59 protein-coding genes, 1 tRNA gene and 1 pseudogene (1 of these 61 running past the window's edge) are annotated in these 54,131 nt (G+C 68.2%); 32 read left to right on the forward strand and 29 right to left on the reverse strand.

Going from position 1 to position 54,131, the window contains the following annotated elements; genetic code table 11:
- Positions 1–543 precede the first annotated feature (543 nt).
- Together ACMGDM_RS08230 and ACMGDM_RS08235 are read left to right on the forward strand one after the other, a co-directional pair.
- Complete coding sequence (locus ACMGDM_RS08230) at positions 544–885, forward strand: SWIB/MDM2 domain-containing protein (RefSeq protein ID WP_436803656.1); 342 nt, start codon at positions 544–546, stop codon at positions 883–885.
- Positions 886–1,005: 120 nt separating this feature from the next.
- Entirely contained in the window at positions 1,006–2,412 is a 1,407-nt protein-coding gene (locus ACMGDM_RS08235) for a M20/M25/M40 family metallo-hydrolase (protein ID WP_436803657.1), read from the forward strand.
- Between the two features lie 180 nt (positions 2,413–2,592).
- Here the strand turns inward: ACMGDM_RS08235 and ACMGDM_RS08240 are convergent, their stop codons facing one another.
- Positions 2,593–3,168 carry a TetR family transcriptional regulator C-terminal domain-containing protein gene (locus ACMGDM_RS08240; protein ID WP_436803658.1) on the reverse strand — a complete coding sequence of 192 codons (576 nt, stop codon included), beginning with the start codon at positions 3,166–3,168 and terminating at the stop codon, positions 2,593–2,595.
- Positions 3,169–3,218: 50 nt separating this feature from the next.
- On the opposite strand from ACMGDM_RS08240, the gene ACMGDM_RS08245 reads away from it, so the two are divergent.
- Positions 3,219–4,394 (forward strand): aromatic ring-hydroxylating oxygenase subunit alpha, encoded by a 1,176-nt coding sequence (locus ACMGDM_RS08245; protein WP_436803659.1) that lies wholly within the window; start codon positions 3,219–3,221, stop codon positions 4,392–4,394.
- Between the two features lie 200 nt (positions 4,395–4,594).
- A complete protein-coding gene (locus tag ACMGDM_RS08250) occupies positions 4,595–6,208 on the forward strand; it encodes a phytoene desaturase family protein (RefSeq protein ID WP_436803660.1) in 1,614 nt (537 codons plus the stop codon).
- Here the strand turns inward: ACMGDM_RS08250 and ACMGDM_RS08255 are convergent.
- Positions 6,180–7,487 carry an amino acid permease gene (locus ACMGDM_RS08255; RefSeq protein WP_436803661.1) on the reverse strand — a complete coding sequence of 436 codons (1,308 nt, stop codon included), beginning with the start codon at positions 7,485–7,487 and terminating at the stop codon, positions 6,180–6,182. The genes ACMGDM_RS08250 and ACMGDM_RS08255 overlap by 29 nt on opposite strands.
- Here ACMGDM_RS08255 and ACMGDM_RS08260 point away from each other — a divergent pair.
- Positions 7,486–9,075, forward strand: a complete 1,590-nt coding sequence (locus ACMGDM_RS08260) for a sulfotransferase family protein (RefSeq protein ID WP_436803662.1) — start codon at positions 7,486–7,488, stop codon at positions 9,073–9,075. The two genes, ACMGDM_RS08255 and ACMGDM_RS08260, sit on opposite strands and share 2 nt — an antisense overlap.
- An 87-nt stretch (positions 9,076–9,162) precedes the next feature.
- Here the strand turns inward: ACMGDM_RS08260 and ACMGDM_RS08265 are convergent, their stop codons facing one another.
- Together ACMGDM_RS08265 and ACMGDM_RS08270 are read right to left on the reverse strand one after the other, a co-directional pair.
- The gene (locus tag ACMGDM_RS08265; RefSeq protein ID WP_436803663.1) at positions 9,163–9,834 is read right to left on the reverse strand and encodes a cell wall hydrolase; all 672 of its coding nucleotides are present in this window, start codon (positions 9,832–9,834) and stop codon (positions 9,163–9,165) included.
- Between the two features lie 190 nt (positions 9,835–10,024).
- Entirely contained in the window at positions 10,025–10,531 is a 507-nt protein-coding gene (locus tag ACMGDM_RS08270) for a hypothetical protein (protein ID WP_436803664.1), read from the reverse strand.
- Positions 10,532–10,574: 43 nt separating this feature from the next.
- Here ACMGDM_RS08270 and ACMGDM_RS08275 point away from each other — a divergent pair, with 43 nt between their 5' ends.
- From ACMGDM_RS08275 to ACMGDM_RS08290, 4 genes and pseudogenes are all read left to right on the forward strand, one after another.
- The gene (locus ACMGDM_RS08275; RefSeq protein WP_436803665.1) at positions 10,575–11,162 is read left to right on the forward strand and encodes a hypothetical protein; all 588 of its coding nucleotides are present in this window, start codon (positions 10,575–10,577) and stop codon (positions 11,160–11,162) included.
- Position 11,163: 1 nt separating this feature from the next.
- Complete coding sequence (locus tag ACMGDM_RS08280; protein ID WP_436803666.1) at positions 11,164–11,880, forward strand: SDR family oxidoreductase; 717 nt, start codon at positions 11,164–11,166, stop codon at positions 11,878–11,880.
- Positions 11,877–12,902 (forward strand): annotated as a pseudogene (locus ACMGDM_RS08285) (lactonase family protein). Before ACMGDM_RS08280 ends, ACMGDM_RS08285 begins: the two are co-directional and overlap by 4 nt.
- A 93-nt stretch (positions 12,903–12,995) precedes the next feature.
- The gene (locus ACMGDM_RS08290) at positions 12,996–14,048 is read left to right on the forward strand and encodes a zinc-dependent alcohol dehydrogenase (RefSeq protein ID WP_436803667.1); all 1,053 of its coding nucleotides are present in this window, start codon (positions 12,996–12,998) and stop codon (positions 14,046–14,048) included.
- A 19-nt stretch (positions 14,049–14,067) separates the two neighbouring features.
- Here ACMGDM_RS08290 and ACMGDM_RS08295 read toward each other — a convergent pair whose 3' ends face one another.
- Both ACMGDM_RS08295 and ACMGDM_RS08300 read right to left on the reverse strand, forming a co-directional pair.
- Positions 14,068–14,517, reverse strand: coding sequence for a hypothetical protein (locus ACMGDM_RS08295; RefSeq protein WP_436803668.1), 450 nt, complete (start codon positions 14,515–14,517; stop codon positions 14,068–14,070).
- Between the two features lie 226 nt (positions 14,518–14,743).
- Complete coding sequence (locus ACMGDM_RS08300; protein ID WP_436803669.1) at positions 14,744–15,004, reverse strand: SWIB/MDM2 domain-containing protein; 261 nt, start codon at positions 15,002–15,004, stop codon at positions 14,744–14,746.
- Positions 15,005–15,181: 177 nt separating this feature from the next.
- Between ACMGDM_RS08300 and folE the strand changes: the two genes are divergently transcribed.
- The 3 genes from folE to ACMGDM_RS08315 are packed head-to-tail and all read left to right on the forward strand — an operon-like array spanning position 15,182 to position 16,876.
- A complete protein-coding gene (gene folE / locus ACMGDM_RS08305; protein ID WP_436803670.1) occupies positions 15,182–15,808 on the forward strand; it encodes a GTP cyclohydrolase I FolE in 627 nt (208 codons plus the stop codon).
- Positions 15,805–16,536 (forward strand): SDR family oxidoreductase, encoded by a 732-nt coding sequence (locus ACMGDM_RS08310; protein ID WP_436803671.1) that lies wholly within the window; start codon positions 15,805–15,807, stop codon positions 16,534–16,536. The genes folE and ACMGDM_RS08310 overlap by 4 nt, the downstream gene beginning before the upstream one ends.
- The gene (locus ACMGDM_RS08315; RefSeq protein ID WP_436803672.1) at positions 16,529–16,876 is read left to right on the forward strand and encodes a dihydroneopterin aldolase; all 348 of its coding nucleotides are present in this window, start codon (positions 16,529–16,531) and stop codon (positions 16,874–16,876) included. Before ACMGDM_RS08310 ends, ACMGDM_RS08315 begins: the two co-directional genes overlap by 8 nt.
- A 132-nt stretch (positions 16,877–17,008) precedes the next feature.
- Here the strand turns inward: ACMGDM_RS08315 and ACMGDM_RS08320 are convergent, their stop codons facing one another.
- Together ACMGDM_RS08320 and ACMGDM_RS08325 are read right to left on the reverse strand one after the other, a co-directional pair.
- Positions 17,009–17,863: an MBL fold metallo-hydrolase gene (locus ACMGDM_RS08320; RefSeq protein WP_436803673.1), complete on the reverse strand. Its 855-nt coding sequence runs from the start codon at positions 17,861–17,863 to the stop codon at positions 17,009–17,011.
- Entirely contained in the window at positions 17,860–18,048 is a 189-nt protein-coding gene (locus tag ACMGDM_RS08325; protein WP_436803674.1) for a hypothetical protein, read from the reverse strand. The genes ACMGDM_RS08320 and ACMGDM_RS08325 overlap by 4 nt, the downstream gene beginning before the upstream one ends.
- Positions 18,049–18,575: 527 nt before the next feature.
- Here ACMGDM_RS08325 and ACMGDM_RS08330 point away from each other — a divergent pair.
- Both ACMGDM_RS08330 and ACMGDM_RS08335 read left to right on the forward strand, forming a co-directional pair.
- Entirely contained in the window at positions 18,576–19,112 is a 537-nt protein-coding gene (locus ACMGDM_RS08330; RefSeq protein ID WP_436803675.1) for a glycoside hydrolase family 108 protein, read from the forward strand.
- 13 nt (positions 19,113–19,125) lie between these two features.
- Positions 19,126–19,533, forward strand: coding sequence for a holin family protein (locus ACMGDM_RS08335; RefSeq protein WP_436803676.1), 408 nt, complete (start codon positions 19,126–19,128; stop codon positions 19,531–19,533).
- 160 nt (positions 19,534–19,693) lie between these two features.
- Here ACMGDM_RS08335 and ACMGDM_RS08340 read toward each other — a convergent pair whose 3' ends face one another.
- The gene (locus ACMGDM_RS08340; RefSeq protein ID WP_436803677.1) at positions 19,694–19,882 is read right to left on the reverse strand and encodes a hypothetical protein; all 189 of its coding nucleotides are present in this window, start codon (positions 19,880–19,882) and stop codon (positions 19,694–19,696) included.
- A 126-nt stretch (positions 19,883–20,008) separates the two neighbouring features.
- Between ACMGDM_RS08340 and hslV the strand changes: the two genes are divergently transcribed.
- Both hslV and hslU read left to right on the forward strand, forming a co-directional pair.
- Positions 20,009–20,575 (forward strand): ATP-dependent protease subunit HslV, encoded by a 567-nt coding sequence (hslV, locus tag ACMGDM_RS08345; RefSeq protein WP_436803678.1) that lies wholly within the window; start codon positions 20,009–20,011, stop codon positions 20,573–20,575.
- Positions 20,576–20,701: 126 nt separating this feature from the next.
- Positions 20,702–22,003 carry an ATP-dependent protease ATPase subunit HslU gene (hslU, locus tag ACMGDM_RS08350; protein ID WP_436803679.1) on the forward strand — a complete coding sequence of 434 codons (1,302 nt, stop codon included), beginning with the start codon at positions 20,702–20,704 and terminating at the stop codon, positions 22,001–22,003.
- Between the two features lie 107 nt (positions 22,004–22,110).
- Here the strand turns inward: hslU and pgeF are convergent, their stop codons facing one another.
- Genes pgeF through lgt form a run of 4 tightly spaced genes read right to left on the reverse strand, consistent with a single transcriptional unit; the run spans position 22,111 to position 25,296 of the window.
- The gene (gene pgeF, locus ACMGDM_RS08355; RefSeq protein WP_436803680.1) at positions 22,111–22,869 is read right to left on the reverse strand and encodes a peptidoglycan editing factor PgeF; all 759 of its coding nucleotides are present in this window, start codon (positions 22,867–22,869) and stop codon (positions 22,111–22,113) included.
- Entirely contained in the window at positions 22,866–23,381 is a 516-nt protein-coding gene (locus ACMGDM_RS08360; protein WP_436803681.1) for a GNAT family N-acetyltransferase, read from the reverse strand. Before ACMGDM_RS08360 ends, pgeF begins: the two co-directional genes overlap by 4 nt.
- Positions 23,378–24,397, reverse strand: coding sequence for a class I SAM-dependent methyltransferase (locus ACMGDM_RS08365; protein WP_436803682.1), 1,020 nt, complete (start codon positions 24,395–24,397; stop codon positions 23,378–23,380). The genes ACMGDM_RS08360 and ACMGDM_RS08365 overlap by 4 nt, the downstream gene beginning before the upstream one ends.
- A complete protein-coding gene (gene lgt / locus ACMGDM_RS08370; RefSeq protein WP_436803683.1) occupies positions 24,394–25,296 on the reverse strand; it encodes a prolipoprotein diacylglyceryl transferase in 903 nt (300 codons plus the stop codon). Before lgt ends, ACMGDM_RS08365 begins: the two co-directional genes overlap by 4 nt.
- Positions 25,297–25,361: 65 nt before the next feature.
- Here lgt and ACMGDM_RS08375 point away from each other — a divergent pair, with 65 nt between their 5' ends.
- Entirely contained in the window at positions 25,362–27,059 is a 1,698-nt protein-coding gene (locus tag ACMGDM_RS08375) for a class I adenylate-forming enzyme family protein (RefSeq protein ID WP_436803684.1), read from the forward strand.
- Between the two features lie 8 nt (positions 27,060–27,067).
- Here the strand turns inward: ACMGDM_RS08375 and ACMGDM_RS08380 are convergent, their stop codons facing one another.
- A complete protein-coding gene (locus tag ACMGDM_RS08380; protein ID WP_436803685.1) occupies positions 27,068–27,775 on the reverse strand; it encodes a FadR/GntR family transcriptional regulator in 708 nt (235 codons plus the stop codon).
- A 235-nt stretch (positions 27,776–28,010) separates the two neighbouring features.
- Positions 28,011–29,108 (reverse strand): tRNA 2-thiouridine(34) synthase MnmA, encoded by a 1,098-nt coding sequence (mnmA, locus tag ACMGDM_RS08385; RefSeq protein WP_436803686.1) that lies wholly within the window; start codon positions 29,106–29,108, stop codon positions 28,011–28,013.
- Positions 29,109–29,215: 107 nt separating this feature from the next.
- Between mnmA and ACMGDM_RS08390 the strand changes: the two genes are divergently transcribed.
- The 3 genes from ACMGDM_RS08390 (at position 29,216) to ACMGDM_RS08400 (ending at position 30,175) form a co-directional block, all read left to right on the forward strand.
- Positions 29,216–29,398 carry a hypothetical protein gene (locus ACMGDM_RS08390; RefSeq protein ID WP_436803687.1) on the forward strand — a complete coding sequence of 61 codons (183 nt, stop codon included), beginning with the start codon at positions 29,216–29,218 and terminating at the stop codon, positions 29,396–29,398.
- Positions 29,399–29,508: 110 nt separating this feature from the next.
- Positions 29,509–29,808, forward strand: a complete 300-nt coding sequence (gene sciP / locus ACMGDM_RS08395) for a CtrA inhibitor SciP (protein WP_219754524.1) — start codon at positions 29,509–29,511, stop codon at positions 29,806–29,808.
- A 109-nt stretch (positions 29,809–29,917) separates the two neighbouring features.
- A complete protein-coding gene (locus ACMGDM_RS08400; RefSeq protein ID WP_132907161.1) occupies positions 29,918–30,175 on the forward strand; it encodes a GlsB/YeaQ/YmgE family stress response membrane protein in 258 nt (85 codons plus the stop codon).
- A gap of 160 nt (positions 30,176–30,335) precedes the next feature.
- On the opposite strand, the gene ACMGDM_RS08405 is transcribed toward ACMGDM_RS08400, so the two are convergent.
- On the reverse strand, positions 30,336–31,064 hold the full coding sequence (locus tag ACMGDM_RS08405; RefSeq protein ID WP_436803688.1) for an SIMPL domain-containing protein: 729 nt from the start codon (positions 31,062–31,064) through the stop codon (positions 30,336–30,338).
- A gap of 167 nt (positions 31,065–31,231) precedes the next feature.
- Here ACMGDM_RS08405 and ACMGDM_RS08410 point away from each other — a divergent pair, with 167 nt between their 5' ends.
- From ACMGDM_RS08410 to ACMGDM_RS08450, 9 genes are all read left to right on the forward strand, one after another.
- Positions 31,232–32,401, forward strand: coding sequence for an efflux RND transporter periplasmic adaptor subunit (locus tag ACMGDM_RS08410; protein ID WP_436803689.1), 1,170 nt, complete (start codon positions 31,232–31,234; stop codon positions 32,399–32,401).
- Positions 32,402–32,416: 15 nt separating this feature from the next.
- Positions 32,417–35,626 carry an efflux RND transporter permease subunit gene (locus tag ACMGDM_RS08415; protein WP_436803690.1) on the forward strand — a complete coding sequence of 1,070 codons (3,210 nt, stop codon included), beginning with the start codon at positions 32,417–32,419 and terminating at the stop codon, positions 35,624–35,626.
- Between the two features lie 257 nt (positions 35,627–35,883).
- Positions 35,884–37,137, forward strand: coding sequence for a DUF445 domain-containing protein (locus ACMGDM_RS08420; protein ID WP_436803691.1), 1,254 nt, complete (start codon positions 35,884–35,886; stop codon positions 37,135–37,137).
- A gap of 204 nt (positions 37,138–37,341) precedes the next feature.
- The gene (locus tag ACMGDM_RS08425) at positions 37,342–38,451 is read left to right on the forward strand and encodes an ABC transporter permease (protein ID WP_436803692.1); all 1,110 of its coding nucleotides are present in this window, start codon (positions 37,342–37,344) and stop codon (positions 38,449–38,451) included.
- Positions 38,451–39,380 carry an ABC transporter ATP-binding protein gene (locus tag ACMGDM_RS08430; RefSeq protein WP_436803693.1) on the forward strand — a complete coding sequence of 310 codons (930 nt, stop codon included), beginning with the start codon at positions 38,451–38,453 and terminating at the stop codon, positions 39,378–39,380. The genes ACMGDM_RS08425 and ACMGDM_RS08430 overlap by 1 nt, the downstream gene beginning before the upstream one ends.
- On the forward strand, positions 39,380–40,342 hold the full coding sequence (locus ACMGDM_RS08435; protein ID WP_436803694.1) for an MlaD family protein: 963 nt from the start codon (positions 39,380–39,382) through the stop codon (positions 40,340–40,342). Before ACMGDM_RS08430 ends, ACMGDM_RS08435 begins: the two co-directional genes overlap by 1 nt.
- Before the next feature lie 11 nt (positions 40,343–40,353).
- A complete protein-coding gene (locus ACMGDM_RS08440) occupies positions 40,354–40,944 on the forward strand; it encodes an ABC-type transport auxiliary lipoprotein family protein (protein WP_436803695.1) in 591 nt (196 codons plus the stop codon).
- 70 nt (positions 40,945–41,014) lie between these two features.
- A tRNA-Ser gene (locus ACMGDM_RS08445) sits at positions 41,015–41,105 on the forward strand.
- Positions 41,106–41,442: 337 nt separating this feature from the next.
- On the forward strand, positions 41,443–42,729 hold the full coding sequence (locus ACMGDM_RS08450) for an acyltransferase family protein (RefSeq protein ID WP_436803696.1): 1,287 nt from the start codon (positions 41,443–41,445) through the stop codon (positions 42,727–42,729).
- Between the two features lie 104 nt (positions 42,730–42,833).
- On the opposite strand, the gene ACMGDM_RS08455 is transcribed toward ACMGDM_RS08450, so the two are convergent.
- From ACMGDM_RS08455 to ACMGDM_RS08465, 3 genes are all read right to left on the reverse strand, one after another.
- The gene (locus ACMGDM_RS08455; RefSeq protein WP_436803697.1) at positions 42,834–43,205 is read right to left on the reverse strand and encodes an Mth938-like domain-containing protein; all 372 of its coding nucleotides are present in this window, start codon (positions 43,203–43,205) and stop codon (positions 42,834–42,836) included.
- Positions 43,206–43,490: 285 nt separating this feature from the next.
- Positions 43,491–44,243: a ZIP family metal transporter gene (locus ACMGDM_RS08460; RefSeq protein ID WP_436803698.1), complete on the reverse strand. Its 753-nt coding sequence runs from the start codon at positions 44,241–44,243 to the stop codon at positions 43,491–43,493.
- A gap of 357 nt (positions 44,244–44,600) precedes the next feature.
- Positions 44,601–45,341, reverse strand: coding sequence for an SDR family NAD(P)-dependent oxidoreductase (locus tag ACMGDM_RS08465; protein WP_436803699.1), 741 nt, complete (start codon positions 45,339–45,341; stop codon positions 44,601–44,603).
- An 80-nt stretch (positions 45,342–45,421) separates the two neighbouring features.
- Between ACMGDM_RS08465 and ACMGDM_RS08470 the strand changes: the two genes are divergently transcribed.
- Complete coding sequence (locus ACMGDM_RS08470) at positions 45,422–46,066, forward strand: TetR/AcrR family transcriptional regulator (RefSeq protein ID WP_436803700.1); 645 nt, start codon at positions 45,422–45,424, stop codon at positions 46,064–46,066.
- Positions 46,067–46,238: 172 nt separating this feature from the next.
- Here ACMGDM_RS08470 and ACMGDM_RS08475 read toward each other — a convergent pair whose 3' ends face one another.
- From ACMGDM_RS08475 to ACMGDM_RS08515, 9 genes are all read right to left on the reverse strand, one after another.
- Positions 46,239–46,526 (reverse strand): hypothetical protein, encoded by a 288-nt coding sequence (locus tag ACMGDM_RS08475; protein ID WP_436803701.1) that lies wholly within the window; start codon positions 46,524–46,526, stop codon positions 46,239–46,241.
- Positions 46,527–46,821: 295 nt separating this feature from the next.
- Positions 46,822–47,034, reverse strand: a complete 213-nt coding sequence (locus tag ACMGDM_RS08480) for a hypothetical protein (protein WP_436803702.1) — start codon at positions 47,032–47,034, stop codon at positions 46,822–46,824.
- Positions 47,035–47,074: 40 nt separating this feature from the next.
- A complete protein-coding gene (locus ACMGDM_RS08485; RefSeq protein ID WP_436803703.1) occupies positions 47,075–48,067 on the reverse strand; it encodes a DUF3618 domain-containing protein in 993 nt (330 codons plus the stop codon).
- Positions 48,067–48,462: a phage holin family protein gene (locus ACMGDM_RS08490; protein WP_436803704.1), complete on the reverse strand. Its 396-nt coding sequence runs from the start codon at positions 48,460–48,462 to the stop codon at positions 48,067–48,069. Before ACMGDM_RS08490 ends, ACMGDM_RS08485 begins: the two co-directional genes overlap by 1 nt.
- Positions 48,449–48,976, reverse strand: a complete 528-nt coding sequence (locus tag ACMGDM_RS08495; RefSeq protein WP_436803705.1) for a hypothetical protein — start codon at positions 48,974–48,976, stop codon at positions 48,449–48,451. Before ACMGDM_RS08495 ends, ACMGDM_RS08490 begins: the two co-directional genes overlap by 14 nt.
- Positions 48,977–49,032: 56 nt before the next feature.
- On the reverse strand, positions 49,033–49,266 hold the full coding sequence (locus ACMGDM_RS08500) for a hypothetical protein (RefSeq protein WP_436803706.1): 234 nt from the start codon (positions 49,264–49,266) through the stop codon (positions 49,033–49,035).
- A gap of 190 nt (positions 49,267–49,456) precedes the next feature.
- Entirely contained in the window at positions 49,457–50,311 is an 855-nt protein-coding gene (locus ACMGDM_RS08505) for a YsnF/AvaK domain-containing protein (protein WP_436803707.1), read from the reverse strand.
- A gap of 31 nt (positions 50,312–50,342) precedes the next feature.
- The gene (locus ACMGDM_RS08510; RefSeq protein ID WP_436803708.1) at positions 50,343–50,987 is read right to left on the reverse strand and encodes an OmpA family protein; all 645 of its coding nucleotides are present in this window, start codon (positions 50,985–50,987) and stop codon (positions 50,343–50,345) included.
- Positions 50,968–51,372, reverse strand: coding sequence for a YsnF/AvaK domain-containing protein (locus ACMGDM_RS08515; protein WP_436803709.1), 405 nt, complete (start codon positions 51,370–51,372; stop codon positions 50,968–50,970). Before ACMGDM_RS08515 ends, ACMGDM_RS08510 begins: the two co-directional genes overlap by 20 nt.
- 101 nt (positions 51,373–51,473) lie before the next feature.
- Here ACMGDM_RS08515 and ACMGDM_RS08520 point away from each other — a divergent pair, with 101 nt between their 5' ends.
- Positions 51,474–53,015: a PAS domain S-box protein gene (locus ACMGDM_RS08520; RefSeq protein WP_436803710.1), complete on the forward strand. Its 1,542-nt coding sequence runs from the start codon at positions 51,474–51,476 to the stop codon at positions 53,013–53,015.
- A gap of 82 nt (positions 53,016–53,097) precedes the next feature.
- On the opposite strand, the gene ACMGDM_RS08525 is transcribed toward ACMGDM_RS08520, so the two are convergent.
- Positions 53,098–53,328 carry a hypothetical protein gene (locus ACMGDM_RS08525; RefSeq protein WP_436803711.1) on the reverse strand — a complete coding sequence of 77 codons (231 nt, stop codon included), beginning with the start codon at positions 53,326–53,328 and terminating at the stop codon, positions 53,098–53,100.
- Between the two features lie 174 nt (positions 53,329–53,502).
- Between ACMGDM_RS08525 and ACMGDM_RS08530 the strand changes: the two genes are divergently transcribed.
- Positions 53,503–54,131, forward strand: partial view of an NmrA family NAD(P)-binding protein gene (locus ACMGDM_RS08530; RefSeq protein WP_436803712.1) — the 5' portion only. Its footprint extends 292 nt past the window's final position; 629 of the gene's 921 nt are visible here — the first part of the coding sequence; it begins with the start codon at positions 53,503–53,505; its stop codon lies off the right edge, out of view.

The following is a 54,131-nucleotide window of genomic DNA, read 5'->3' on the forward strand; positions in this document are numbered from 1 at the left end:
TAAGCAGTGGAAGAGTAGGTCGCCGCCAGGCATTGAAGCCCGCGTGTCCCGTCATGCAAATACAGAACCCATTCACAGTTGTCCCTCTCACCACCAGCGATATGCGGTCTGTGAGACGCTGAGCGTCGCACTGAGATGTGGCAGTCTCGAAGCTCCTACCTTCGCTATGATGCCCGAATGGCTCTGCGCGACACCGCAGGTTCAGTTGCATTGACGCGGACGCTCTAGAGACCTCCTCCCGGAGGAGAGCCTTTGGGCCGTGCTGCTCGTGCTCGAACTCGGCCCAGATCGTCGTATCACGCCGGGTGCCGGCCTCCGGCGCGCTCGGCCAATCTCCGCCCACAATCGTCAACTTACCTTGCGGGGCCGCCGATCCAGCCCGCCTTCACCGACAAAGACGCGATTATCGCGTCAAACGCGCGCAGCGGGGAGGCGCGACGCATCGTTTCACTTGCAGCGGCGTTCGCTCCGAGGGCAGAGTAGGCGTGCAGAGCATCGGCCGTGCGCCGTCTGAACCAATTCTGCGGGAAAGAGGAGAGTGTGATGGCACGATCAGCGGAGAAGCGCGGCAAGGACGAAACCGCCGCGGCCGAGAAGAAGGTCAAGGCCACCGGCAAGGCCACCGGCGGCGCACGTGGCGGCATCACCGCGCCGGTCACCCCCTCACCCGAGCTGGCCGAGATCGTCGGCAAGAACGACCTGCCGCGCAGCGAGGTCGTCAGCAAAGTGTGGGAATATATCAAGAAGAACGATTTGCAGGATGCCAAGGACCGGCGTCAGATCAACGCCGACGACAAGCTGCAGAAGATTTTCGGCAAGAAGTCGGCGAGCATGTTCGAGATGAACAAGCATCTGAGCGCGCACTTGAGCGCCAAGAAGGCCTGAACTGCCGCACGCGGGCGCGCGCCGTCGCATCGGCGATCGCGTGCGCCCCGCGTCGCGAACATGCTTGCGCCCGCCGCGACGTGCGATACGCTTCGTCGTTCAACGACAAGGGCATCGGGCATGGCATTCGGGCGCAAACTTCTTCTCGGTGGTACGCTCGCGCTGACGATGCTGTCCGCCGCAGTGCAGCCGGTCGCCGCCCAGCGCGCCGCGATCGGCTCGGACGCCCAGGCACTCGAGATCGCCCAACGCGCGATCGCGTTCCGCAGCGTCGCCGGGGCAGGCAATCAGACCCCGCAACTCGCGGCCTATCTCAAGTCGGTGCTCGTCGCGGGCGGCTTTGCCGCGGATGACGTGTCGATCACGCCCGTCGATGACACCGCCTATCTGGTCGCGCGGTGGCGTGGCAGCGATCCGGCCGCCAAGCCGCTGGTGGTCTCCGGGCATATCGACGTGGTCGAGGCCAAGCCGGCCGACTGGCAACGCGACCCGTTCACCCCGGTGGTGGAGAACGGCTATCTATACGGCCGCGGTGCCACCGACATGAAGCTGGACGCGGCGGTGGCGATCACTGCGCTGCTCAAGATGAAGCGCGACGGCTTCCGCCCGCGCCGCGACATCGTGCTGGAATTTTCCGGCGACGAGGAGACGCGGATGAAGACCAGCGCGCTCATCGCCGAGCAGTTCAAGAACGCCGAGCTGGTGATCAATATCGACGGCGGGGGCGGGCGCTTCGGGGAGGATGGCAAACCGCAGTTCTTCACCTGGAACGGCGCGGAGAAGACCTACGCGGATTTCGAACTCACCGTCACCAACCCCGGTGGGCACAGTTCCGCGCCACGCCCGCAGAATGCGATCAATCAGCTGTCCGCCGCTCTGGTGCGGATCGGCCAGTATCGCTTCACCCCGCAGACCTCCGAGGTGACGCGTACCTTCTTCCGCGAGGCGGCGAAGCAGAAGAGCGGTGAACTGGCTGCGGCGATGCGCGCCTTCGCCGAAAACCCGCGGGACGAGAAGGCCATTGCGGTGCTCGCCGCCGACCCCGCCTATGTCGGGCAGATCGGCACCACCTGCGTGTCGACGATGGTGTCCGGCGGGCATGCGCTCAACGCGCTGCCACAGCGTGCCACCGCCAACATCAACTGCCGCATCTTCCCGGGCGTGAAGCCCGCCGACGTCATGGCGACGCTGCGTCAGGTGGCGGCCGAGCCCGCGCTGACGATCCGCGACGTGAGCGAGGGCTCGGTGCCCAACGACGCGTCGCCGATGCGCGCCGACTTCGTCGCGGCGGTGACTAAAGCGGCTGGCAAGGCATGGCCCGGCGTGCCCGTGTTCCCGAGCATGTCGGCGGGCGCGAGCGACAGCATGTGGTTCCGCTACCACCATGTGCCGAGCTATGGCGCGAGCCCGACCTTTATAAAGGAATCCGACGACTTCAGCCACGGGCTCAACGAGCGCACCGAGGTCCGCAACATCGCGCCGGGGATCCGCTATTACGTGTCGCTGTTCGGCGACCTGGCGAAATAGCCTGCCATGGAGCGAGGCGGCTGACGCGCACGAACGCCGCCTCATTGAACCCGGTCTCCGCCGCGTAGGGAGGCAATCGCGGGTCCCGTGACGCCGGCGGGGAGGACGGTCCCACGAGCGCGCGAGGGCAGCGTCGCGAACGCGCCGGCATCGTTACTCGGACCGAGTGCGGCAGGCAGTTCACACCCCGGCCAGATACCCTGCCACCACCTCGCGCGCCTCGGCCGGGGTGAAGCTACCCGGCGACAGGCACAGCTCGAGCCACAGCCCGTCGACCAGCGCGGTCAGTCCTATCGCTGCCAGCCGTCGTCTCGATGCCGCCACGCCCGCCTCCGCCAGCAACGCCTCTAGGCGCGCGCGATAGCCGGCATAATGGCGCTCGTGGCTGGCCTGCATCGCCGCGCCGCTCTGCGCGAGGCTCCAGAGGCCGATCCAGGTGGCGAGCAGCGCCGGATCGGCGATCGGGGGCGCGAAGCTGGCGTCGAGATAGGCCGCGAGCCGCGCGCGCGGCGCGTCGCCCGCTTGCGCGACCGCCGCATCGAGCGCCTCGCTCACCCGGGCCGCGACATGATCATATGTCGCCTCGACCAGCCGCTCGACGCCGCCGAAATGATGCGTCACCAGCCCGGGCGACACGCCCGCGGCGGCCGCAATCACGCGCACCGACGCGCCCGCGACGCCGTGGCTCGCCAGCACGCGAGCGGTAGCCTCGACCAGTTCGGCACGGCGGGTCTCGGGCGCCGCACGCTTGCTCACCATCGGCTCCTGTTATACGTTCGTGCAACAATCACGCGGGAGGACCTCCGATGCATCGCTCGTCCGATCTGCCTTATGCCGATCCCGATGCGGATTGGAGCCTGCCGGCTTGGCTCTACACCGATGCGGAGTATTTCGATGTCGAATGCGCGCGCGTGATCCGGCCGTCGTGGCAGATCGTCTGCCACGAGAGCGATCTGGGCGAAGCCGGCGCCTGGCGCACGCTCGCCTATCTCGGCGAGCAGGTCTTCGTGGTGCGCGGCGCGGACACGATCGTGCGGGCCTTCCACAACGTCTGCCGTCATCGCGCGATGCGGCTGGTGGAAGGGGCGAGCGGGTGCGCGCGCAAGCTGGTCTGCCCGTACCACGCCTGGGTGTACGAACTCGACGGGCGGCTGTCGGGCGTGCCGATGAAAGGCGACTATCCTGCGCTCCGGATCGAGGAGAACGGGCTCGCCGCGGTCGAGGTCGAGATCTGGCGCGGCTTCGTCTTTGTCCGGCTGGAGGACGACGGCGGGCCGAGCGTCGCGGCGATGATGGCGCCCTATGACGCCGAGGTGGCGCCGTACCGCTTCGAGGACATGCGGCGGCTGTCGGACGTGCGCGAGCGCGAGCGGCGGGTGAACTGGAAGAACGTCGGCGACAATTATTCCGACAACCTCCACATCCCGGTCGCGCACGACGGGCTGACGCGGCTGTTCGGCAAGAGCTACGCGATCGAGGCGGCGGGCTGGGTCGATCGCATGTCGGGCGAGCTGGTCGATCGGCCATCGAGCGACTTGTGGGAGCGCTTCTACCAGACGCATCTGCCGCGCGTCGATCATTTGCCCGAGGCGAGCCAGCGGCGCTGGCTCTATTACAAGCTGTGGCCCAACATGGCATTCGACCTTTACGCCGACCAGATCGACTTCATGCAGTGGCTGCCGCTGACGCCGACCACCAGCCTGCTCCGCGAGATGTGCTTCGCGCTGCCTGACGAGCGCCGCGAGATGAAGCTGGTGCGCTATGCCAATTGGCGCATCAACCGTACCGTCAACGCCGAGGACACCTGGCTGATCGAACGCGTGCAGCAGGGGATGGCGTCGTCGAGCTACACCGCCGGGCCGATCGGCGCGAGCGAGGTGTGCCTGCGCAGCTTCGCCGCCAAGATCCGCGAGCGCATCCCCGAGGCGCGCCAGCACCGCGCCCCGCCGCCGGGCTGGTCGCGGCGCGTGCGCGGGGTGTGAGGGGCTGGGGAGGTTGAGGCGGGCGCCGTTCACCCCACCCGCTGCCGTCATCCTGAACCCGTTTCAGGATCCACTGTGCCGCGAGAGCCGACGCACCTGAATGTGCGGGACGGTGGACCCCGAAACGAGTTCGGGGTGACGCCAGTGAGGTGCGGAAGGGGTGGGGCGAACACGTCCGGGGACACGAACAAGGGGGCACCATGACACAGCGCTACGACGCGATCATCATCGGCGGAGGGCATAACGGCCTGGTCTGCGCTTTCTATCTCGCGCGCGCGGGCCTCAAGGTGCGCGTTCTCGAACGCCGCCACGTCGTCGGCGGCGCCGCGGTGACCGAGGAGTTTCACCCCGGCTTCCGCAACTCCACCGCCAGCTACACCGTCAGCCTGCTGCGCCCCAAGGTGATCGCGGACATGAAGCTGCACGATCGCGGCTATCGCATCATCGAGCGCACGATCAGCAACTTCTTTCCCTTCCCGGACACCTATCTCACGCTCGGCGGGGGGACGCAGCGCACCCAGGCGCAGTTCGCGCGCTTCAGCCAGCGCGACGCCGACGCGTACCCCGCCTATGACGCCGCGCTCGAGCGCGTCGCGCAGGTGCTGCGCGACCTCGCGCTCGAGATCCCGCCCAACGCCGGCGGCGGGCTGCTCGAGCTGGTCAGTGCGGCGCGCCAGGCGTGGCCGCTCGCCAAGCTCGACATCGCTGCCCAGCGCGACCTGCTCGACGTCTTCACCAAATCGGCGCGCGACTTCCTCGACGGCTGGTACGAGGACGATCACGTCAAGACCGCCTTCGCCTTCGACGCGGTGGTGGGCAATTACGCCGGGGTGTCGACGCCGGGCTCGGCCTATGTGCTGCTCCACCACGTCTTCGGCGAGGTGAACGGCAAGTACGGCGCCTGGGGCCATTCGGTCGGCGGCATGGGCGCGATCACCCAGGCGATGGCGGCGGCGTGCCTCGCCGAGGGCGTCGAGATCAGCGTGGACGCGCCGGTCGCGCGCGTGCTGGTCGACGGCGGACGCGCCGCGGGCGTGGTGCTGGAGAGCAGCCAGGAGTTCGCAGCGCCGATCGTCGCCGCCAATGTCGGCCCGGCTATGCTGTACCGCCAGATGGTCGCCGGCCACGAGCTGCCGGAGGATTTCCGCCGCCGCATCGCCGGATTCAAGACCGGCTCGGGCACCTTCCGGATGAACGTGGCGCTAAGCGAGCTGCCCGACTTCACCGTGCTGCCCGGGCGCGAGCGCGCCGAGCACCACACCGCCGGGATCATCATCGCGCCGGGCATGGACTATATGGACCGCGCCCATGACGACGCGCGCGTCCACGGCTGGTCGCGCCAGCCGATCATCGAGATGAAGATCCCGAGCACGGTCGACGACAGCCTCGCCCCGCCTGGGCAGCACGTCGCCAGCCTGTTCTGCCAGCAGTTCGCGCCCGAACTGCCGGACGGACGGAGCTGGGACGAGGTGCGCGAGGAGGTCGCCGACCACATCATCGACACCGTCACCGCGCACGCCCCCAACTTTAGGGCGAGCGTGATCGCGCGCCAGATCCACTCGCCGCTCGATCTCGAGCGCAAGTTCGGGCTGATCGGCGGCGACATCTTCCACGGGCGGATGAGCCTGGACCAATTGTGGTCGGCGCGCCCGGTGCTCGGCCACGGCGACTATCGCGCGCCGATCCGCGGCCTCTACATGTGCGGCTCGGGCGCGCACCCGGGCGGCGGGGTGACCGGCGCGCCCGGCCACAATGCCGCGCACGCCATCCTCGCCGACCGCAAGCTCAGCGCGCGGTGGCGCCGCCGCGCCTGACCGCGAGATAGACCGGCACGCCGGCGAGCAGCAGCACCAGCGCCCAGCCGTTCGCCTCCGCGCCGAGCCCGTAGGACAGCCAGCCGACGAACACCGCCGCGATCACGCCCACGACGCGCGCGACGGGGTCGTCGCGCAGCAGCTTTACGGCAGCGAGCGCGCTGGCGAGATAGGCGAGCATGCCCGCGGCGAGCGACACCGAGGCGACGAAGGCGAACAGGTCGCCCATGCCGCGCGTGAAGTTGGCGAGGGTCACCGCGGTGACGAGCAGCCCAGCGACGACATGCGCGCGCGCCGGCGTGCCCTGCGCGGTCTCGCGCGTGAACCAGCGCGGGAAGACGCCGCCCTGCGCCATGGCGCGCGGCACCTCGCCCTGGAGCAGCACGAAGCCGTTGAGCGTGCCGAGCGCGCTGACCGCTGCGAACAGCGCGACGACCTGCGCGACGCCGCTGCCGAAGCCGATGCCGAGGAACGCCGCGATCGGCGCGGGCGAGGCGGCGACGGTGGCGCGCGGCATCAGCGCGGTGATCGCGCTCGACACGATGAGATAGATGACGCCTACCGCGGCGGTGCCGACCAGCGTCGCGCGAGGGACGATCCGCCGTGCGTCAGCGACGCGATCGGCCGGCACCGTCGCCGACTCGACCCCGAGAAAACCCCAGAAGGTCAGCGCTGCCGCACCCGCGGTGCCCGTCACCGTCAGCGGCACCGCAACCTCATGCGACACCGCCGTGCCGCGCGTCAGCAGCAGCCAGGCGGCGAGCAGCACGACTGCGGCGAGCGGCACCAGCTTGATCACCATCGTCGCCATCTGCAGCCGCACCGCGAGGTCGACGCCGCGAATGTTGACCAGCACCGCCAGCCATACCAGCACCACGGCGGCGATCGCGGCGTGCGGCGCCAGCGTGGGGACGGCCAGGCTAAGCGCGCTCACCACCGCCACCGCCACCGCGCCGTTCCCCGCCCAGACGAGCGTCCAATAGCTCCACGCCGTGGCGAAGCCGATCACCGGGCCGAAGGCGGCATCGGCATAAGCGTAAGGCCCGCCGGCGCGCGGGATCGCCGCGGCGAGCCGCGCGAACACGAAGGACAGCGTCATCGCCCCCGCGATCGTCACCACCCAGCCGAGCGTGGCATTGGCACCCAGTGGCGCCAGCGTCGCGGGCAGCAGGTAGATGCCCGAGCCGATCAGATTGCCCATCACCAGCGCCAGCAGGCCCCAGAAGGTGAGCGCGCGGCTTGATCGCGCGGCCTCGGCGTGATTGTCTCGGTCTTCCATGTCCCTCGTGTCTGTCCGCGAACCCCGGCGTCTGCCGCCCCTGCTAGTCGACGCCGCGCTGGCGCTCCACGACAATCGCCTGGACGTCGCCGAGCCGCTGCTCCGCCACTATCTTAAGCGGGATCCGTTCGACGCGCGCGCGATCCGCATGCTCGCCGAGCTGGCGGGGCGGCTCGGGCGCAACCGCGACGCCGAGACGCTGCTGCGCCGCGCGCTGGAGCTGGCGCCGGGCTTCACCGCGGCGCGCGCCAATCTCGCGATCGTGCTCTATCGCCAGAACCGCCCGACCGAGGCGCTGGCCGAGCTCGACGCGTTGCTCGCGGTCGAGCCCGAGCATCTCGGCCACGCCAATCTCAAGGCCGCGGCGCTGGGGCGGCTCGGCGGCTTCGACGAGGCGATCGCGCTCTACGAGCGCGTGCTCGCCGCCGCCCCCGCGCAGCCCAAGGTGTGGATGAGCTTCGGCCATATGTTGAAGACGGTGGGGCGCCAGGCCGAGGGTGTCGCCGCCTATCGCCGCGCGATCGCGCTGCGCCCCGTGCTCGGCGAGGCATGGTGGAGCCTCGCCAACCTCAAGACGGTGCGCTTCGACGATGCCGACGTCGCTGCGATGGAGCGCGCGCTGGCCGAGGCAGGCGAGGACGAGGACCGCTTCCACCTCGACTTCGCGCTCGGCAAGGCGTGGGAGGAGCGCGGCGACGCCGATCGCGCCTTCGCGCATTATGCCGCGGGCAACGCGCTGCGGCGGCGCGGCCTCGTCTACGACGCCGATGCCACCGCGGCCTTCGTCGACGCCAGTGTCGCGCTCGCCACGCCCGACTTCTTCGCGGCGCGGGCCGGCTGGGGCTGCCCGGCGCGCGATCCGATCTTCGTGCTCGGCATGCCGCGCGCGGGCTCGACGCTGGTCGAGCAGATCCTCGCCTCGCACAGCCAGGTCGAGGGGACGACCGAACTGCCCGATCTGCCGGCGATGGCGCGCCGGATCTCGGATTATCCGAGCGGCCTGGCCTCACTCACCGCCGAGCGCGCGCGCGAGCTGGGCGAGGAATATCTGCGCCGCGCCGCGGTGCAGCGCCGTACGGACCGGCCGTTCTTCGTCGACAAGCTGCCCAACAACTGGGCGCACGTGCCGCTGATCCGGCTGATCCTGCCCAACGCCACGATCATCGACGCGCGCCGAGAGCCGCGCGCCTGCTGCTTCTCCAACTACAAGCAGCATTTCGCGCGCGGGCAGGGGTTCAGCTACGACCTTACCGACATGGCGCGCTACTATCGCGACTATGTGCGGCTGATGGCGCACGTCGACGCGGTCCAGCCCGGCGCGGTGCACCGCGTGATCCACGAGGAGCTGGTCGACGCGCCCGAGCCGATGATCCGCGCGCTGCTGGCGGCGTGCGGGCTCGACTTTGAGGACGCGTGCCTCAGCTTCCACGCGACCGAGCGCGCGGTGCGCACCGCCTCGTCCGAGCAGGTGCGCCAGCCGCTCTTCCGCGGCGGCGACCGCGCCTGGCGCCCGTTCGCCGCGCATCTCGGTCCGCTTGAGGCGGCGCTGGGCAAGGTGGCGACGGTATATCCGGCGGTGCCGGGCTAGCTAGGGCCTGATCTCCCCAAGGCTGAACCGTGCTCCCGCGCAAGCGGGAGCCCAGGGTCGCAGGCGGCGACGTCCGCGCCGACGCCGTCATGTCCGCACGTAGAACAGATGCGTCCCGACGCGCGCCACCTTCACCAGCGAATTGCGCCAATAGGGCACCATCCAGTCGGTGTGGTAATGCGTCGCACGGCCCACCTCGGCGTCGACCTCGCCGGCGAGCGCGCGTCGCGCCAGCCGCCGGGCGCCGCTCCAGCCGCCGCGCACCGGGCGGCGTGCCACCGAGCCGTCGCAGGTGAAGGAGAATTGGCAGCCGGTATCGCGCGCCGATCCCTGATACACCACGCCGCAGATCGTCTTGGGATAGCCCGGCGCGCGGACGCGGTTGAGGATCACCTGCATCACCGCGCGCTGCCCGCGCCGGTCGCTCCCGGCCTCATAGAGCGCCGCGGTGGCGAGGCATTCCACCGCCTGCGCGCGCGCCGCCTCGCCGCCGCGGAAATGGTATCGCGCGGCGCGACGGCGGCGCTCGGCGTGAAGCGGAAAGGCCTCGTTCGAGGCGCGCGCCGCGGCCGCGTCGAGCGGCAGCGCGGTACGGCGCGGCGCGCGCGGTTGCCAGCGATCGAGCCAGCCGAACGTCAACGCCGCGAGCGCGAACAGGCCGACCACCGCCGGCCAGCGCAGCCGAACGCCGCCGCGCCGCGCGCCACGTCGCCGCGTCGGTCGCCGTCGCGCGGGAGATGTCGTGCGTCGCTGCGCCACGGCCGCGCTCTACGCCAGCGCGGCCCGCCGGGGAAGTACGTCGCCAACCTAGGTTGCGCAATCCGCGTGCAACCGGCCTCGCGCAGGGCGAGTTGAAAAGCGAGCAACACAAATGTCACTGGGCCGAACAAGACGCAGCCAAGCGGCGCAGCGAGGAGGCCCCGCTCGTCATGTCGACAGCCGTACGCGATCAGGTTCTCACCGCGGCCGCCATAGCTGGTATCTCTACCATCCGTTGCTCAATCTCGCCCGCCTGGCGCTTGCCGGCGACGATGCGTCGCGTGATCTGCTGCTGTCGTCGATCGACTATGGCATTCGCGCGGCGCATCACTTCAAATACGTCTGGCCGATCATGTATGATGTGCGCGACTTCAGCGTGAAGACGCGCGCGCGCAACGACGATCGCTTCGGCCAGACCGACGTCGGCGGGCTGTACGCCTATGTGATGCTGCAATGCTACGAGCTGACGCGCGAGCAGCGCTTCCTCGACGAGGCTCGTGCCGCCATCGATGTCGCGGTGGGGATGCGGTTCAACCTCGAATATCAGGCCAATCTCACCGCCTGGGGCGCGGCCGCGTGCATGCGGCTGTGGCGCATCACCAACGCCGACCAATATCTCGCGCAAAGCTACGTCTATCTCGCCAGCTTCTTCCACAATTGCGAATTGTGGAAGTCGGACATTGGTTACGCGCGCCACTATCGCACCTTCTTCGGCGCGACCTGCCTGCACGACTCGCCCTATGGCGATCTACGAGTGTTTCGACAGCTTCCTCGCGTTCGAGGCCTATCTCGCGGACAGCGGACCCGACCTCGAGCCGGCGGTGCGCATGCTGGTCGGCGAATATTGCAAGTACGCGCTCGATCGCGCTTGGTTCTATTATCCGGGCGTGCTGCCCCGCGAGGTGATCGCGGAGCCGCCGCACCAGAGCGGCGTGATCAATGCCAAACTCTCCTTCCCGCTCGAGGATCTGTACGGCGACGGCCAGCAGGCGGGGCAGGTCGGACAGGAGATTTGTGGCTGCGGTGCGGCGATGGTGTTCGCGTCACGCTCGCAGCATATCATCGAAGACGCGCTCTTCCGCGTCTTTTGCAACCTGTTCGTTCGCGGCATCGAGCGCACCGGCGATCGCGCCCTCACGCTCCTGCTCGACGGCGGCGAGACCTGCCACGCCGATCTCGCGCTGATCCGCGCCAAGCGCGCGACGTTGCCACGCGCAACGCTGACCACCGCCGGCGGCGACCAGCTCCGCCCGCTGTCCGCCGCAAAGGATCGCATCGATTTTCGCGTGCCAGCGAGCGGTCGACAAATTCTCACCTGGAGCGAGTGACATGAGAGGTAAACGGATCATCGTCACCGGCGGTACCACCGGGATCGGGCGGGCAACGGCGCGGCTGCTCGCCGAACAGGGCGCGCGCATCGTCATCGTGGGGCGTGACCCGGACGCGCTCGCCGAGGCGCTCGACACGATGAAGGAATGTCCGGGCGAGGTGCACGGCATCAGCGCCGACCTCGGCACGCGCGACGGCGTCGAGCGCTTGTTCGCCGCGGCGGACGAACGGCTCGGCGGTCTCGACGCGCTGATCTCGAACGCCGCGCTCGGCGCCGACACGATCGACCAGATGGACGAGGACGCATGGCGTTACGTCGTTGCGGTCAACCTCGTCGGCGCGATGTCTGCAACGCGGGCCGCGCTGGCGCGGCTCGGCGATGGCGGGCAGGTGGTGATCGTCGGGTCGATCAGCGCCGCCATCCATGCCCTTGGCGAGAGTGTCTATTCCGCCACCAAGGTAGGGCTGAGCGCCTTCGCCGAGACGCTGCGCAAGGAGGTGGCGGAGCGCGGGCTGCGCGTCAGCCTGATCGAACCCGGCACGGTCGGCAGCGACATGCAGGAGAGCTCGGCCGAAGAGCAGCGCACGAAGATCGCGCGCCACGAAATGCTGCTGGCGGAGGACATCGCCGAGGCGATCGGCTTCGTGCTGTCGCGCCCCCCGCGGGTGCACGTGGTGACGCTTCGCGTCGAGCCGCGTGTGCAGGAGCTGCCGTGACCCGCGCGCTGGTCGGCACCTATGCCGCGAAGGGCGGCGCGGGGCTGGTGGCGCTCTCGCGGGTCGACGGCGGTGAGTGGCGCACGGGCGCCGCGGCGCCGATCGCCAATGCCTCGTTCGTGCTGACCTCGGCGCGCTTCGGTCATCATTATGCGGTTGACGAAGCGGCGGGCACGATCGGCGTCTACAGCGCGGCGGGCGGCTGGACGCTGGTGGCGGAGGCACCGACCGGGGGCGAGGCACCGTGCCATATGGCGCTGTCGGCGGACGAGCGCCTGCTCGCGGTCGCCAGTTATGAAAGCGGCAGCGTCACATTGTTCACGCTCGACGCGCGCGGCCTGCCGGCGCGGCGCGACGTGCATGATCACGAGGGCAGCGGCCCCGATCGCGAGCGCCAGGCCACGCCGCACGCGCATTAAGTCGGCTTCGCCGGCTCGGGCGAGGTGATCGCGGTCGATCTCGGCAGCGACCGGATCGTGGTCCACGACGTCGACGCGCGGGGCACGCTGGCGCCTCCGCGCCTGCTCTACGCCGCGCCGCCGGGCAGCGGGCCGCGCCATCTCGCCTTTCACCCGACGCTGCCGCTCGGCTATCTCGTCAGCGAACTCGTGCCCGAGCTGACCGTGCTGGCTGCCGGCCGCGCCGGGCTGACCGCTACCGCGCGCCTGCCGCTGCTCGACCCGGCCGAGGCCAGCGACGACGCGCTCGGCGGCGCGATCGCGCTGTCGCAGGATGCGCGCCGGCTCTACGTCACCACCCGGAACACCGATCGACTCCTCACGGTCGCGCTCGACGATGCGGGCACGCCTTCGCTGCTGGCACGCGTGCCGAGCGGCGGCCGCTCGCCGCGCTTCGTGCTGCCGCTCGGCGATGAAGTGCTCGTCGCGCACGAGGAGAGCGGCGAGGTGGCGGTGTTCGACCTCGACGGCGCGCGCTGCGCGGATGGTCGGCCGCGCGTGGTCGCGGTGCCGGGAGCTGCGTTCCTGGCGAGCGACGTGGATCGTGGCTTGGGAGTGCCGTGAACGCGCGCGTTCTCCGCACGCTGCGTTCGCCCGCCTGGTTCAACGACGCGCGCGCACACGCTTTTCCGAACCCCTTTTAGGAGACGCCATCCGATGCGCGCCGCGCTGAAGACCGAGGACGGACGCTTCACCATCGCGGAGATCGACCCGCCCGAATTGCCGGCCGCCGACTGGGTCCGCGCACGCGTGCGGGTCGCGGGCATCTGCGGCACCGACCTGCGCCACTGGAAGAAACACGAGCCCGAGCTGGCCTGCCATGTCATGGGGCATGAGTTGGCCGGCGAGGTGGTCGAGGTCGGCCGCGACGTCACCCGCGTGGCGCCGGGCGACCGCGTCGTGATCGAGACGGTGCTGGGCTGCGGTCGTTGCGACTGGTGCCACGCGCGCCAGTATAATCGCTGTCCCGATCTCTACCCCACGCGTACCAAGAGCGTGTCGCGTGCCTATGCCGAGTTCGTGGTCGGGCCGCAGCACAAATTCTACAAGCTGCCCGACCATGTCGGCTTCGACGATGCCGCGCTGATCGACACTTTCTCGGTTTGCCTTCTCGCGCACCATCTCTCGGCCTTGTCGATCGGCGACACCGTCGCGATCATCGGCGCCGGACCGATCGGGTTGGGGCAGCTCATTCTGGCCAAGGCCGGCGGCGCGCGCGCGATCGTCGTCGACACGGTCGACCATTCGCTCGCGCTCGCGCGCGAACTCGGGGCCGACGCGGTCGTGCATGCCGGTCGCGACGATCCGGTGGCGGCAGTGTCGGGCTTCGCCGGCGGGCGTGGCGCCGAGGTGGTGTTCGAATGCGCCGGCGGCGAATCGATGCCGACCACGCTGCCATGGGCCACCCGGATGGCGCGGCGCGGCGGCGCGGTGGTGATCGTCGGCGGCTTCGACGCGGGGGACATCGCCATCCCGCTCGAGTGGCAGCGTATCCAGATGTCGGAGATCCGCCTGCTGCCGAGCGCCAGCTTCGCGCTCCACGACATCGATCCGGAGCAGGGCCAGGTGCTGGCGCTGGTCGCGCGCGGGGTGCTGCGGACGCAGCCGCTCATCACGCATCGTTTCCCGCTCGAGCGGATCAACGAGGCCTTCGACGTCGCGCAGGACAAGGAACGCACCGGCGCGATCTTCGTCGCGCTCGAGATCTGACGCGCGCGGCCTGCTGAGGTCAGCGCGGATCAAGATGCGCCGCGAGCGCCGTCGCGGCGGCGCGGTCGCGACCGAACCCGATGAGGGCGCGGCGCGCCACCTCAGACGGGTCGAGTCGGTAGCGGAGCAGGATGCGGTGCGCGAACAGGCCATGCTGCACGGTCACCGCTACGATCTGGGCGGGCAGGAGCGTCACGGTCTGATACGCCGTCGAGCGATCGATCTGCGAGATGATCGGTCCGGTCTCGACGCCGATCGCGCCGGGCGCGTGTCCGGCCCAGGCGTGGACGAGCGCGGGCGCGCGTTCCGCGATCAGCCGCGCGCCCAGCGCCTCGGCCTGCGCCCGGGCGAGACGACGGTCGATGGCGAGCGCGATGACGGACGCGCCGGCGGCGAGCGCGGTCACGCCGCTCGCGCCACCCGTCATCGCCACAGCGACGCCCACCAGCGCAGCCGCCGCCGCAATCACTTGGAACGGGCGGAACCGCCGAGGCGCAACGTCGCCGCGGACCGGTACCAGCGCCGAGCAGTCTTCACGTTCAGGCTGGGCGGAGGGAAGCATCCCTCATCTTAGCCGCCTCGTCGTGTGATCGCGGCGGTCCGCCGCCGCGATGGGTCGGGCGCGGCGCACCGTGTCGACCGTCGCGTCGCTGCTGGGCCAACCCGCACGCACCGCGCGGGCCGGCACCCGGTTCTCAGGCCTTGACGTGCTGCGAAATGTACTTGTTCATCTCGAACATCGTCACCTTGTCGCGGCCGAACACCTTCTTGAGCTTCTCGTCCGCGACGATCTCGCGCTTGTTCTCCGGGTTCTGCAGGTTGTTCGACTTAATATATTCCCACACCTTGCTGATCACCTGGCTGCGCGGCAGCTTCTCGTTGCCGACCACGGCGCCGAGCTCGGGCGAGGGCTGGACGGGCGCGTGGATGCCGCCGGTCTTGGGGGTGGTAGCCATGTCATTCCTTCCTGTTGGCGCCGGACCGACGCGGTCCTGCGCTTCGTACATGACGCCGTTACGGACGCGGCGCGCTTGTGCGCTGCCACGCCGCGCTTGTCACGCGCTTGCGATACGGCGGCGTAACGGTTCGCCGCGCACTGGATCGCCGCCGTCGCGCCGGCTAGGGAAGGACTGATGAGCAACGACATGCGAGCCACGCCCGACGACGGCGATCTGGTGGCCCCCACGGGCAAGATCCCCGTCCCCGACGAGGTGGCGGAGGCGGTGCGCACGTTGCTGCGCTGGGCCGGTGACGATCCCACCCGCGAGGGACTGCGCGATACGCCGCAGCGGGTCGCGCGCGCGTGGAAGGAATATTGCGCCGGCTATGACGAGCAGCCCGAGCTCCATCTCGCGCGCGTGTTCGAGGAAGTGGGCGGCTATGACGAGATCGTGCTGCTCAAGGACATCCCGTTCCAGTCGCATTGCGAGCACCACATGGCGCCGATCATCGGCAAGGCGCACATCGCCTATCTGCCGCGCAACCATGTCGTCGGGATCTCCAAGCTGGCGCGCGTGCTCCACGGGTTCGCGCGGCGGCTGCAGGTGCAGGAGCGGCTCACCGCCGAGGTGGCGGACTGTATCTGGAACGGGCTGCGCCCGCAGGGCGTCGCGGTGGTGATCGAGGCGAGCCACGCCTGCATGACCGCGCGCGGGGTGCGCACGCCCGGCGTGGGCATGGTCACCAGCCGGATGATGGGCGTGTTTCGCGACGACGATCGCAGCCGCAAGGAAGTGCTGGCGCTGATGGGTCTCTCGTGACGCCACGCCGCGTACTGGTGACCGGCGGCGCCAAGCGGCTCGGCGCCGCGATCGCGCGCGCACTCGCCGCGGCGGGGCACGTTCCGGTGATCCACTACGGCGGGTCGCGCGACGCCGCCGAGGCGCTCGCCGTCGAACTCGGCACGACGACGGTGCAGGGCGACCTCGCCGACACCGCCGCGCTGGGCGCGCTGCTCGATCGCGCCGGTGACGTCGACTCGCTGGTCAACAGCGCGTCGCAATTCGCCTATGACGCGCCCACGGCGATCGACGCCGCGCTGGCGGCGCGCCTCCACGCGGTCAACGCGGTCGCGCCCGCGGTGCTGGCGGCGGCGCTGGCCAAACGCGAGGGCGCGCGCGCGGTGGTCAACCTGCTCGATCAGAAGCTCGCCAACCCCAACCCCGATTTCTTCAGCTACACGCTCTCCAAGGCGGCGCTGGCGAGCGCGACCGAGCTGATGGCGCAGGCGTTCGCGCCGCGTGTCCGCGTCAACGCGGTGGCGCCCGGGCTGACGCTGCCGAGCGGCGACCAGAGCGACGCCGAGTTCGACCAGGTCTCGCGCGCCAACCTGCTGCGCCGCCCGGTCGGCGCCGAGAACGTCGCCGCCGCGGTGGTCTATCTGCTCGAGGCGGAAAGCGTGACCGGCCAGACGCTCTACGTCGACGCCGGCCAGCGCTTCTGCCGCAGCGCGCGAGACGTGATGTTCACCGGGTGCGCCGATGGCTGAGTTCACCACGCTGATCGAGGACATGACGGTGGCGATGCGGCTGGGCATCCATCCGCACGAGGCGGCGCCGCAGCGCGTGCTGCTGTCGGTGTGGCTGACGATCGACTATCCGCACGCGCCGACTGCCGATGCGATCGACGAGGTGCTCGACTATGACCGCGTGCACGACGGTATTCGCGCGCTCGCCGCCGAAGGCTTTGCGTTGCAGGAGACGCTGGTCGAGCGCGTCGCCGCGCTCTGCCTCGCGGACGCGCGCGTGCGGCAGGTGCGCGTGCGCTCGGTCAAGGCCGACGTCTATCCTGACGCGCGCGTTGGCTGCGAGATCGTGCGCGGGCGGTGAGCAAGAGGGCCAAGGACGGTCCGCGGCACGCACTTTCCTTCCGCCCCCCGGTGTCCGCCCGTCATCCCGGCTCGAGGCCGGCTTGACGAGACGGTGGCGAACTGGCCGCGCGACAAGCGAGGAAACGCCTCGTCAGAACGCCGGTCCCTCTTGCTTCGCGAGAAGCTCGAACTCCACCACGTCATGCGCGCAGAACATGCGCAGCGTGCCCGCCTGGTCGAGCGACAGCTGCCGCAATCGGCGCTGGTTCTCCAGCCGCGCGCGACGATCGACTTCCATCAGCTTCTGATAGCCGCGCAGCCCCGGCGGGCAGTGGTACTCCTCGCTGCCGACCTCGCCGCGGAAGAAATAAGCGTCGCCGGCATGAAGCAGCCACTGGCCGTCGTCCTCCTGGATCGCTACGCCGGCATGTCCCCAGGTGTGGCCCGCCAGCGGCACCAGCAGGATCTCGGGCGGTAGCCCCTCGAGCTGGCGCACCGCGTCGAAGCCGAACCACGGTTCGCCGCCGCCCGCGGCATAGAGCCGCCAGTTCGCCGCCTCATCCCATTGCTGCGGACGGTAGCGCCGCGTGCCGACGAAGGCGCCGCCCGCGCGCGCGTCCGCCACCTCGCGCTCGCGCGACAGCAGGTGCACCGCGGCGTTGGGAAAGTCCTCGATCCCGCCGGCATGATCGAAGTCGAGGTGCGTCACAACGATATGGCGGACGTCGGCGGGGTCGAAGCCGCGTGCGATCAGCTGCGCGCGGGCGGTCTCCTCGGGACGCAGCTGCGGGTTGCACAGAGCGAGGAAGAAGTCCGCGAGCCGGCGGCGCGGCTGCGCGACGTCGCGGGTGCCATAGCCGGTGTCGACCAGCACCAGTCCCGACTCACTCTCGATCAACAGGCAATGACATACCAGATGACCGCGCGCGCCCGCGCTCGTGCCGTCGAACAGCGCTCCGCCGGCGGGGCAGCAGGTGCCGCAGTTGAGATGATGGATTCGCATCATGCCACCTCGATCTCGGCCGCGCTGGGGGTCGCCACCGCGCGCGCATGCGGGGCGAGGCGGCGGCGGGTGCGCGCGTCGATCGCAGGGCGTGCCATGCGCCATGCCCGCGCTGTGAGGAAGGCGCCGCCGGCCAGCGCCACCACGGCGGCGGCACTCCAGCGGGTGGTGGTGAGGGGTGTCGCCATCGGCTCGCTCGCTTGTTGCAGATCGGTCGGCGGTTGAACGGTGGGGAGCGGGAGGCGTTGCCGTCCGGAGCGCGCGAAGTGATTGATATGGGTTTGTCGTCAGCAGCTTGTCCCTGGGATCCTTCCTTGCAGGAGCGTGAGGTCTTTGGCTTTTGCCCGGCCAGCCAAGATCGTGTCCGCGGGACACGATCTCGCCCACAGTGGCGCGCGCAGTGCGACGAAGGGGGGTGAGGGGAGCGACTTCCGCCGACCGAATACCCCTTCGCCAGGCCTGCGGCCTGCCACCTCCCCTTGCAGGGGATCGTTGCGAAATCGCTCAAGCTGCGTGTTGCGTCACCGTGTTCCGGCGAACGCCGGAACCCAGAGCCAAGCAGAACAACTCCACGCAGTGTATGCGACCTGGGACTGCTCCGCAGGAGCACGGAAACGAATCTCGCAACGATCCTCTTGCGAGGAAGGATCGGGCATCTGTCCTACATGCGACTGTTCCCGCTATGTTCCGTCCTCCACCGATCCCAGGAGGACCCATGATCGACGAGCTTATCGACGCGGTGATCGACCGCGAGGGCGGCTATGCCCGCCATCCCGCCGACCGCGGCGGCGCGACGCGCTATGGCATCACCGAGGCGGTCGCGCGCGCCAACGGCTATGCCGGCGACATGCGCCTCTTCGCACGAGCGGCCGCGGAGGCGATTTATCGGCGAGCCTATTGGCACCAGCCCGGCTTCGATCGCATCGCGGAGCACGCTCCCCGGCTCGCCGCCGAGCTGTTCGATACCGGCGTCAACATGGGCCCGGCGACCGCCACCACCTTCCTCCAGCGCGCGCTCAACGCGCTCAACCGGGGGGCGAGCGACTATCCCGACGTGCCGCTCGACGGCCGCGTCGGCGCCGGCACGCTCGCCGCGCTCGACCGCTTCCTCGCGACCCGCGGCGCCGTCGCCGAGACCGTGCTGGTCAAGGCGATCGACGCGCTCCAGGGCGAGCGCTACGTCAGGCTCGCCGAGAAGCGTCCCGCCGACGAGGCATTCCTGTACGGCTGGCTCGCCCAGCGTGTCGGCTGAGCGGAGAAGCGACATGGCACTTTTCGATGGAGTGATCGCGCCCGTCGCCGGGCTGCTCGACAAGCTCATTCCCGATCCGCACGCCCGCGAGGCGGCGAAGCTGGAGTTGCTGCGGCTCCAGGGCACACAGGAACTGGAGCAGGTGAAGGCGCAGCTCGCCGCGGTGGTGGCGGAGGCGCAATCGGCCGATCCCTGGACCAGCCGCGCGCGACCGAGCTTTCTCTACGTCATGTACGCGCTGTTGCTGTGGAGCATCCCGATGGGGCTCATTGCCGCGACGCGGCCGGAGACGGCGAGCGCGATCGCGCGCGGGATGAACGCCTATCTCGCGGGGTTGCCGGAGCCGCTCTACACGCTCTTCGCGACGGGCTACCTCGGCTACACCGTGGCGCGCGAATGGGGCCGGGCGAAGGCGCGGTGACGTGAAGATCCTCCCCGCTTGGTAGGGAGGGAGACCGCCGGCGAAGCCGGGGGTGGAGGGGGCTCTCCCCACAACGCGGCGCTTGCGGAAGCTCCCCCTCCACCACCCGGCGGCGCCGGACGGTCCACCTGCCCGTGATGCAGGAAGGATCGAGAGCGCCTCACCCGTGCCGGGTCAATCGCTGCGGATCGGGCGGCAGGCGCATGTGCGCGCCGTGCGCGGCCTCGAGATATTGCGTCGCCATCTCATAATGCGCGCGGCAGACCGCCGGGCTCTCGGCCTCGGCGGCCAGCTTGAGTTCGGCCTCGGCGCGGCTCTGGAAATACAGCCGGTCCCTATCGGTGATCATCGCTACTCACTCTCCGGCCGCCGCTATGCCGCCGTCGCGCGCGTGATACCATCGCCTGGGTTACAGATTCTCGTCCTTTCCGGGTACACTTGCCGAAGCCCCGACCGGGACCCCATATCGCGCGGCATGAGCGGGAACGATCCACACGCCGCGCCGGTCTGGCACGGCACCACCATTCTTTCGGTTCGACGCGGCGGCAAGGTCGTCGTGGTCGGCGACGGCCAGGTCTCGATGGGCCAGACCGTGATGAAGCCCAATGCGCGCAAGGTGCGCACCTTGGGAGACGGCAAGGTGATCGGCGGCTTCGCCGGCGCCACTGCCGACGCCTTCACCCTGTTCGAGCGGCTCGAAGCCAAGCTGGAGCGCCACGGCGGGCATCTGATGCGCGCCGCGGTGGAGCTGGCCAAGGACTGGCGCACCGATAAGTATCTCCGCAACCTGGAGGCGATGATGATCGTCGCGGACAAGGAGGTGACGCTGATCCTCACCGGCAACGGTGACGTGCTCGAGCCCGAGGCGGGGATCGCGGCGATCGGCTCGGGCGGCAATTACGCACTCGCCGCCGCCCGCGCGCTGGTCGATTATGAGCAGGACGCCGAGACGATCTGCCGCCGCGCGATGGCGATCGCCGCCGAGGTGTGCGTCTACACCAACGACCGGCTGACGATTGAGGCGCTGGACAGCGCGACGTGAGACCTCTCCCTCCCCCGCCAAGGGGAGGGGGGGCAAGGAGAGCGAGAGGACCGCGGCAACGACCCTCAACATTCGTCCTCCCGTCTCAACTTTCTCAACATTCGCCGATGAAGGCTTTGATTCTACATGAATGACAATCTCACTCCGAAGGCGATCGTCGCCGCGCTCGACGCGCACATCATCGGCCAGAAGGACGCCAAGCGCGCGGTCGCGGTGGCGCTGCGCAATCGCTGGCGGCGGCAAAAGCTGTCGCCCGATCTGCGCGACGAGGTGACGCCCAAGAACATCCTGATGATCGGGCCGACCGGCTGCGGCAAAACCGAGATCAGCCGTCGCCTCGCCAAGCTCGCCGACGCCCCCTTCGTCAAGGTGGAAGCGACCAAGTTCACCGAGGTCGGCTATGTCGGCCGCGACGTCGAGCAGATCGCGCGCGACCTCGTCGAGGAGGCGGTGCGGCTCGAGAAGGAGCGCCGCCGGCTTGCGGTGAAGGACAAGGCGGAAGCCGCGGCGATGGACCGGCTGCTCGATGCGCTCGTGGGCAAGGACTCGAGCCAGGCGACCCGCGAGAGCTTCAAGCAGCGCTTCCGCGACGGCCATCTCGCCGAGACCGAGATCGAGCTGGAGCTCCAGCAGGCGCCGGCGATGCCGTTCGAGCTGCCCGGCGGGCAGGGGTCGGTCGGCATGATCAACCTGTCCGAGATGATGGGCAAGGCGTTCGGCGGCGGGCCGAAGCAGCGCCGCAAGCTGCTGGTGCCCGCAGCGTGGGAGAAGCTCGTCGAGGAGGAGGCCGACAAGCGCCTCGACCAGGACGAGGTCAGCCGCGTCGCGCTCGCCGATGCCGAGGCCAACGGCATCGTCTTCCTCGACGAGATCGACAAGATCGCGGTGAGCGACGTGCGCGGCGGCTCGGTCAGCCGCGAGGGCGTGCAGCGCGACCTGCTGCCGCTGATCGAGGGCACGACCGTCTCGACGAAATACGGCCCGATGAAGACCGACCATATCCTCTTTATCGCCTCGGGCGCGTTCCACGTCGCCAAGCCCAGTGACCTGCTGCCCGAGCTTCAGGGCCGACTGCCGATCCGCGTCGAGCTCAAGGGGCTGACCGAGGACGATTTCGTCGCGATCCTGTCGGACACCAAGGCGTCGCTGCCGGCGCAATATCGCGCGCTGATCGCGACCGAGGGCGTCGAGGTGACGTTCACCGAGGACGGCATCCGCGCGGTGGCGCGGATCGCAGCCGAGGTGAATGGCGAGATCGAGAATATTGGTGCGCGGCGGCTGCAGACGGTGATGGAGAAGCTGCTGGAGGAGGTGAGCTTCGACGCCGAGGACCGGGCCGGCGAAGCGCTGGTGGTGGACGCGGCCTATGTCGACAAGCAGCTGGCGAGCGTGGCGCGCAACTCGGACCTCAGCCGCTTCGTGCTGTAAGGCGCGCCGTGACGGCGGGGTGGGGGAGCGCGGGGGCGTCGAAGGTGTCGTCGCCGGGGTGAGTGCTTTATTCTGTCCCGCGAGAGAGCGAGCGGCCTCGCCAGCGCCTAACCGACCGCGATGATGGCGATCTGGCGGCCGTAGCCCGGCTCGCCGCGGTGAGTCGAACGGCGGTAGCTGAAGAAGCGTCGCTCGTCGGCGTAGGTGTCCAGGCCGAGCGTCTCGACCCGCACCACCCCCGCGGCGGCGAGCCGGTGCGCGACATAGCCTTCGAGATCGAAACGCGCGTGGCCGGCGCGGGCGTCGGCGAAGAAGCGCTCGTTGGCCGCGTCGTCGTCGAGGAAGCGCTGGCGGAAGCCCGCGTCCACCTCGTAGCTCGCGCGCGCGATGCACGGCCCGACCGCGGCGACGATCCGCTCGCGCGCCGCGCCGAGTGCCTCCATCGCGGCGACGGTGGCGTCGGTCACTCCGCCGAGCGCGCCCTTCCACCCCGCGTGCGCCGCCGCGACCACGCCGGCGACGGGGTCGGCGAGCAGCACCGGGGCGCAGTCCGCGGTGACCACGCCGAGCGCCAGCCCCGGTGTCGCGGTGGCGAGCGCGTCGGCCTGCGGGCGGTCGGTGAACGGCGCGTCGACGCGGACGCAGTCGGCCGAATGCACCTGATAGGGCGTCAGCAGGCACGCCCCCGGCACGACCGCCGCCATCGCCGCGGCGCGATTCGCGGCGACCGCCGCGGCATCGTCGTCCGAGCCGATCCCGCAGTTGAGCCCCGCGTACAGCCCGGTCGACACACCGCCGTGCCGCCCGAAGAAGCCGTGCGGCGTCGCGCCGAGCAGCCGGGCACGCGACGGCTCGGGCGCGTTCACAGCGCGAGGCGCATGACGATGTCCTCGTCGGCATGGTCGCCGACCATGAATTGATACGGGCCGACGTCCTCGAAGCCGTATTTGGCGTAGAACCGCCGCGCGCGATGGTTCTCGCTGAACACCGAGAGGTAGATCGCCTGATGACCGCGCGCGCGCGCCTCGGCGAGCGCCCATTCCATCATCTCCGGCCCGAGCCCGGCGCCCTGCCACGGCTGGAGCAGGTAGAATTGCCGCAACTCGATCGCGCCCTCCGGCGGGGTGAAGGGCAGTTTCGGCGGGCCCAGCTTGATGTAGCCGACCGCGACATGCCCCATTTCGACGATCTGCACCGCGTAAGCGGGGTCGGCAACCTCGCGCGCCCAGTCCTCGGGCGTATGCTGCTCGAGGAAGGTGGCGAGATCGGCGGCGGAATAGAGCGTGCCGAACGTCTCGGTGAAGGTGGCGCGCGCCACGCCGGCGAGGCTGGCGGCGTCGTCGACGGTGGCGGGGCGGAGTTTCGGGCGCGGGATCATGCAAACCCCGCGGGCTGCGGCCATTGGTCGTGTGTCACGGCGATCACCTTGAACAATTCCCCCATTTGCTCGACCAGTCGGTCGCGGTCCTCTGTCACGCGCGCGCCCAGTATCGCGGCGCGCTGATCGATGCCAAGTGCCCGCAGGAACGCGCCCTGCGCCACCGGTCCGGTGAGGCGCGCGCCCGAGGCGGTGGCGACCAGACCCAGCGTCGCCATGTCGACGTGCGCGGTCAGGTCCTGCTCGCCGGGCGCCTCGAACGGGTTGGCGAAGCGATGCGCGCGCACCGCCTGCAGCGTTTCGCCGATCGCCGGGCCTTCATAGCCATAGTCGATCACCAGCGCTGCCCCGCGCTGCGCGACGATCCGCGCGGCGAGGTCCGCCATCACCGCCACGCTGGCGGGCGAGGTCTCGATGATCGCGCCCGGCCCGGCGTCGCGCAGCGGGGGCGGCACGATCGTGTCGGGCACCGATGCGCCTGCGATCGGCACGAACACCGTGTCCTGGCATGCCACCAGCCGCTCGTGCCACGCGTCGGCGCGGCGGACGAGCTGGCGGATCGGCAGCGCGTCGAAAAACTCGTTGGCGACCACCAGGAGCGGCACGTCCTCGGGGAGCGTGTTGAGCGAGTCATGCCAGGTGGCGTCGGGCAGCCGCTCGGCCTGAGCCTGGCGCAAGGTCGCGCTGGTTTCGACGAAGTGGACGGGCGGGGTCAGCCCGGCGCGCGCCATCACGCGCAGCGCATCGGCGCTGAGCGTGCCGCGGCCGGGGCCGAGCTCGACCCACGCCACCGCGGGGCGTCCGACGCGATCCCACAGGTCGGCCGCCCAAGCGCCGATCAGCTCGCCGAACATCTGGCTGATCTCGGGCGCGGTGGTGAAGTCGCCCGCCGCGCCGAGCGGATCGCGCGTCGCGTAATAATGCGCGTTGGCGGCGGCCATGAACTGGCTGATCGGGATCGGCCCGCCCAGCGTGATCGCGCGCGCCAGACGCTCGGCGAGCTGCGGCTCGCTCACGCCACGCTGTCCAGCCCGACGGTGGGCTCGACACGCTGGCGGCGGCGCGGCGCGGTGACGATCAGCGCGGCGCCCGCCAGGATCATCGGGACGCACAGCCACTGGCCCATGTGCAGCCCGGTTTGTTCGGCGAAGGTGCGCAACTGGGCGTCGGGCTCGCGAAAGAACTCGACGGTGAAGCGCGCCAGGCCGTAGCCGGCGAGGAAGAGGCCGACCAATTTGCCCGGCTGGTAGCGCGCGTCGGTGCGCCAGAAGAAGAACCAAAGCAGCAGGAACAGCGCGATGCCCTCAAGCCCGGCCTCGTAGAGCTGGCTCGGGTGGCGCGCCGGCTCCGGCACGCCATAGGGAACGGTGCGCTCGAACACGATCGCCCAGGGCACGCTCGCGGGCTTGCCCCACAGCTCGCCGTTGACGAAATTGGCGAGCCGCCCGAAGAACAGGCCGAAGGGCACCGCGCAGGCGACATAGTCGTGGACGCGCAGCCAGTTGAGCCCATTCTTCCGCGCAAACCAGATGAGCCCGAGCGACGTGCCGATCACGCCGCCGTGGAACGACATGCCGCCGTCCCACAGCCGCAGGATCGACAGTGGCCGCGTCAGCATCTCGGGTGCGTAGAACAGCACATAGCCGATCCGTCCGCCGAGAATGATGCCCAGCGTGGCATAGAAGACGAGATCGTCGGCGTGGCGCCGCGCCATCGGTGCGCCGGGCTGGGCCAGCAATTTGAGCAGATACCACCAGCCGACGACGATGCCCGCGATATAAGCCAGACTGTACCAGCGTAGGGTGAACACGCCGATCGAGAAGACATCGGGATGGAGCCCGAGATCGGCGAAACGGACGTAGTCGGTAGCGGTGCCAGCACCCGGAGCGGCGGCGGCGAGGGCGGACAGGATCAAGGCTTTCCCCTTCTCAATGGCGCCTGCATAAGGGGAGCAAAGCACAAACCCAAGCGGAGAGAGTGATGCCTTCGGAGCTCGATCGGCGGATGGATGCGGTGATGGCGGCGCTGACCGCCGACGGCGGCCAGCTACCGCTCGGAAGCATCGAACGTTTCGGCCGGACGCTGCCGATGATCGCGGCCGCCCCGCCGACGCTGCCGGCGTATTTCGCGCACTTCTGCCAGCAGCACCGCGCCGTCGAGTTCCTTGTTGCCGGCGACGAGCGACTAACCTTCGGCACGGTCCACGACCTCGCGATTCGCACCGCGCGTGCCTTGGTCGCTGGCTATGGCATCCGCCGCGGGGACCGCGTTGCGATCGCGGCGCGCAACTCGCCGTCGTGGATCGTGCTCTACATGGCGATCGTCATGGCCGGCGGCGTCGCGACGCTGCTCAACGGCTGGTGGCAGGCCGAGGAGATGGCCGCCGCGCTCGAGGAGGTCGACGTCACACTGGTGTTCGCGGACGCGCCGCGCGCGCGCCGGCTCGCCGAGATGCCCGGCGTAACGGTCGCGGTCGAGACCTTCGACGATCTCCAGCCGGTCGAGCTGGCGCTCGCCGCGGTGCTGGCGCGCGGCGACGCTGCGGTCCTGCCGTCGCTCAGCGGGGACGACCGCGCCACGATCCTGTTCACCTCGGGCTCGACCGGGCGCTCCAAGGGTGCGCTGTCGACCCACACGCAGGTGCTGCAAGGCACGTTCAATTTTCTCGCTTCCGCGCTGATGATGCTGGGGATCGCGGCGCAGGACGGTCAGCTCAGCGGGCTCCAGCCCGCCACCTTGCTCAACCTTCCGCTGTTCCACGTCACCGCGATGGTGCCCACCTTGCTCCAGAGCTTCGCGATGGGGCGCAAGCTGGTGCTGATGCCCAAGTGGGACGCCGAGCAGGCGATGCGATTGATCGAGCGCGAGAAGGTGACGTATTTCGTCGGCGTGCCGCTGATGAGCTTCGAACTGGTCAATCACCCCGAGCGCGCGCGCTACGATCTGTCGAGCGTCACCGACTTCGCCGCGGGCGGGGCGCCCCGCCCGGTCGAGCATGTCCGCCGGATCGACGCCGAGCTCACCGGCGCGCCGCTGATCGGCTATGGCCTGACCGAGACCAACGCGATCGGCACCGGCAACTGGCGCAGCAATTATACCGCCAAGCCCGAATCCGCCGGCCGAGCCTCCGCACCCCTGGTCGAGCTGGCGATCCTCGACGACGCCGGCAACCACCTTCCCCAGGGCGCGACGGGCGAGATCGGCATCCGCTCCGCCGCCAATTTCCAGGAATATTGGGGGCGCCCGGCGGATACCGAAGCAGCGTTCACCGCCGACGGCTACTTCCGCACCGGCGACCTCGGCTATCTCGATCCCGACCGTTACCTCTTCATCGTCGATCGCAAGAAGGACATCATCATCCGCGGCGGCGAGAACATCAGCTGCCAGGAGGTGGAGGCCGCGCTCTACGCCCATCCGTTGGTGGCGGAGGCGGCCGTCTTCGGACTGGCGGACGCGCGCTACGGCGAAGTGCCGGGCGCGGTGGTGCACCTTGGCGAGGCGGGCGGGGTGGCGTGCGAGGATCTCATCGCCTTCCTTACCCAGCATGTCGCGGCGTTCAAGGTGCCGGCGCGGCTGTGGATCGAGGATGCGCCGCTGCCGCGGCTCGGCACCGAGAAGATCGACAAGATCACGCTGCGCCGGCGGTATCGCGCGATTGCCGAGGCCGAGGCGAGGTAGGGTCGGGCTCAGGCCACCAAGGCGCGCTCGGTGTCGAGGCCAGCTTGCGCGATCAGCTGCTCGGTGGTCGAGCGCGCCGCGGCCGTGTCGCCGTTGGCGATCGCCTCGAACAGCTCGCGATGCAGCGGGATCGGGTCGCGATACTGGAGCGGCACGCGATATTTGAAGAAGGTGGTCCAGCGCACCGCCGCCGCGATGCTGCTCGACAAGCTCACCAGCAACTCGTTGCCGGTCGCCTCGAGGATTGCGGCGTGGAAACGCTGGTCCGCGCTCTGCCCTTCCTGGGTGCGCAGGCCCTGCTGCGCCATCACCTCAAGCGCATGCCCCATCCGGGACAATTGCGCGGCGCTGCGCTGCGCCGCGGCGAGCTCGGCTGCGGCGGGCTCGACGATCATGCGCAGCTGGAACAGGCTGCGAACGAAGCCCGGTGGGGGCGCCCCCTCGAACATCCAGGCGAGCAGTTCGGGATCGAGCAGGTTCCACAGCGCGCGGTCCCGCACCCGCGTGCCCGCCTTCGGGCGGCTTTCGACCAGTCCCTTGGCGCTCAGCATGCGCAGGGACTCACGAATGACGCTGCGCGAAACGCCGAACTGCCCCGCCAGTTCGAGTTCACCGGGCAGGACCGATCCGGTCGGATACTGACCCGTGACGATCGCAACGCCGAGCGTGCGCGCGAGCGTGACGTGCGCAGGGCCTCGACGCTCTTCGTTCGCCACCGCTTGTCTCCCTCCCGGACCGGCAGTCTAGGCCGTCGCCGCCGGTCGGCAAGGAAATTGTCTAACAATTCGCGCCCGGCGGGGATGATCCCGCCGTCGCGCCGAGCAGCGCGACCTCGGATATCCGGTCGGGCGGGACCTGCTCCGCGCCGGGTTATCGCTCACACCGGCAGACGCCCGACGATCGTGCTCGTACGCACGTCGCACCGTTGTCCGCGATGCCGTGCTCGAGCCGTCAGGCGGCGACCAGCGCGGCCTCTGTATCCGTGATCCATCCGCCGCCGAGGACGCGGTCGCCGTCGTACAGCACCGCGGCCTGCCCCGGGGCGACGCCATATTCGGGTGAGTCGAAGCACAGCCGGTCGCCCTCGAACCGAGCCGGGACTGGGCGTGCCATCGAGCGGACCTTCGCCGTCAGTGCGCCGCTGAGCGATCCCAGCACGTTCATCCGCTCGAGCCGCGCCGCTGCGACCGCGAGCGCCCCGCGCGGGCCGACCACCACGCGCCGTGTCGCGGGCTCGAGCCGTACGACGTAGAGCGGCTCCGCGCTGCCGCCGATCTCGAGCCCGCGACGCTGGCCCACGGTGTAATGCACCAGCCCGCGATGCTCGCCGAGCTTGCGTCCGGCGAGGTCGACGATGTCGCCGCCGACCGCGGCGTCGGGGCGCAGCGCCTTGACCAGACCGGCGTAGTCACCGTCCGGCACGAAACAGATGTCCTGGCTGTCGGGCTTGTCGGCGACCAGCAGGCTGAGTTCGGCGGCGAGCGCGCGCACGCGCGGCTTGGGCAGCGCGCCGAGCGGGAAGCGCAGATAGTCGAGCTGCGCCTGCGTCGTGGCGAACAGGAAATAGCTCTGGTCGCGCGCGGGATCGGCGGCGCAATGAAGTTCGGCGCCGTGCGCGCCGACGACACGCCTGACATAATGGCCGGTGGCGAGGCAGTCCGCGCCGAGCTCGCGCGCAAGCGTCAGCAGATCGGTGAACTTGGGTCCCATGTTGCACTGGACGCACGGGATCGGGGTCCGTCCGGCGACGTAATCGTCCGCGAATTGATCGATCACGCCGGCGCGGAAGCTGCTCTCGTGATCGAAGACATAGTGCGCGATCCCCAGCTTGTCCGCGACCGCGCGCGCATCGCGGATGTCGCGTCCGGCGCAGCACGCGCCCGCGCGCTTGGTCGCCTCGCCATGATCGTAGAGCTGGAGCGTGACGCCGATCACCTCGGCGCCGCTGCGGGCGGCGAGCGCCGCGACCACCGAACTGTCGACCCCGCCCGACATTGCCACGACGATGCGGCGCGCGCCCGGCGCGAGCTGGAAATCCACGCTGTCCATGATGGGTCAGCGGATACTCCCTTCGGCCCTGCCGCGTAAACCGAAATGAACGAAGCGTTGCCGCGCACTTTACGCGACCTTCAGACCGAGCGCGCTAATGCGCGGGCATGTCACTGGAACCGACCGCGTCCGATCCACCGCTCCTCGCTGCGCTGCGGCGACGTCAGCTCGCGTCGCGTACGGCTCAGGTGGCACGCGCGCTCGACGCCACACCGGGCGAGCGCGCGGGAGCGGGCACGTTCAACGCCACCGCGGCCGCCGCATTGAGCCATTGGAACAGGCATGAATAGCTCGTTTACTGCGCCGTTTTAGGACCCGTTCAACCAGCGTCCGTTACGGTTGGGACACAACACGGGTCCAACGTAGCGAGGGGGTCGACCCCCCGAAACCGAGGTAAGGAATGATCGAGAACCAAAAGATTCGGCCGGCCAAGGTGATAGGTCCGCTCGGCGAGCCGCTCACGCTTGATTCGCTGCCGCCGGCGGACACCACCCGCTGGGTGGTGCGACGCAAGGCCGAGGTGGTCGCGGCGGTTAACGGGGGGCTGTTGACCGTGGACGAGGTGTGCCAGCGCTACGGGCTGACGGTCGAGGAGTTCGCCGGATGGCAGCGCGCGATCGATCGCTCGGGCATGCCGGGGCTGCGGGTCACCCGAATCCAGCACTATAAGTCGCTTTACGAGCGGCAGCAGAACTTCTAACGCAGACGTCCCATTTTCAGAATTACGGGGCCGGAACAATGGGCCGGCCTCGTGAGTATTCCCCGGCAGAGCCCGTCACCGTGTGGGCGTATCGCAGGGGAGTATCGTTATGGGTATCATCATCTGGCTCGTTATCGGCGGCGTCATCGGCTGGCTCGCCAGCATCATCATGCGCACTGATGCGCAGCAGGGCATTTTCCTGAACATCGTCGTCGGCGTGGTCGGTGCCTTCATCGGTGGTCTGCTGTTCACCGGCGGTTCGATCAACAATGCGCCGCTGACGATCTACTCGTTCCTGGTGTCGCTGGTCGGTGCGGTTGTGCTGCTCGCGATCGTGAACCTGGTTCGTCGCGGTCGGGTGCGCTGAGCGCCTTCTCGGCGTAACCTTCGCGGAGCTTGACGAGGCGGTCACCCATGGGGTGGCCGCCTCTCGCTTTATGGGGTCCTCCCAACTTGGCGAGGCGACTTATACCTCGTCCTGATCGTCCTGCCGGCAGCTGAGGTCCCGAGGCGCGCCCCGGAACGCCTTACTTCAGGAGAAACCGCACGTTGAGGGTCGCACTCAGCTCGCTCTCGCCGGGGAGAACCGCGCTGCTCTCGTCCGCGCGTGCCGCCGCCATGCGCATCTGCACGAACGGTCGTGGCGGCTCGCCGTCGCTCTCGCCTGCCTCGTTGATCGAGACGATGCGGTCGACGGTCAACCCGGCCGCCTTGGCATAGAGCGCGGCTCGGGCGCGCGCGCGCGCCACCGCGTCGGTGCGTGCCGCGTCAAGCGCGCCCTGTGCATCGGAGAGCGACAGGGTGGGGCCGTCGATTTGATTGGCGCCGGCGCGTACCAGCGCGTCGAGGACGGGCCCCGCCTTGGCGACGTCGCGGAAGCGCACGGTCACCGCGTTGCTCGCCTGATAGCCGGTGATCGCAGGCGGCTGGTTCTCGGCGTACCGGTATTGCGGCGATAGCGCGACGCGACTGGTGGCGATATCGCGCGGTGCGATGCCTGCGCTCTTCAGCGCGGCCACGACGGCGGCCATGCGTTGTGCATTCTGGATCATCGCCGTGGCCGCAACTGCATCCTGCGTCACCACGCCGGCGCGCACAGTGGCGAGATCCGGCACGCGCGCGATCCGGCCGACCGCGGTCACGTCGAGAATCGTACCGTCCGGCACCACCGTCCCCATCGGCAGCGGTGCCTGCGCCATCGCCGCGACGGGTACACTCCCCAGCGCCAACAGCGCTCCAGCCCAGACGCGCTTCATCGTTTCAGCTCCTGTTGTTCAACACCTTGCGCTGTGTTGGTCCGCGGCGGAACGCAAGCTGAACGCGACAAGCGACGATGTCGCTTGCACAAAATGTTGCGCTCAGGCAGCGCCAGACTTGTACGCGGTGATGTATGCAGGTAATACACGCCGGCGGAGGGGGATGGATGACGTACGAGGGTGGCACGCTCCAGGGCGAGCAGCTGATGATCGAGGATGCGACGCCGCGGCGTCGGCGCCGATGGGTGCTGATCGCCGGTATCGCGCTCCTGCTGGCCGCGCTCGTCGGCTATTTCGCCACCCGTCACAAGGACGCGCCCAACGCCGCGCCGGCCGATCAGGCGCCCACCGTCACGGTGGTGGTGCCGGGCGCCGAGTCGGTGGCGCGTCGCGTCAGTGCCACGGGCTCGCTTGCCGCCAAGCGCGAGATGCCGGTCGGTGTGGCGGGTGAGGGCGGTATGGTCAGCCGGGTGCTGGTCGAGCCGGGCCAGTGGGTTCGCGAGGGCCAGGTGCTCGCCACGATCGACCGCTCGGTCCAGGTGCAGACCGCCGAGTCGCTCGCCTCGCAGATCGCGGTGGCGCGCTCCGACCTCACGCTCGCGCAGGCCGAGCTGGAGCGGGCGCAAAGCCTCGTTGACCGCGGCTTCATCTCCAAGGCGGACGTGCAGCGTCGCATCGCCACCCGCGATGCCGCCGCGGCGCGGTTGAAGGTGGCGGGCGCGACCTATTCGGAGCAGCGCGCGCGCAACGCGCGGCTCGACATCCGTGCCCCCGCCGCAGGCCTGATCCTCACGCGCGGCGTCGAGCCGGGACAGATCGTCAGCTCTGCTTCGGGCACGCTGTTCCGCATGGCGCGCGACGGCCAGATGGAGATGCGCGCGCAGCTCGCCGAAAACGACCTGCGAGGCGTCCGCGTCGGCTCGGCCGCGACGGTGACGCCGGTGGGCGACACGCGCTCGTTCGAGGGGCGCGTGTGGCAGATCGCACCGATCATCGACACGCAGACCCGCCAGGGCATCGCCCGGATACAGCTGTCCTATGATCCTGCGCTGCGTCCGGGAGGCTTCGCTTCCGCCACGATCGTGGCGGGTGCGGCGCGCGAGCCCGAGCTGCCGCAATCCGCTTTGCTGAGCGACGACCGCGGCAATTACGTGTACATCATCGACGCAGAGAATCGCGCACTGCGCCGTGACGTGAAGCTGGGCACGGTGACCGAGGATCGCGTTGCGATCGCCAGCGGTCTCAAGGGTGACGAGCGCGTGGTGCAGTCGGCGGGCGCGTTCCTCAATCCGGGTCAGAAGGTCAAACCGGTGCGGGCACGCGTCGCGGCCAAGTAGAGCGGGATCAGGTCCATGGGCTTTCGCAACATCTCCGCCTGGTCGATCCGCAACCCGGTGCCAGCGATCGTCTTGTTCGTGATGCTGACGGTAGCGGGCATCGTCAGCTTCATCCGGATGGACATTAACGACTCGCCGGACATCGACTTTCCGGCGGTGATGATCACGATCACTCAGCCGGGCGCCGCGCCAAGCGAGCTCGAGACCCAGGTGACCCAGCGGATCGAGGCCGCGGTGCGCACGCTGGAAGGCGTCGACGAAATCCAGTCGTTCGTGTCCGAAGGCAATTCGACGACCATGGTGCAGATGGCGATCGGCCAGTCGGTCGATCGCGCGGTCAACGAGGCGCGGGATGCGGTGACGCAGATCCGTGGCAACCTGCCCGAGGGGATCCTCGAGCCGCAGGTCAGCCGCGTGAAGATCAACGACAATGATCTCGGCAGCTACAGCGCCATCGCCACCGACATGACGATCGAGCAGCTCAGCTGGTACATCGACAATACCGTGACCAAGGAGCTGCTCTCGGTCCCCGGCATGGGCGGGGTCGAACGCAACGGCGGCGTCAGCCGCGAGATCCGCGTTATCCTCGATCCCGCGCGGCTGGCGGCGCAGGGGCTGACCGCAAGCCAGATCAACCAGCAGCTGCGCCAGGTGAACCTCGACGCGCCGGGCGGCCGCGCCGAGATCGCGGGGGCGGAGCAGTCGGTCCGCGTGCTCGGCAATGCCCGCACCGCTTATGACCTCGGCCAGACGCAGATCAACGTCGGCGACGGGCGCACCATCCGCCTCGCCGACGTCGCCACGGTGCGCGACCTCTATGCCGAGCAGCGCTCCGCGGCGGCGGTAAATGGCCGCCCGGTGATCAGCTTCGACTTCAAGCGCGCCAAGGGCTCGTCCGACGTCACCGTCTTTCGTGAAGGCAAGAAGAAGCTGGAGGAGCTGGAGAAACGCAACCCGCGCGTGAAGTTCCGGCTGCGCGTGGACGGTTCGAAATATCCGCTGGAGCAATATAAGTCCGCGATCCACGCGATGATCGAGGGCGCGATCCTCGCTGTCGTGGTGGTGTTCCTGTTCCTGCGCGACTGGCGCGCCACGGTGATCTCGGCGCTGGCGATCCCGCTCTCCGCGATCCCGACTTTCTGGTTTATGGAGCTGATGAACTTCACGCTCAATGAAATGACCATGCTCGCCTTGAGCCTGGTGGCGGGCGTGCTGGTGGACGACGCGATCGTCGAGATCGAGAACATCGTCCGCCATATGCGCATGGGCAAGACGGCCTATCAGGCGTCGATCGACGCGGCCGACGAGATCGGGCTGGCGGTGCTGGCGACGACGATGGCGATCGTCGCGGTGTTCCTGCCGGTCGGTCTGATGCCGGGCATCTCGGGGCAGTTCTTCAAGAATTTCGGCCTCACCGTGGTGGTGGCAGTGCTGATGAGCCTCGCGGTGGCGCGGCTGATCACGCCGATGATCGCGGCCTATTTCCTGCGCGCCGGCGGGCATGTCGAACATGGCGGCGGCCCGGTGATGAACTTCTACCAGCGAGTCCTCGCCTGGACGCTCGACGAGGCCGGTGCGCCCGCCGCACGCGCCAAGGGCGGTGTGCACCGCGTGCTCGGCTACTGGCGCGATCATCGCCTGTGGGTGGTGATGATGGGAGTAGGCGCGTTCGTCCTCACCCTCGTGTTGTTCACGCAGATCCCGATGGCGTTCCAGCCCGCGTCGGACCAGCCGCGCAGCACGGTGACGATCACCATGCCGCCGGGCAGCACGCTGGAGACGACGCAAGGTGTGGTCGACCAGGTCTACGATCTGATCCGCAAGCAGCCCGAGGTGGAGAGCGTCTATACCCGCACTCTGGTGGGCTCGGGCCGCGTGACCGCGCAGCTGCGCGAGAAGCGCGACAAGACCTCGACCGAGTTCGAGCGCGGCCTCGCCCCCGAACTCGCCAAGATCGCCGACGCGCGCGTGAACTTCCAGTCGCAATTCGGGTTCGGCGACAACAATCGCGACATCTCGGTGACGCTCGGCGGCGACGACCCGGTGTTGCTGCGTCAGGCGGCAGATCGCGTGGTGCAGGACATGGCGAAGCTGCCGGGGCTGATCGCGCCGCGGATCGCGGGCGATCTCAACCGCCCCGAGATCATCATCAAGCCGCGGCTCGACCTCGCCGCCAACCTGGGGGTGACCACGGCGGCGCTGTCCAACGCGATCCGTATCGCGACGATCGGCGACATCGATCAGAACAGCGCGCGCTTCTCTTTGAGCGATCGGCAGATCCCGATCCGCGTCGCGCTGGAGCAGAGCTCGCGCTCGCGGCTGGCGACGATCCAGAACCTGCCGGTGCAGACGCAGAGCGGTGGGTCGGTGCCGCTCAACCTGGTCGCCGAGATCGGCTTCGGCTCAGGCCCGACCCGCATCCAGCGGATCAACCAGCAGCGCCAGCTGACCATCGGCGCCGATCTCGCGCCGGGGGTCGCCACCAGCGTCGCCATGCCCAAGATCAAGCAGCTGCCGTCGATGAAGACGCTGCCGGTCGGCGTGGAAGAGCTCAATGTCGGCCAGGCCAAGTGGCAGCTCGAGATGCTGATGAACTTCGTCACCGCGGTGCTGTCGGGCGTGTTCCTGGTCTTCTCGGTGCTGGTGCTGCTGTACCGCCGGCTGCTGCCGCCTCTGGTCAACATGGGCTCGCTGCTGCTCGCCCCACTCGGCGGCCTGCTCGCATTGCTGATCTCGGGTGACGCGCTGTCCATGCCGGTGTTCATCGGGCTGCTGATGCTGCTCGGCATCGTCGCGAAGAACTCGATCCTGTTGATCGACTTCGCGCTCGAAGAGATGACGGCCGGTGTCGCGGCTCATGCCGCAATCACCGATGCCGGGCGCAAGCGCGCGCAGCCGATCGTGATGACCACGGTGGCGATGGTAGCTGGCATGGTGCCGACCGCGCTCTCACTGTCGGGTGACGGCGCGTGGCGCGCGCCGATGGGGATCGTCGTGATCGGCGGGCTGACCGTGTCGACGCTGCTGACGCTGCTGATCGTCCCCGCCGCCTTCTCGCTCGCGATCGGGATCGAGCGGCGTGTCGGGCCGTGGCTCGGCCGCCGCCTGCTCACCTATCGCCCCGGCGACGATGGCGCGCTGATCGAGCATGCGCCGCAGCCGGCGATCCCGGCGCCGCCGGGCCGGATCGGCTTCCATGAGGACGGCACCAGCCCCGCGGAGTGACGGGCCGCTGGGCGGGACGGCGGCGTGCCGAGGCGGGTAGCGGCTTACCACGGCCTCCCACCCTGGCGGATGCCGACTTCCAGTTGGGAAACGCTCGTGGGCCGCACCATGGCCTTACCACCTGAACGCCGGCGTGCGCCGGGGTGGTACGAGGGAAGGGGCAGACTGCCCGTCAGATCGCCCTGGCAAGATTGTCGGGCGTTATTCTCAACACAACCAACCTTGAACATTCGCTCCCCTCGCGGATTGTCCCGGTGATGCCAGCGCTTGCCCGATCCGCCGCACCCCCGCCTGCCCTGGTGCGGATGCGGCTGGTCGCGACCGGGCTGCTGGTGCTGATGGCGGGTGTCTTCCTCGTCTCGCGTTCGCTCGAGCCGCACCATTCCGGTTGGGGTTTCGTGCGCGCCTTTGCCGAGGCGGCGATGGTGGGCGGTCTCGCCGACTGGTTCGCCGTCACCGCGCTGTTCCGTCATCCGCTCGCGCTGCCGATCCCGCACACCGCGATCATCCCGCGCAACAAGGATCGCATCGGCGACCAGCTCGCGCAGTTTCTCCGTGAGTATTTCCTCGTGCCTGCGGTGGTGGCGCGACGCATGGGGCGCGTCGACGTCGCGGGTGCGGCGGGGCGCTGGCTCGCGCACCCGCCAGGGGAGGGCAGCCGGCTGACGCGCGGCGTGTCGCGGCTTGCGGTGGAGGTGCTTCAGTCGCTCGATCAGGAGCGGCTCGGCGGCATGGTGCGCGCGATGCTGGTGGCGCGGGTGCGCGAGGCGCGGCTCGCGCCGATGCTCGGGCGGGCGCTCGCCGCTGCGCTGGCCGAGGGACGGCACCTTGCGGTGATCGATCATCTGATCCTGTGGGCGCGGGACGCACTCGCCGCCAACGAACATCTTGTCAGGGCTATGGTGCATGATCGCGCCGGCTCGATCCTGCGCTGGACCGGGCTGGACGAGACGCTCGCCAACAAGATCGTCGACGGGCTCGACAAGATGGTGGCGGAGATGGCGGACAACCGCGACCACCCGCTGCGGCAGAAGGCAGAGGACGGGTTGGCGCAATTTGCCGAACGGCTCCAGCACGATCCGGCGATGCATGCTCGGGTCGAGACGCTCAAGCTGGAGCTACTCGGGAATCCGGCGATGCAGGACTGGATCAACGGCCTGTGGGAGCAGGCGCGCGCGGCGATGCTGCGTGCCGCGCGCGACCCCGAAGCGGTGCTGCGCGGCGGGCTGGGCGATGCGCTTCGCCAGCTCGGTGCGACGCTGCGCGACGAACCCGCGCTCGGTCGGACGATCAACCGCTTCGTGCGACGCGCCGCGGTCGGCGCGGCAGCCGATTATGGCGACGCGATCGTGCGGCTGGTGTCGGAGACGGTGCGCGGCTGGGACACCCGCACGATCACGCTGCGGCTCGAGCATGCGGTGGGCAAGGACCTGCAGTTCATCCGCGTCAACGGCACGCTTGTGGGCGGACTGGTCGGCGTGTTGATCCACGCGGTCGACGTGCTGCTGTGAGTCGCCGCCGTCACCCGGGCGCAGGATGGGGGCCGGTGGCGCGCCCTTGGTGAAAGCCGCGGCTGCTCTCCAGCTGCGCCCAAGCCTCGCCGGAGCGACGGGGAGGGGGAGCGATGCTGACACTTGCATCAGAGATACGCCCGCGGAACGAACCGCGCATCGGAACGCTTGTGGCGCTATGAGCTTTGCCGCATGGGATAACAGATGACCGCGGCAGCCGATTTCAGCGAGGAACGCGACGGCGCGGCGCCGGTGCTCCGCTTCACCGGCGATCTGTCGCTGGCGCGATTGGGCAATCTGCCCGATCGGCTTGGTCAGTATCAGGGTACGGTGAAAACCGTCGACCTCTCCAGCGTCGATCGCATCGACACCATCGGCGCCTGGGTGGTGCACCGCTTCGCGCGCCAGCATGGCGCGGCGATCGAGGGGCTGGACGAGGACGCGCGTCATCTGTTCGAGCAGGTCGAGGCCGCCGACCAACCGGTGCAGATGCGCCCGCGATCGGGGTCGTCGTTCCGGCGGGTGCTCGGCGAGATCGGCGCGGCGACCTCGAACGCGGCGCGCACCTCGCTCGGCCTGCTCGGCTTCCTCGGCGCGACGCTGATCGCGTTCGGCGGTGTGATCCGCCATCCCAGTCGATTCCGCTTCAACGCCACGGTGCAGCGCTTCGAGGTGGTCGGCGTCTCCGCGCTGGGCATCATCGGGCTGATGAGCTTCCTGATTGGCATCGTCATCGCGCAGCAGGGCGCGGTGCAGCTCCGCCAGTTCGGCGCCGAGGCGTTCACGATCAATCTCGTCGGCCGCATCACGCTGCGCGAGCTGGGCGTGCTGATGACCGCCATCATGGTGGCGGGTCGCTCGGGCTCCGCATTCGCGGCGCAGCTCGGCACAATGCAGCTCACCGAGGAAATCGACGCGATGCGCACGATCGGCGTCTCGCCGATGGAAGCGCTGGTGTTGCCGCGCACGATCGCGGCGATCGTGCTGATGCCGCTGCTGGGTTTCTACGCCTCGGTGCTGTCGATCATCGGCGGCGGGCTGCTGTGCTGGTTCGCGCTCGACATCCCGCCGGTCGCCTATGTCGCGCGCATCCGCGAGGTGGTCCCGATCACCGACCTGTTCGTCGGGCTGATCAAGGCGCCGGTGTTCGGCGCGATCATCGCGGTCGCGGGCTGCTTCCAGGGGATGCAGGTGAAGGGTGACGCCGAACAGGTGGGGCTCAAGACCACCTCGGCGGTGGTGCAGGCGATCTTCATGGTGATCGTGGTGGACGCCTTCTTCGCGGTGTTCTTCGAACAGATCGGCTGGATCTGATGGCGCGTCGTTCCTCCGCGCGGCGCGACGAGCCGATCATCCGGGTCAAGGGCCTGCGCAACAGCTTCGGCGATGCGGTGATCCACGACAACCTCGACCTCGAGGTGCGCCGCGGCGAGATCCTCGGCGTCGTCGGCGGCTCGGGCACGGGCAAGTCGGTGCTGATGCGCTCGATCATCGGGCTGCAGTCACCTGACCATGGTGAGGTCGAAGTATTCGGCGAGCCGACGCTCGGCCGCTCCGAGCATGAGACGGTGGAGATCCGCAAACGCTGGGGCGTGCTGTTCCAGGGCGGCGCGCTGTTCTCGACGCTGACGGTGGCCGAGAACGTCCAGGTGCCGCTGCGTGAATTCTATCCCGGGCTCGACCTCGCCCTGCTCGATGAGATCGCCTCGTACAAGGTGGTGATGACCGGGTTGCCTGCCGACGCCGGGCCGAAATACCCGGCCGAGCTGTCGGGCGGCATGAAGAAGCGGGCAGGCCTCGCGCGCGCGCTCGCGCTCGATCCCGAGCTGTTGTTCCTCGACGAGCCCACCGCGGGGCTCGATCCGATCGGTGCCGCGGCGTTCGACGAGCTCACCCGCGCGCTACAGAAGACGCTGGGACTGACCGTGTTCCTGATCACGCACGACCTCGATACGCTGTACGCGATCTGCGACCGCGTCGCCGTGCTGGCGGACAAGAAGGTGATCGCAGTGGGCACGATCGACGAGCTGCTCGCGCTCGATCACCCCTGGATTCAGGAATATTTCAACGGGCCGCGCGGGCGTGCCGCGGTGGCGTCGCAGAAAGCCGCGGCGGAGCGTGTCGACGCAGCCGACGCGGACGCGCGCGCGCACCCGACCGAGGTGAAGGAGCGCGTCACCGGGCAGCACAGCCAGGGCGGTCTCGCCGACAACAGGGCCCGCGGGGCCGCAGGGGCAGAGTGATGGAAACGCGATCGAATCACGTCCTCGTCGGCGCCGTCGTGCTGATCCTGCTGGCGATGGTGGCCATCTTCACGGTGTGGATCGCGCGGATCGGCGGTCACGAAGAGCGCGAGTACGACATCTTCTTCCGTCAGGCGGTCGATGGTCTCGCCAAGGGATCGTCGGTCACCTTCTCGGGCGTGCCCTCGGGACAGGTGAAGTCGATCTCGCTGTGGCAGCCCGACCCGCAGTTCGTTCGCGTCCGCATCAGCGTCAACGGCGAGACGCCGATCCTGCGCGGCACCACTGCGACGATCCAGGGCAGCTTCACCGGCACCAGCACGGTCAGCCTGGACGGTGCGATCAAGGGTGCTCCGCCGATCACCTGCCCGGAGAATGACGCGGGCAACGTCTGCCCGCTCGGCAAGCCGGTGATCCCGACCAAGACCGGCGGCATCGGCGCCATCCTCAACTCGGCGCCGCAGCTGCTGGAGCGGCTGTCGACGCTCACCGAGCGGCTGACGGGCATGCTGAGCGACCGCAACCAGGCCTCGATCGCCGGTATCCTCGACAACACCAACCGGCTGACCGACGCGCTGGCCGATCGCGGTCCCGAGATCGCGGCGACGCTGGCGCAGACCCGCGTCGCGATCGCGCAGGCGGGCAATGCCGCGCAGCAGATCGGCCAGCTGGCGCAGACCACCAACGGCGTGCTCGCCAATGACGTGCAGCCGGCGATGGCGAACCTCAACAAGGCGATCACGTCGGCGCAGGCGAGCGCGGACACGCTCAACGCCGCGATCGGCGACGCGCGGCCGGGCCTGACCACCTTCAGCAAGCAGACGATCCCGCAGATCAACCAGCTGGTGCGCGACCTGCGCGTCACCACCTCGTCGCTCTCGGCGATCTCCGAACGGGTCGAGCAGGGCGGCGCCGGCTCCCTGATCGGGCAACAGAAGCTGCCGGACTACAAGGGGAAATGATCGTGCGGTCCTTGGCCAACAAGCTCCTCGTCGCGGCGGTGCCGGTGCTGCTGGCGGGCTGCGTGCGGTTCGGCGCGGAGCCGCCGCCCTCGCTGCTGACGATCGCGGCGCAATCGCAGCCGCAGCCGGGCGTGGCGCAGAATTCTGCAAACGCGCGCTCGATCGTGGTGCAGGTGCCCGCGGTGCCGAGCGCGATCGCGACGACGCGCGTGCCGGTACAGGAAAGCGACACCACGATCGCCTACGTCAAGGAGGCGCAATGGGCCGAGCCGCCGGCGCGGCTGTTCGCGCGCCTGCTCGCGGACACGGTGACCGCGCGCGCCAACATGGTGGTGCTCTCGCCCGCACAGTCGTTCAGCGATCCCAGCGCCAATCTGGCGGGCGAGCTGCGCTGGTTCGGCGTCGATGCGGCGCAGCGGCAGGCGGTGGTGATCTACGACGCCGCACTGACGCCGTCGGGCCAGACCAACGTGGAGAAGCGCCGCTTCGAGGCGCGCGTGCCCGTCGCCGCGATCGACGCGCCGTCGGCCGGGGCAGGGTTGAGCCAGGCGGCCAATCAGGTCGCGCAGCAGGTTGCCGACTGGGTCGCAACGCAACGCTGAGCGAACGGTGGCGCGTCGCGGCTTGCGCCGCGACGTGAGAGCCACTAGGCGAGCGAAGGTCCGGGTATGCGGAGCGGTGGCCGAGTGGTCGAAGGCGCTCGCCTGGAAAGTGAGTATACGCCAAAAGCGTATCGAGGGTTCGAATCCCTCCCGCTCCGCCAACCGTGCTGCTGAAGACGGCAGAAACCCGGGTTTGTTGCTCAACAGGATCTATTGTTCCCACTTTGTTGTGGGATGCAGGCGATCAGCACTGAACCGTTGCGAACGCTGAGCCGCTATGCCGACCCACTGATTTCGACAATCCGTCGCACCCCAGGTGCGCTCTCTCTCCGGTCGCGTCCTCGTTACTCAGGTCACAGTGGCGATAGAAAATCCGCTGATCTAACCAGCCCGAGGTTGTGATCTCGTTCGTGGCTATGTGCATGTCGTCTTCATAGGCTACCTTACGCGTGAAATTTGCCTTCGACTTGCATGTGATCGTGAACTGCTGTGGTTTGAATGTCGTGGCGGTTCGCGCGGCTGTGCGTGACCTCGTCCGACGTGGTGCGGCGGCTCACGACGTGGGAGAAGGTGTGGGCCGCCGCTCACCGCCGCTATACCGCGGCGGCGCGGGCGGACGCGCTCGGCGATGCGCGCGTAGATGACGGAGGTGGAGCGATGACCAGACCCGCGCGCGTTGAGCACACCGAGCGCTTTGTCTCGCTCGACATGTTTCGCGGTGCGACGATCTTCCTGATGATCGTCGTCAATACCGCCGGGGGCACGCCCTACACGCAGCTGGAGCACGCGCCCTGGATCGGCTTCACGCTCGCCGACCTGATCTATCCCTCGTTCCTGTTCGCGGTCGGCAACGCGATGAGCTTCGCGCTGACACGGCCGATGAGCGACCGCGTCTTCCTGCGCCGCGTGGTGCGCCGCGCGGCGCTGATCTTCCTGCTCGGCGTGCTGTTGTACTGGTACCCCTTCGTCGCCCATGGGGACAGCGGCTGGGCGGTCAAGCCGTTCGCGGAGACGCGGCTGACCGGCGTGCTGCAGCGCATCGCGCTCTGCTACCTGCTCGCCAGCCTCCTCGCGCGCTATCTCACGCCGATGAGGCTCGCGCTCGCCGCGGTCGCGCTGGTGGCCGCGCATTGGGCGATCCTGCTCGGCTTCAGCCCGGCGGGCGAGGCCTTCAGCCGCTTCCACAATGCCGGCACTCTGCTCGACCTGTGGCTGATCGGGCCGGACCATCTATACCGGCACGATCACGGCTTCGACCCCGAGGGCCTGCTGGGAACGCTGCCCGCGACTGCTAACGTGATCGCGGGCTATCTCACGGGATGGGCAGTGCAGCGCTGGGGCAAGCACCGCGTTACTGTGGCGCGACTCGCGGGCGTTGGCGTCGCGCTGAGTCTGCTCACTCTGCTGCTCGCGCCGCTGCTGCCGGTGTCGAAGAAGCTGTGGTCGGGCTCGTTCGTGTCGCTCACCGTAGGGCTCGACCTCGTGCTGCTCGCCACGATGATCGGGCTGATCGAGCTGCGCGGCGCGCGGCTTGGGCGCGGCTTCCTCCAGATGCTCGGCCGCAACCCGCTCGCGCTCTACCTTTTCTCCGAGCTGCTGGTGGTGACGCTCGAGCTGATCCGAGTGCGTCCTGGCATGGGGCTGTACCATTGGATCGGGGTAGCGCTGTTCCAGCGGCTGGCGCCGGGGCCGCTGGGATCGTTGCTGTGCGCCCTGGCCTATACGCTGGTCTGCTGCCTGTTCGCGCGCGCGCTCGACCGCCGAGGGATTATTCTCAAGGTGTGATCCTCGCTGAAGCTTCTTTCGGGCGCGGCGTGGAGGCCGCGTGGGCGATGAGCTACTGCCGTCCGAAGCGAGTGCGCGCGCGGCGTAGCGCTGCGGCCGCCGATTCAGCAGGTCGAGTGCAGGAGTGCGCCGACCGCGCTATCGAGCGCGAGCGTGTTGTACAGATCGACGGCGGCGCTCGTCTCCAGGACGTGCACGGCGATAGCCGCGCGTGCGAGCATGGCGAGCGTCTCGGGTGCTGTCTTCAGCCGCAGGTGCATGCCTCTGCTGAGGACCACAACCTCGCTGCCGTTGTCGATGAGCTCCTGCACGTCGGCGGGCTGGATACCCGGCTCATGTCGCGTCCCGGTCTCGCGCCAGTCCCACTCGCGTCCGCCACCAGGATAGAGCTTGAGGTCGCGCGCGCGGGGAAGTCCTTCCGCCTCAATTGCCCCCCAGGACAGATGGTTGATCCTCGGGGATGGTCTGACGGGCATGTCAACGCTCCTCGGTTTTAATGCAACGCACGCCCACCTTGCCGCTTGTAGCAAACACCGCCGCGAGAACCATGTCGAGCATTCGGTGCTGGCCACTCACGAGCGACCTTTGGCAGCGTGCGCGCCGAACTCGAGAGACACAGATCCGCTCTCCCTGTCTGCGGCCGATTGTATCCGCCGGTAAGGCCGGCTTCAGCGACGATCGTCTGCTCAGCGGGCCAGCATGTGTTGCTGCACCGCCGGACCTGCCCCTGCGTAACGGCGCGAGGGCGCTTGATGGCCTCGCTAGCCGCCGCTTTTTGACAATACGAACGCGGCGAGGAAGCCGATCACCGCGATCAGCCCCGAATAGTCGTGCGTCGCCTCGGTGGCCTCGGGGATCATCGTGTCGACAAGCATCGCCAGGATCGCTCCCGCGGCGACGGCCGTCACGGCAGCGATGATATCCGGGCTACTGCCGGCGAGGGCGACGTTGCCGACCAGCGCCGCAATAGCTGAGGCGATGGCGATCCCGCCCCACACGCCGAAAATATATGCCGCACCACGGCCCGAGGCCTTCATGCCCGCCGCGCTGGATAGGCCCTCGGGCACGTTCGACAGGAACACCGCGCCGACCGTAACCGCGCTGACGCCGCTGCCGCCAAGCAAGCTCACACCGATCACCACCGACTCAGGGATGCCGTCGAGCAGCGCACCGATGGCGATGGCAGCGCCGGAATTGCTCTGCGCGTCGGGCTGGCGCTCGTTCGGGTTGGAGCCTGAGCGTTTGCGATGCCGCGCGCCACGCCGCGAGACCATGATGTTCGCGGCGGTGTAGACGATCGCTCCGCCGAGAAAGCCAGCGGCCGTCGAGTCGAAGCCGCCGCGCTTGAAGGCTTCATCCATAAGGTCGAACGCGACAGCGGAGATCAGCACGCCAGAGCCGATCGCCATGATCGACGCGATCAGGCGCTGTGGCAGCGAGGCGACATACGCGACCGCAGCGCCAAGGACGAGCGCGGAACCGCCGACCAGACCCCAGAAGAAGGCTTCCCACATACCGGCACTCGCCCGCTCGCAGAGAATGACGGAAAACGAACGACGCGATCAATGGATCGCTCCGCGTGTAGTAAGTTCCTGATCTGGAGCGTCTTACGCATCCGGGCCATGGGTGGAGCATAGCCGTTGCCCTTTGCCAATCCGCCGGACGTGTGTTCGTTCGCTACGGCGGTAGCAGCGCCCAGGGCAGAGCATAGCACGCTTCGCTAACCCGCTGATCGAGTGTATCCGTGGCCTGCCGAACGGCTCCGCCGCCCTGCTGGTCGCGTGGTAGAGAAAAGGGGCGAACTGATCGCTCTGCCTACATAGAAGCATCCGGTGTTCGGAGGCGCAAGCGCCGCGCCGCCCAGTTCGCCCTCAGGTGAGCGCCCCGCCGTCTATGTTCAGGATTGTGCCGGTGATCTGCCGGGCTGCGGGCGTCCCGAGAAAGGCGACCGCTGCGGCGACATCCTCCGGCTGACCGAAGCGGCCAAGTGGAATGAGGCTTCGCTGGAAATCGGCGAAGTCACCGTCCTCGGGGTTCATCTCCGTGTTCGTCGATCCCGGCTGAACGAGGTTCACGGTGATGTCGCGCGAACCCAGCTCCTGCGCCAGGCCGCGCGTGAAAGATTGGAGTGCCGACTTGGTCATGTAATAGACGGTGCCAGTGGCGCCCACGATCCGGTCCGCGCCGGCCGAACCGATATTGATGATGCGAGCCCCTGCCTGAAGATGCGGGATCGCCGCCTTGGTAGCGAGCACCGGCCCCCGGACGTTGACCGCGAGGAGAGCGTCTAGGTCCTCGACGATGAAATCGGCGATTCTATTGTAACGTGCGATTGCGGCATTGTTGACGAGGATGTCTAAGCCACCCAGCATGTTCGCGGCTTCATCGACCGAACGCTGGATTGCCGCCGGGTCGGCACTGTCAGCCTGGATCGCGACGGCCTTGCGGCCTTGCTTCTCGATGTTCGCTATCACCGCGGCGGCTCGCTCCGCCGATCGCTCATAGGTGATCGCCACATCCGCACCCTTGTCGGCCAACGCGATCGCGATGGCCGCGCCGATGCCTCGCGAGCCGCCTGTGACGAGCGCCCGCTTGCCAGACAGTTCCTGCACAATCGAGTCCTTTCTATATCGTTCGACACAGAATAGGTGTGCGCTTTGCAGGCACTCGTCAATGGATTATATATCGATCGATGCAGAATGTGGCCGAGAACGATGCGAGGATCGAAGCGGTGCGCCGTGGCCGTCCGCGCGCGTTCGATCGCGAGAAGGCACTGGCTGCTGCGATGCATCTGTTCTGGCGCAAAGGCTATTCCGCGACCTCGATCTCAGATCTGACGGCGGCGATGGGGATCGGCTCGCCCAGCCTCTATGCAGCGTTTGGTTCGAAAGAGGCGCTCTACGCCGAAGCGCTGGAACATTATGGCCGCATGCACGAAGCGACGGCATGGGATCGCTTCTTCGGGGCGGAAACGGCGCGCGAGGCAGTCGAGGCTTTCCTCCGGGACACGGCGGCAGGGCTCATCAAGGCCGCAAACGGTTGCATGGTTACCTTGTCCGCAGTCGGAGCCGAAGGGAATGAGGAGCTGGGCGCGCTCGTCGCCTCCGCGCGCAATATCACTCTCACGCGGATCAAAGAGCGCATCGAACAGGCGAAGGCGGCGGGGGAGATCGACCGATTGGTGGATACCCATGGCCTAGCTCGCTTTGTGCAGACCGTGCAAAATGGCCTGTCGCTCATCGCGCGCGACGGAGCAGGGCTCGACGAGCTAACCGCTGTCGTCAATACAGCCATGCTGGGGTGGGACGCCCAGATGCGTGAGCGACCGCTCGGATAGCGCTCTCACATCCGCGGCATGCTTCGAAAAGGCGCTTGCGCGAGGCTGTTCGTACCGTCTGCGAGCATTCATGCTGGGCACGCATGACGTAGAAAGGGGAAGCCTGGCGCGTCAGCCAAGCTACCCCCTTTGATACGTGCACCCAATCCATTTCTAGGATTGCTGCGGATACTTACTTCTCGCCGTTATCTTTCACGCCGACGACAGGCACATCAACCTCGGTCTTCTTGGTGCCGACCACGACCTCCTTGCTATCGAGGTCGACCTTGGGAAGAGCGCCGGCCTTTGTGCTGACATCGACCTTGGGAAGCTTGCCGCCTTTCACGTCAGCGCTCCAGAAGCCTGTCGCGAATAGGAGGAGAACCACAAGCAGGATCACGCCGGCGATGACGGCTAACGTCCGACCAGCACCACCGCGGCGCACGACCACGCGATCATCAGAGGCTCGATAATCAACCATGTTCCCTCTCCTCAATTCCCTGCTTTACGACACTCAAAACCCGGCTCGGGGTGGCTTGTTCCAGTCCCGGAATGGTGCAAAATGACTGGCTTGAAGCCCGTTCTGACTACGGCAAGGTGCCGTAAACGCGATGCCGACGTCCGCGCGGACGAAGAACCTCCTTCGGCCCGTCGCATAATTCATCGCGCTGGGGCGATCAGTCACCAGCATCCGCGTGACCCCATGATACGGACCGACGTTCGTTCCAAACGACCATCGCTCGAACTCGACTTGTGAGGCACGTGTCCTTGATTGGTCATCGTGGCGTTCGGACTGCTGCGGGTGCTTGTCCGAGACCATCCGCGACCTGTCCCGGCAGAGCCGTGCTGCCGCGGACTGGTTCCGGCTCGCGCCGCATTGCTTCGATGGCGAAAGCAATCGTCACGATCAGCAAAACCGCGATCAGGCCGTAAAGGCACTTTCCCATCAGACCGGGCCGCTCGCTGCCGCTCGAAGGTTGCATGTCCACGTCCGATCGTGACTTTATAAGTGTGGTCGAGCGAGGGTAGTCAACCCTGCTCGGGACGCGACCGCGTCTGCTCGGCGTCACCGGCTGCTGCCTTGCCGGTCTCCAGCACGTCAGCGGCGACGTGCCTGACGCTTTCGGCCAGCTCACCGCTCTTCAGCGCGGCCACGGCTTCTCCGATCGGGCGATCCGCCGTGAGGCCTTCGCGGGCGGCGCTGTCGCGAGCCGTATCCAATGCCTGGTTGACGACCTGACCGCCCTTGTCGGCCAGTTCCTGCGCCGCGTCACTGGCTGCCGCTTTTAGCTTACCAGCGGTTGCGCCAAAGGCTCTCTCTTCCGTCTCGCTCGTGGGAAGAAGCGAGCCGACGATCAGACCGGCCACCGCGGCCAATCCACCTAGTGCGATGGGGTTCGACGTCAGCGACGAAATGTTTGCTTGTGTGTTCTGGGCCATGTTGCCGGATCCTTGTTGGAGGTTGTGGGCGTGGCGGCCAAGCTGACCAGTGATGCTGGAATAGGCATGCGCGACACTCGCGCCCGCATGTTGTGAGACGTCGCTCAGCCCATGCCGCGCCGACCTGACAGCGCTCTTGATCCGGTCTGCGTAAGAGCCAGCTGGCTCGTCTTGATGGCGCTCGATGCCGAGAACCGAACCGCGAACTGCGTCAAGGCGTTCGCGATACGCATCCTCATGCTCATCGTGTGCGCGGACCACCCGGCTCTCGGCAGAGCGCAGCCGCATGGAAAGCTCGTCGGCTTCGATGCCGTGGGCCGTTCCGTTCGGCTCCCTGGTTGCCAACAACCACACGAAACCAAGACCAACCAGGCCGACCGCCAGCGGGTTCGCTTTGGCCTTGTCGATCAGCCGCCCGGTGAAGGCAGCCCCGTCGTCGCCGCCCAGATGGGCAAACGTGTCATTGACGATCTGGGCAGGCGCCATCTTGCCCTGCAACGCGTCGAGCCTCTGGTCCAGCCGCTTGCGGGTCTGTGCCAGATCCTGCTCGATCTGGTCGGTGTCGGACAGCTCAGCGTTCATCAGATATGCTCCTTGACGATGCGGGCATCCGCGCGAACGCTCGCGACGGTACGGTCAGGCTTGAGGTTCTGGAGCGATAGCTTGGCCAGCGCGCTTCGTGCGATGAGCGCGCCGACCAGCACGATCACGACGCCGACGATCAGCAACGCTGCCCATGTAGGCATCCAGTTCGCCAGCAATGCCGCTCCGCCCTCGAGCAAAACGACAAGACCCGCGAACGCGACCAGAGCTCCCCCGACGACCGCGATCGCGGCTGTCACGAGCCCGTGAAGCTTCTGGTCAAACTCGGCGCGGGCCAACGCCAGCTCGCCGCGGACGAGATCCTGCAGATCCCCCGCGAGACCGGTCGCGATGTCGCCGATGCTGTGGTCTGCTCGAGGGTCAGTGGCCGCCATGACCCACCTCCGGCAGCGACGGAAGGTCAGCACGGCTCACATCCGCGGCCACTATTTTGCCGAAGCGTGCCAGCGCAAACCCGCCGATCAGGGCTGAGCCGATGAACATGGTGGGTCGGCGCTGGGCGAAACCCTGTAGCTGGCGGGCAAGGTCACGAAGGTCGGACTCCCGCAGGGAGGACGCCAAGGCGCCCAGCTCGGTGCCCCCGCGCGCAATGGCACTGGCGATCCAATCCTGCTTGCCAGCGAACTGCTCGCTGCTTTTGCCGAGGCTTTCTGCCAGCTCCTCAAGCCGGTCGGCCACTCCGCCCTTTTGCGCAGCGGCTGCACCCGCGAGCCGGTTCTTCACCTTGCTCGCGACGCTTTCCGCCGCGCCGGCGGCACTTGCCGAAGAGGCCGCCGGCTCAGGCATCGAACCGAGCGCCGGCGACGCTTCAATCCCGCCGGCGACCGATGCCGTTCCGACAGAAAAAGCGCTCTCATTGCGCTGCTGCCCCAAGTTCGTGTCAGTCATGATTCACACTCCGATGGCCGCGGCCGCCGCACTCAGCGGCGACGTGGGTTGAGGGGTTACTTGCGCAGCGCGTCTGCCTGTGCATCGAGGCGTTCTGCCTGCTGCTTGGCGTCACGGCGCATCTTCTTGGCCTGCTGCTCGAGCGCAGCAGCGCGCTCGTCCGCGGTCGCCATGACGGCGTCGGCTTGATCTTCTGCTGCGTCGGCTTGCGCCTCGATCGCCTTGGCCTGGTCGCGCGCGGTGCGATCCTGGATTTCGCCCAGCCGCTCTGCGGGACCATCGTCAAACACGCCGCCGGACCGGTTCGCTGCGGCGTCCGCTCTCTCGCCTGCCTGTTCGCGCGGGCCATCACATGCTGCCACGAGCAAGCTGCCAAGCAGCGCGACAGCGAGGATACCTCTTCTCATATCAGCTCTCGTGAGATGGTGACACGTGGCAGGAAGGCGCCCGCGCAGAATGGGACCTGCGCGGGCAGTCTGTTCAGAAGCGGTCGGACGTCGAGCCTAAGCCGGTCCGGTCATCCCGATCGAGGTCGCTGTCGCGCTCGACCTCGACATCGGTACGGCGAACGGTGTCGTCGATGCTCTCAACATGTTCCTCGGCAGTTTTGGAGACGACGACCTCCTCGACGACCCGGGCGCTCTTGCCGACAACCGCCTCTTCGCCGGTAGCCGTCATGTCGATCGTCCGCTCACGAAAGGCGTCCGTGTCGGCCGCCGAGAGGGGCAGATCGACCCGGCGACGCTCGACGTCGACCCGCTCGTTGCGGAGGCGAACCTGCTCATGCACCGGCGTCTCGGATACGTACGAGCGCACCCGCACGCCGCCGCGGCTGACGTCGCGCTTGCCGACGACCAACTCCTCTTCGACGATCGGGATCACCTCCTCGCGTTCGCCGCGAACGCCGTCACTTTGATGATCGCTCCTCAGCGCCGATGCGGTACCCGCCAGCCCGACAGCGCCGGCATTGCCATAGTCCCAACCCGACGCGCGCCACTGGCTGGAACGATCATCGATATCGACCGTGTCGGCCTCCTCAAGGATGCGGACAGCCTCGTCGACGCAGTCGTCATCGACATCGGCGGTGAGCAAAGTTCCACCGCGACGCACGCCTTCTTCGTAGACGTGACGGTCCTCGTCGGGAGCGAAGGCGTTCTTGATCGACTCCCAGAAGCCGGGCTCCTGCTGGCTGGAGTAGCCGCTCTCACGATGCCCGGCGCTCGTCTTGTCATGAAGGTGAACGTTGTCGGCGTGAACGCGAGCAGCCTGCAGCCGCTCCTTGGCCGCTTCGGCCTCTGCGCGGTGGTCGAACAGCGCGGTGATGGTGGTCGCCATGATTACTCTCCTTGTGAAGCCTGTAGGTTGATCAGCGCGCCGTCACGACGAGCTCGGTGCGGCGGTTCTCGAAACGCCCCTGAGCGGTGGCGTTGGTATCGACGGGATCGGCTTCGCCGCCTGACGCGGTGGCGATCCGGCTCGCATCGATGCCCTTGGCGACGAGCGCAGCCTTGATCGCGTCAGCGCGTGCCTTGCCCAGCGCGATGTTCGCCGGCACAGCACCACGTGCGTCGGCGTAGCCGGCGACACGAATGCGCGCGTTCGGATATTGCTGCAGCGTCCGAGCAACTTGGTCGACCTCGGCTGCGTCAGCGGGCCGGATGGCGCTCTTCGCTGTGTCGAAGTTCAGCTTCTCGAACGTGAAGGTGCGCGGCGCGGGCTCGCTGCCCCCGAGATAGGTGCCGAGAGCGGACGTGCCTGCTGCCGCAACCGAGGTCGCAGCGTTCGGCGTGGTCGCAACGACAGAGCCGTTTGCGATGGCGGTATCGGCGGGCGAGGGCGCAGCGGCGGGGGCGACTGTCGCTTCGTCCCGGTCGCAACGGCTGAGCGCTACCAGCAGCGCAAGCACGCCCAGCGCGAGGAGAAGCCACGGCAGCCAGTTGACGCCCTTCTTCTTCTCAATGTGAATATGGCTGGGAGCGCCATCGCGGTGGTCACCGGTCGGTCCGGTCATTCAATTCCTCCTGCTGATCTGAGGCGGTTCGCTCGACGGCGACGCGCGTGCGGCGAAGGATCGTCGGCACTTCCACGGGTTCGACCGCTACGAGGCGACGGATGTGCAGTTCCTCGACAAGAAAGAGGCGCTTTTCGACGACGAGCCGCTCTTCAAGAACAGGCACGATGGTGACATCGCCTTCCTGCCGCACGGCGGGCGTCTGGTCGACTTGTACCCCGATCGGGACCCGACTGATGTCGAGCTGTTCGCGCGTGAGATCCTCACGCAAGGTCACCGCGTCTTCTTGTGCCCAGGTGTGTACGGACACACGCTCGGTCTCGACCCGGCGCTTGGCGATCCACGCCTCTTCTTCCACGATCGGTATATGTAGATGGTCGGCCATGGTGCGCCCTGCTCATTCGGGCGGCTCAACAAGCGGTCAGCGCGATCGGTCCCAAATTGAGGCAGATCAGGAGCTTGCCGTATAGTAGATCGATACCATGCGTGGTGGTGCAAGCGCAGACGAAGTCCTTTGCCGCGGGAACTAGGTGCGCGGGCCAGCGCTTGCCCGGAATGGCTGCACCTCTTCCCACTACCCTTGCCGGCGGCACGCTGCGGCATCTCGAACAGCTGATCGATGGGCTGACAGCCGGTGTCGTGCTGATCGACCTAACTGGCGCGATCATCTGGTGCAATGATGCAGCGCTGGCCATGCATGGGGTGGCCGGGCCCGAGGGCTTGGGAAACACCGCCGACGAGTACGTCAGGCGCTTCGCGCTTATGCTGCCGAACGGCCAGCGCCTGACCGGGCGTGAATATCCGATCATGAGGGTCCTGGCTGGGGAGAGCTTCCCGGATCTCATCGTCCACGTGGCGGCGACCGGCGCTGACGAGCCGCGGTGGATGCATCACGTGCGCGACGTGGTCATGACGGGCGACGACGACGAACCGGACTGCCTCGCGCTGGTGATCCAGGACCTTTCGGAGCAGGGTGAGGCGGAGGCGCGCTTCGAAGCGATGTTCCAGGCGAACCCTGCGCCCGCCCTCATTCTGCGCCTGACCGACCAGCGGTTCGTCCGCGCCAATCGCGGCTTCCTGGAGATGACGGGCTATCCCCGATCGATGCTGATCGGGCGCAGCCTGCATGAGCTCAACATCCTGCGCGAAGCAGACCGGGCGGAGGTTGCGCAGCAGCGACTGCGAGAGGGAAAGACCATCCCACAAATGGAAGCCGAGCTGCCGCTGCCGGACAACCGCACAAAGCTCGTTATCCTCGCAGGGCAGCCGATCGAGATCGGTGACGACAAATGCATGCTGTTCACCTTCGCCGATCTCGAGCCGCGCCGGACGGCCGAACGTGCCCTGCGCGATAGCGAGGCGCACTTTTCAACGCTTTTCCGCATGGCTCCGGTGGCCATGGCGCTGACCTCGCCCGATGGTCACCGGATGATCGAGGCCAATGACGCATTCTGGCAACTGACGGGATATAGCTCGGCAGGCTTCCTCGGCCGAGCCGCGGGTGATCCGGAACTATGGGCGGATGTCAGCGAGCGAAACGCAGCGGAGGCAGAGATCGAGCGGGCTGGGGGCCTTCGCAATCGCGACGTGCGCTTGCTCGATGCGCGCGGCAACCCGGTGGACTGCCTTCTCTCCGCCGAACGGATGGCGCTTCGGGGCGAGCGCTGCACGCTTTGGTTGTTTCAGGATATCACCGAGCGGCGCAGCACGGAGGTCGACCTGGTCAATGCGATCGAAGCGGTGATGAAGGACGCGAAATGGTTCAGTCGGTCGATCATGGACAAGCTCGCCTCGATCAAGAATCCGCCTCGCGCCGGGCGGGACGCGCAGACGTCACCGGAGCTGACGGCGAGGGAACGGGAGGTTCTTGGCCTTGTCTGCGAAGGCCACGACGACAAGGCCATTGCAAGTCAGCTTACGCTGTCAGCAAATACGGTGCGCAACCACGTTGCAAGCATCTACGCCAAAATCGGCGTGAACCGTCGTACCGCCGCTGTCGCCTGGGCGAGGGAAAGAGGTCTCGCCTGATGCCGCTGTGCGCCGCCTCGACGTCGAGTTGAGGCCGGCGCCAGCTGCCTTCCACCATCATCAACCGTCGGCATGACCACTATTACTGTAGCATCCCGCCGAGCATGTCGGGCGCGCAATTGAGATCGCCGGCGACAGCATCACGCGAGAGCAGACGATCGCCGCGCTGCGCGGATCGGGCAAGGGGCCGGTGATATCCTTTACGATCCCGATGTTTCTGCGCGCCAGATTGCCCGAGGACTTCCGGCTCATGTTCGAGTGGATCGCGCGCGAGGGCTTCCGCGGCGACCTGCCTGCGCTGCGTCGAACCCATCCCGGCTTGCTAACACTGCCGTCCTGGTCAGCTCTGCCCGTGGCCGCCTGACCCAACCCGCCGGAATAGGAGAGGCACGATGAACGGGCTCGCTCAGGAGCATTTCTTGCGCGCGTGCACCTTCGCCGGCTTACTGGTTGGCACCGGTGAACCGGGCCGAACAGGAGACGTGAGATGAGCGGTGCGACAGCAGGGCAGGGCCGGATCGTGCTCGTCGGAGCTACGGGCGACCTGGGGCTGCGTATTGCTCGGTCACTGGCGAAACGGAACGCGGACGTGCTGGCGCTGGTCAGACAGGGCTCGGAGGTGTTGGCGCTGTCCGGCACCGGCGTGACCGTACGAACCATCGACTTCGACGATGCAACTGCCTTGCGCGACGCGCTTAGCGGCGGTGCCTGCGTCGTTTCGGCGCTGAACGGCCTTGAAGAGACGATCATCGACCTGCAGGGTCGCGTGCTGGACGCCGCTGTCGCGGCAGGCGTCCCGCGCTTCATCCCGTCCGACTATTCACTCGACTTCACGAAGACAGAGCCCGGGCGCAATCGCAATCTCGACCTCAGGCGTCGGTTCATGGCCAGGGTTGACGCCGCTCCGATCCGGGCGACCTCGATCCTGAACGGCGCCTTCGCCGATCTGCTGTCCGGCCAGGCACCGATCGTGCTCAAGGGGCCAAGGCTGGTGCTACATTGGGGTCGTCTTGACCAGCCGCTTGACTTCACGACCAAGGACGACGTCGCGGCCTACGCTGCTGCGGCCGCGCTCGACCCGGACACGCCACGCCTCCTGCGGATCGCGGGCGACGT

The organism is Sphingomonas larreae, assembly GCF_051400595.1.
In the GTDB taxonomy this organism is placed as follows: Bacteria; Pseudomonadota; Alphaproteobacteria; order Sphingomonadales; family Sphingomonadaceae; genus Sphingomonas.

What these genes read in the sequence shown, in the direction of transcription:
- sciP (WP_219754524.1), top strand. Translation starts at nt 29,509, where the DNA reads ATGATCGAGAACCAAAAGATTCGGCCGGCCAAGGTGATAGGTCCGCTC.
- ACMGDM_RS08450 (WP_436803696.1), top strand. Translation starts at nt 41,443, where the DNA reads ATGTCGTGGCGGTTCGCGCGGCTGTGCGTGACCTCGTCCGACGTGGTG.
- ACMGDM_RS08255 (WP_436803661.1), bottom strand. Translation starts at nt 7,487, where the DNA reads ATGGAAGACCGAGACAATCACGCCGAGGCCGCGCGATCAAGCCGCGCG.
- ACMGDM_RS08490 (WP_436803704.1), bottom strand. Translation starts at nt 48,462, where the DNA reads ATGGCGGCCACTGACCCTCGAGCAGACCACAGCATCGGCGACATCGCG.
- ACMGDM_RS08475 (WP_436803701.1), bottom strand. Translation starts at nt 46,526, where the DNA reads ATGGTTGATTATCGAGCCTCTGATGATCGCGTGGTCGTGCGCCGCGGT.
- ACMGDM_RS08250 (WP_436803660.1), top strand. Translation starts at nt 4,595, where the DNA reads ATGACACAGCGCTACGACGCGATCATCATCGGCGGAGGGCATAACGGC.
- hslU (WP_436803679.1), top strand. Translation starts at nt 20,702, where the DNA reads ATGAATGACAATCTCACTCCGAAGGCGATCGTCGCCGCGCTCGACGCG.
- ACMGDM_RS08415 (WP_436803690.1), top strand. Translation starts at nt 32,417, where the DNA reads ATGGGCTTTCGCAACATCTCCGCCTGGTCGATCCGCAACCCGGTGCCA.
- mnmA (WP_436803686.1), bottom strand. Translation starts at nt 29,108, where the DNA reads ATGGACAGCGTGGATTTCCAGCTCGCGCCGGGCGCGCGCCGCATCGTC.
- ACMGDM_RS08455 (WP_436803697.1), bottom strand. Translation starts at nt 43,205, where the DNA reads ATGCCCGTCAGACCATCCCCGAGGATCAACCATCTGTCCTGGGGGGCA.
- ACMGDM_RS08235 (WP_436803657.1), top strand. Translation starts at nt 1,006, where the DNA reads ATGGCATTCGGGCGCAAACTTCTTCTCGGTGGTACGCTCGCGCTGACG.
- ACMGDM_RS08230 (WP_436803656.1), top strand. Translation starts at nt 544, where the DNA reads ATGGCACGATCAGCGGAGAAGCGCGGCAAGGACGAAACCGCCGCGGCC.
- ACMGDM_RS08335 (WP_436803676.1), top strand. Translation starts at nt 19,126, where the DNA reads ATGGCACTTTTCGATGGAGTGATCGCGCCCGTCGCCGGGCTGCTCGAC.
- ACMGDM_RS08420 (WP_436803691.1), top strand. Translation starts at nt 35,884, where the DNA reads ATGCCAGCGCTTGCCCGATCCGCCGCACCCCCGCCTGCCCTGGTGCGG.
- ACMGDM_RS08515 (WP_436803709.1), bottom strand. Translation starts at nt 51,372, where the DNA reads ATGGCCGACCATCTACATATACCGATCGTGGAAGAAGAGGCGTGGATC.
- ACMGDM_RS08325 (WP_436803674.1), bottom strand. Translation starts at nt 18,048, where the DNA reads ATGGCGACACCCCTCACCACCACCCGCTGGAGTGCCGCCGCCGTGGTG.
- ACMGDM_RS08280 (WP_436803666.1), top strand. Translation starts at nt 11,164, where the DNA reads ATGAGAGGTAAACGGATCATCGTCACCGGCGGTACCACCGGGATCGGG.
- ACMGDM_RS08430 (WP_436803693.1), top strand. Translation starts at nt 38,451, where the DNA reads ATGGCGCGTCGTTCCTCCGCGCGGCGCGACGAGCCGATCATCCGGGTC.
- ACMGDM_RS08505 (WP_436803707.1), bottom strand. Translation starts at nt 50,311, where the DNA reads ATGGCGACCACCATCACCGCGCTGTTCGACCACCGCGCAGAGGCCGAA.
- ACMGDM_RS08340 (WP_436803677.1), bottom strand. Translation starts at nt 19,882, where the DNA reads ATGATCACCGATAGGGACCGGCTGTATTTCCAGAGCCGCGCCGAGGCC.
- folE (WP_436803670.1), top strand. Translation starts at nt 15,182, where the DNA reads ATGAGCAACGACATGCGAGCCACGCCCGACGACGGCGATCTGGTGGCC.
- ACMGDM_RS08460 (WP_436803698.1), bottom strand. Translation starts at nt 44,243, where the DNA reads ATGTGGGAAGCCTTCTTCTGGGGTCTGGTCGGCGGTTCCGCGCTCGTC.
- ACMGDM_RS08360 (WP_436803681.1), bottom strand. Translation starts at nt 23,381, where the DNA reads ATGATCCCGCGCCCGAAACTCCGCCCCGCCACCGTCGACGACGCCGCC.
- ACMGDM_RS08330 (WP_436803675.1), top strand. Translation starts at nt 18,576, where the DNA reads ATGATCGACGAGCTTATCGACGCGGTGATCGACCGCGAGGGCGGCTAT.
- ACMGDM_RS08410 (WP_436803689.1), top strand. Translation starts at nt 31,232, where the DNA reads ATGACGTACGAGGGTGGCACGCTCCAGGGCGAGCAGCTGATGATCGAG.
- ACMGDM_RS08290 (WP_436803667.1), top strand. Translation starts at nt 12,996, where the DNA reads ATGCGCGCCGCGCTGAAGACCGAGGACGGACGCTTCACCATCGCGGAG.
- ACMGDM_RS08245 (WP_436803659.1), top strand. Translation starts at nt 3,219, where the DNA reads ATGCATCGCTCGTCCGATCTGCCTTATGCCGATCCCGATGCGGATTGG.
- ACMGDM_RS08495 (WP_436803705.1), bottom strand. Translation starts at nt 48,976, where the DNA reads ATGACTGACACGAACTTGGGGCAGCAGCGCAATGAGAGCGCTTTTTCT.
- hslV (WP_436803678.1), top strand. Translation starts at nt 20,009, where the DNA reads ATGAGCGGGAACGATCCACACGCCGCGCCGGTCTGGCACGGCACCACC.
- ACMGDM_RS08390 (WP_436803687.1), top strand. Translation starts at nt 29,216, where the DNA reads ATGTCACTGGAACCGACCGCGTCCGATCCACCGCTCCTCGCTGCGCTG.
- ACMGDM_RS08425 (WP_436803692.1), top strand. Translation starts at nt 37,342, where the DNA reads ATGACCGCGGCAGCCGATTTCAGCGAGGAACGCGACGGCGCGGCGCCG.
- ACMGDM_RS08315 (WP_436803672.1), top strand. Translation starts at nt 16,529, where the DNA reads ATGGCTGAGTTCACCACGCTGATCGAGGACATGACGGTGGCGATGCGG.
- ACMGDM_RS08525 (WP_436803711.1), bottom strand. Translation starts at nt 53,328, where the DNA reads ATGGGTTCGACGCAGCGCAGGCAGGTCGCCGCGGAAGCCCTCGCGCGC.
- ACMGDM_RS08300 (WP_436803669.1), bottom strand. Translation starts at nt 15,004, where the DNA reads ATGGCTACCACCCCCAAGACCGGCGGCATCCACGCGCCCGTCCAGCCC.
- ACMGDM_RS08320 (WP_436803673.1), bottom strand. Translation starts at nt 17,863, where the DNA reads ATGATGCGAATCCATCATCTCAACTGCGGCACCTGCTGCCCCGCCGGC.
- ACMGDM_RS08485 (WP_436803703.1), bottom strand. Translation starts at nt 48,067, where the DNA reads ATGAACGCTGAGCTGTCCGACACCGACCAGATCGAGCAGGATCTGGCA.
- ACMGDM_RS08400 (WP_132907161.1), top strand. Translation starts at nt 29,918, where the DNA reads ATGGGTATCATCATCTGGCTCGTTATCGGCGGCGTCATCGGCTGGCTC.
- ACMGDM_RS08375 (WP_436803684.1), top strand. Translation starts at nt 25,362, where the DNA reads ATGCCTTCGGAGCTCGATCGGCGGATGGATGCGGTGATGGCGGCGCTG.
- ACMGDM_RS08510 (WP_436803708.1), bottom strand. Translation starts at nt 50,987, where the DNA reads ATGACCGGACCGACCGGTGACCACCGCGATGGCGCTCCCAGCCATATT.
- ACMGDM_RS08275 (WP_436803665.1), top strand. Translation starts at nt 10,575, where the DNA reads ATGGCGATCTACGAGTGTTTCGACAGCTTCCTCGCGTTCGAGGCCTAT.
- ACMGDM_RS08260 (WP_436803662.1), top strand. Translation starts at nt 7,486, where the DNA reads ATGTCCCTCGTGTCTGTCCGCGAACCCCGGCGTCTGCCGCCCCTGCTA.
- ACMGDM_RS08435 (WP_436803694.1), top strand. Translation starts at nt 39,380, where the DNA reads ATGGAAACGCGATCGAATCACGTCCTCGTCGGCGCCGTCGTGCTGATC.
- ACMGDM_RS08405 (WP_436803688.1), bottom strand. Translation starts at nt 31,064, where the DNA reads ATGAAGCGCGTCTGGGCTGGAGCGCTGTTGGCGCTGGGGAGTGTACCC.
- ACMGDM_RS08470 (WP_436803700.1), top strand. Translation starts at nt 45,422, where the DNA reads ATGCAGAATGTGGCCGAGAACGATGCGAGGATCGAAGCGGTGCGCCGT.